Raw genomic sequence first — 57,671 nt, 5'->3', positions numbered from 1 at the left:
CGGAGCACATCCTCTGTTTCCTTTTTGAGTGTCGCGGAAAAACATAGAAGCTGGCGGTCTCTTAATGTCGTTTTAATAATTTGTTTGATCGTCTCGCGATGCTCCGGCAGGATAAGCTGATCCGCTTCATCAAGTACAATCGTTTTCACTTCATGCATTTTGAGTTTCTTTGCTTTAATCAGTTCAAATACCCTGCCTGGCGTGCCGACGATGATATGCGGATGTTTCTTCAGCTTTTCGACCTGCTTCTTCACATTCGCCCCGCCGATTAAGGAAGCCGCGCGCAGCTCTGAGCCCGCTTTCCAATCCTGAATCACCTGAAAAATCTGCATGACCAGCTCACGGGAAGGCGCTAAAATCACCGCCTGCGGATGCTTTTGCTCTGGTTTGATCCGCTCCAAGACCGGCAGCGCATACGCCAGCGTCTTCCCTGTGCCTGTCGGCGATTCCGCGATGACATCCTTTCCGTCCATGATCAGCTGGGCTGCCTGCTCTTGAACAGGGGTTGGCGTTTGAAAGCCGGAAGCATTCCAATTCTCTTGTATAAATGATTGTGCATTATGTAAAAATGGCCAAGTTTGCGTCATTTTGTTCTCCTCAATTCCTGAAATCTATTCCATAGTATCTCAAAACCTCGCCCGGAACGCAATTTTTCTTTTTCTTTCCTATACCTTTCAACATTCCGAATCCTCCTTTATAATCAAAAGGGTGAATATTACACGCCGATTGTGCGTGTTTGATAACGATAGAGGTGTAAACATGAGTATTTTATCTGTAAAGGATTTAAGCCACGGCTTCGGGGACCGGGCCATTTTTAATAACGTTTCCTTCCGCCTGTTAAAAGGCGAGCACGTCGGCTTGATCGGCGCAAACGGTGAAGGAAAATCAACCTTCATGAATATTATTACCGGAAAGCTTGAACCTGATGAGGGAAAAGTCGAATGGTCAAAAAATGTCCGTGTCGGATACCTTGATCAGCATACCGTGCTGGAAAAAGGAAAATCCATTCGCGACGTCCTGAAAGACGCATTCCATTATTTATTTGCGATGGAAGAGGAAATGAACGAGATTTACAACAAAATGGGCGAGGCTGATCCCGACGAGCTCGAAAAGCTGCTTGAAGAAGTCGGCGTCATTCAAGACGCGCTGACAAACAATGATTTTTATGTCATTGATTCCAAGGTGGAAGAAATCGCCCGCGGTCTCGGTTTGAGCGATATCGGATTAGAGCGAGATGTCACCGATTTGAGCGGCGGACAGCGCACAAAGGTCCTTCTCGCTAAGCTGCTCCTTGAAAAGCCGGAAATTCTGCTTCTCGATGAGCCGACCAACTATCTTGATGAACAGCATATTGAATGGCTGAAACGCTACCTGCAGGAATACGAGAACGCGTTCATCCTGATTTCCCACGATATTCCGTTCTTGAATAGTGTCATCAACCTGATTTATCACGTTGAAAATCAAGAGCTGACACGCTATGTCGGCGACTACCATCAGTTTATGGAAGTCTACGAGGTGAAGAAACAGCAGCTTGAAGCGGCCTACAAAAAGCAGCAGCAGGAAGTCGCAGAGCTGAAAGATTTCGTCGCCCGCAACAAAGCGCGCGTCAGCACGAGAAACATGGCGATGTCCCGCCAAAAGAAACTCGATAAGATGGATATGATCGAGCTGGCGGCAGAAAAGCCAAAGCCGGAATTCCACTTTAAGCCGGCGAGAACGTCAGGCAAGCTGATTTTTGAAACAAAGGATCTCGTGATCGGTTACGATTCCCCGCTGTCCCGTCCGCTCAACCTCCGCATGGAGCGCGGCCAAAAAATTGCCCTTTACGGCGCGAATGGGATCGGAAAAACGACATTGCTGAAAAGTTTGCTTGGTGAAATCCAGCCGCTCGAAGGCTCTGTTGAACGCGGTGAGCACATCTATACCGGCTATTTCGAGCAAGAGGTCAAGGAAACAAACAACAATACGTGCATCGAAGAAGTATGGAGCGAATTCCCTTCTTATACGCAGTATGAAATCCGTGCCGCTCTGGCAAAATGCGGACTTACGACAAAGCATATCGAAAGCCGCGTCTCCGTATTAAGCGGAGGCGAAAAAGCGAAAGTCAGATTGTGCAAGCTAATCAACTCAGAAACAAACCTGCTGGTGCTCGATGAGCCGACAAACCACTTGGATGTCGATGCCAAGGAAGAGCTCAAGCGCGCCCTGAAAGAATATAAAGGCTCCATTCTGCTCATTTCCCACGAGCCAGATTTTTATATGGATATCGCGACAGAAACGTGGAACTGCGAGTCTTGGACGACGAAAGTGCTTTAATTTATAAAAAAACCCGCCTGCTAAAGAGCGGGTTTTTTACTGCCATTTATTCTGAACGATTCTCAAAAGCTCTCTGTCTTTTAAAATGGAGATGTGAATTCATCAAGTGTCAGCTCTCTTTTGGCAGACAGCTCAAAATCCTCCTCATCTGTCCAAGCGGTAAACCACTCGGGCGAAAAGCTGTTTTTCATGACGCTGTGTATGTAATGATAGAGCACCTGTAAACACTTCTGATCATATTCGTCAGGCTTTGCCTTATCCATGGCAAACGTCCCCTCTACAGCATGAACCATCAACGGAGTTAAAAAAATCTCACTGAATGTCCTGGAAACAAACGAAAAGGAATCTTAAAAAAGGAGAAATTGCTTTCTGACGGAAATTACTACAATACGGTAGTAATGGGAAGATTCCACGATTAAAAAAAGACACTGCATCTGTGGCAGTGTCTTTCGTTATTAATGACCCGCCTTAATTCCGGCAAGATGTTTACGTCCCATGAGAAGGACAAGCATGCCGACAAAAACGACGATCCCGCCTACTGTATATGGTGTGCTTGCGGTGAAGTGCTCTGACAGCATTCCCGCAATCCACGGAGCGAGCGCACCGCCGATGAAGCGGACTGAGCTGTAGGCTGAAGACGCGATTGAACGTTCAACCGGCGCAGAACCCATCACAGCGGTTGTCATGATCGTATTCACCATACCGAGGACAGCACCAGCGACAACGATACATGTAATAATCAATGTCTGATGCTCTGTCCAGATCCCCATGATCATGAGAATGACTGCAAAGGCGATAAAGAGAACAACCAAGGAACGCACTGTGCCCAGCGCTTTGTGCACGAGCGGCGCAGTAAAGACTGACGTAACAGCCAGCAGAAGACCCCAGCCAAAGAAGACATATCCGAGACCGTGTTCATCTAAATTCAGTACGAACGGAGAATAAGCAAGCAAAATAAAAAATCCAAAGTTGTATAAGAACGCAGATACCGCCATCGTCAGCAGACCTTTATATTTGAGCGCCTTCATCGCATCAAACACACCGACGCGTTTCGCCGGTTTCGGCAATTTCGGCAGCATGAAAGAAATCGCGATTAACGCAATAAACATCAGGACAGATACCCCAAAAAACGGTGCGCGCCATGAAATGCTTCCAAGCTCTCCGCCTGCAAGCGGCCCGACGGAAATCCCAAGACCGAGCGCAGCTTCATACAAAATAATCGCTTGGGCGCTGCCCCCGACTGACACGCCGACGATAACCGCAAGCGCTGTTGAAATAAACAAAGCATTACCTAATCCCCAGCCGCCGCGATAGCCGACTAGCTGAGCAATTGAGCTTGAACTGCCGCCAAGCCCCGCAAACACAATAATAAAAATAAGTCCGAGAATTAACGTCCATTTCGCGCCGATGCGGCTGGAAATGGCTCCTGAGAAAAACATCATAAATCCGGTTACAAGCAAATAACTTGTAAACAAGAGTGATACTTCACTAGGTGAAGCATGTAGTTGTGCGGCAATGGCCGGAAGAATTGGATCGACCAGCCCGATTCCCATAAAGGAAATCACACAGGCAAATGCGACAGCCCATACCGCTTTTGGCTGGCTGAGCAAACCCGTTTTCTGATTCACTTGTGTTGTCTTATCCATTTGACCTAACCTCCATCTTTATTCCATTAAAAGAAACGCTACAAAAATAGCGTTTAACAAACTTTTCATTCGATTGATTGAATGGCGCGTTCCGCTTTGCCTTTCATGCCTTGCAGGCGTTCTTTAAAGCTTTGGAATGTGCGGATTTTCTCATCAATCAAACTCAGCTGGTGATTCAGGGTTTCCTGAATTTCCTCCAGTTTTTCTTTCCGTTCCTTAGGATCCAGTGACAACAAATACCCCTCTTTGTTTAACTCTAGCTGGCGGCTGGTTTCCATGAAATGCTGAAGCTCCTGAAGGGAAAAACCGAGCACCTCTTTTGTGCTGATGACTTTCTCAAGCTCCTCCATATCATCCTCTGAATAAAGCCTTACGCCGCCGTCTGTCCGTTTCGGCGCCGGAATCAAGCCGATTTCTTCATAAAACCGGATGGTCCGCTTTGTCAGTCCGCTTCTTTTGGCCACTTGATCAATCTTCATCCATTCCAAGGTAAATCCCCCTTCGCCGTTTCTGTTACCATTATACACCTTTTGAACCTTAACGTAAACGTTAAGTTTTAAAAAACAATAAAAAAGACGAGTAGCATAAAGCACCCGTCTTTCACTTTCCTGTTTAAGCTAAACTTCCCGCCACTGACAGAGACTCTTTTTGAAGGCTTTCAGAAAGCACTCGATACGCGATCACTTTCTTCTTGTACTGTTTCACGACGTCGATATGGTCGTCGTAGCGGTACACGAACAGCTTCACGTCTCTTTTTCCTTTTTTTGTATCTATCACCAGCGGCGTGCCGCCGTTTGCCGGATGTAAATAACGCTCTTCATCACCTGGATAGATATAATATTTCTCCAGGAAGACAGCTTCGTTAAATTGATCAATCACTTTCTGCTTCTCTGTACCCTCGAGACGTTTTCCATCTAGAGAGAGACTCGCATTTTCGCCACTAAGCTTGGCGTGCACTTCAAATTTGCTGAGCAGCCATTCTATGACGCCTGTAGGAAGACAGGTCAATACGATTTTCACCAGACTCATGAGAATTAACATCACGATCGCCCATGTCATACTTCATCATCTCCGTTAGTTTTCCATGTGCCGCTGACACACAATTTTATCCTAACATAAGCAGGCCGGTTCGTTTTTGTCCATTATGTGAAAAAAAGCGCGGCCTGCTGCGGCCGCGCTTTTTAGCTTTCCAGTTCTTCGATCATGAGGGACAATTCTGTCCAGCGGTCCATCGCAGCCTCAAGCTCTTCAGCAGTTTTCGCCTGCTCGGCCATCAGCTCTTGGATTTTGCCAAAATCACTGCCTGCTGCGGCGATGTCAGCTTCGAGCTGCTCATGCTTTTCTTCCAGCTGGGCAATTTTATCTTCGATGCCATCCCATTCCAGCTGGTCTTTGTAAGAAAGCTTTTTCCGTTTTTTCTTCGGCTCGGCTTCAGCCGTTTTTTCCTCAGCTGTCGGTTTTGGGGCCGCTTTTTTCGCTTTTGACTCCTCCATATAGTCGCTATAGGAGCCTTGAAAGCGGGAAATGACGCCATTTCCTTCAAATACAATCAAACGGTCGACGACGCGGTCAAGGAAATAGCGGTCATGGGATACGGTGATGACGACGCCAGGGAACTGGTCAATATAATCCTCAAGAACGCTTAATGTTTCAGTATCCAAATCGTTCGTCGGCTCATCGAGAAACAGGACATTCGGCTCCTGCATGAGAACCTGAAGCAAGTATAAACGGCGTTTTTCCCCGCCGGACAGCTTGCGGATATACGTCTGCTGCATCGAACGCGGGAAGAGGAAACGCTCGAGCATTTGTTCAGCTGTAATCATATCGCCATCTGCCGTTTTTACGACCTCCGCCGTTTCTTTTATATAGTCAATGACCTTTAACTCACCGTTCATTTCACTATGATCCTGAGTATAGTAGCCGATTCTGACCGTCTGTCCGATCGTAATATCGCCTCCGTCCGGCGTATGACGGCCGGCAAGGGCATTTAACAGCGTTGTTTTCCCGATGCCGTTCGGCCCGATGATCCCGATCCGTTCACCTGGTATGACAAGTTCATTAAAACGGTCGACGAGCATGCGGCCGTCATAAGCGATCATGACGTTCTCCGCTTCAATAACCTGTTTTCCGAGACGGTGCGAGCCAATGGCAAAATCGAGTGAACCTGATGACTGAGGGCCTTTCTGCTCTTTAAGCGACTCTACCCGGTCAATTCTCGCCTTTTGTTTTGTGGAGCGGGCTTTCGCTCCCCGTCTGAGCCAAGCCAGCTCGCGGCGCAGCAGGTTTTGCCGCTTCGTTTCCTTTTGCTCAGCCTGCGCTTCCCGTTCCGCGCGTTTTTCTAAAAACACTTCATAGTTGCCTTTGTACGTGTAGAGACTGCCTCTTTCAAGCTCATAAATGCGGTTGGTGACACGGTTTAAGAAATATCTATCGTGCGTCACCAGCATGACGGCGCCGGGATATTGGCTTAAATACCCTTCAAGCCACTCAATCGTTTCATTATCCAAATGGTTTGTCGGCTCGTCCAAAATGAGCAGATCAGCGGGCTGAATTAAGTTTTTGGCAATGGCTACCCGTTTTTTCTGGCCGCCTGAGAGCTCATTGACCGGTTTTGTTACGTCGTTGACGCCCAGCTTAGACAATACGGTTTTTGCCAAGGTGTTTGCATCCCATGCATTGTTTGCGTCCATTTTCGCTTGTGCTGCCAGCAGGTGTTTCTGGCGCTGTTCATTTTCGGGATCTTTCCCCAGTTCATACAGCGCTTTTTCATATTCACGCAAGGTTTTCATCACAGCCGATTCACCGGAATAGATATGCTCCAGCACTGTTTGCCCCGCAGGCAGCTCCGGGTCTTGATGAAGAAATTCGACCTGCACGCTTCCAGATTTCGTGATTTCTCCTTCTTCGATAGATTCCAAGCCGGCAATCACTTTCAGCAGCGTTGATTTTCCTGTTCCGTTCGGTCCGATCAATCCGATTCTCTCATTCTCTTCAATATGAAAGGAGATATGGTCAAATAATGTTTTATCTCCGTATGTTTTATAAAGATTTTCCGCTTTTAATATGCTCATGGTTCCTATCAATCCTCACGTAAGTTCATGTGTACATTTTAAATCAGCCGCTGGAATAAAACTAGTAAAACGTCAGACGAATTTCATGGAAATGCAGGATAGAAAAAGACCGGGGACATTTGTCCCCGGTCTTTTACTCTTCCTCAAGCGCTTTTTCGGCCATTTTTGCAAGATGCTGTGCGCTTCCTGAAATCTCCTGCATTGTGGCGGAAATTTGTTCAACAGCAGCGGCTTGTCCGTCTGTATGCTGGTTAATCGACTCAATGGATTCCTCCAGCCCTTTCAGCAGGCTGTGGATTTTTTTCGTAATCTGGTCAATTTGGCCGACATTTTCTTTTGAATGCGTTGCTAGCTTTCTGATCTCATCTGCGACGACAGAGAAGCCTTTTCCGGACTCCCCTGCTCTTGCCGCTTCGATCGCGGCGTTCAAGCCGAGCAGATTGCTTTGGTCAGAGATGCCTTTAACAGTTACTGAAATATCGGCGATTTCACCGGCGCTTTCGCTTACTTTTTTCGCCTGAGAGGAAATGCCCGACATTTGAGTTGAAAACCCGTTAATTGATTCAGAAATGTCGGAAATAGCCGCGGCTGTTTGTTCAACGACAGCTGATAAGCTTTCCGCGACATCATGCAGCTTTGACGACTCCTCAAGGCTCGTTCCGAGGCCGACGCCTCCAATGACTCTTCCATTCTCGTCGTGCAGCGGGATGGCACGCGCGATCAATGGGAAGCCGAACAATTCTTTCGGAACCATGCTCGTCTTCTTCTGATTGCTTCGGATGGCATCTGTGATGATATCCCCTTCCTGCAGCGGATCGCCGGCTTTTACGTTCAGCGAAAAGGTTTTGGCCGGTATATTCACGAGCAGTTTTTCCGTATCATAAATGCCGATTGTAATATCATCCTGAACCAGGCTGTTTAAATAAGGGGCTACTTTGATAAATGCGTCCAGAATATCTGCGGTTTCTTTTTCCGTATTTATGGTCAATTCCATTCACTCCTTTTCATTAATAAGGGAAGCTGCGTTTTTCGTGCTGGACCGAGATCCATTTCAGCGTTGTAAATTCTTCGAGACTCCACTCACCGTTTAAACGGCCGAGGCCTGATTGCTTTTCACCGCCGAAGGCTACATTCGGTTCATCATTGATGGTCGTGTCATTGACGTGAATCATGCCTGTTTCAATGCGTTTCGCAAAAGCCACGCCGCGCTCAAGATTTGACGTATGTACGGCACCGCTCAAGCCAAACGGGGTTTCGTTTGCGATATCCACCGCTTCGTCTTCTGAATCAAACTTCATAAAGGAGACGACTGGTCCGAACAGCTCTTCCTTGGCAATGCTCATGAACGGTTTGACGTCTTTTAAGATCGTCGGTTCCACGATCGTCCCGTTAAATCCGCCAAGCTTCACTGGTACAGCGCCTTCTTCAATTGCTTGCTCAACAGTCTTCATCAGCCCGTCCGTCTGTCTGCTGTTGATTAATGGCCCGATAATCGTATCAGGATCCATTGGGTCGCCGACTTTCAGCGATTCTACTTTTGCCTGGTACAGCTCAAGGAACTTGTCATAAATAGAAGAATGAACTAGCACGCGGTTGGCTGACATGCAAATCTGTCCTTGATGTGTAAATCGGCTGAACACCGCCGCATTGACCGCATATTCTATATCTGCATCCTCAAGTACGATGAAGGCGCTGTTTCCGCCAAGCTCAAGAAGCGGCTTTTTAAAATGCTTCATCGCAAGCTGTCCGATGTAGCTGCCGACTTTCGTAGAACCGGTAAATGAGATGATCCGCGGCACTGGATGCTCAACGAAGCTGTCGCCGATTTCAGCAATGTCTGTGACAACAACATTCAGCAGCCCCGCTGGAATTCCCGCGTTCTCAAAAATTTTCGCAATCAGCGTTCCGCCGCAAATCGGCGTTTCCTCATGCGGCTTTAGCACAACGCCATTGCCGGCTCCGAGTGCAGGCGCCACTGATTTCATAGATAAAAAGAATGGGAAGTTAAACGGACTGATGACACCGACAACGCCTGCCGGCACACGATATAATCTGTTTTCCTTGCCATCTATTGTGGACGGAAGAATTTTCCCCTCCATGCGGATTGGGAACGTTGCCGCTTCTTTCATGATGTTTTTGACAAGTCCGATTTCAAAAGCCGCTTTGAGCCTTGTACCGCCTAGCTCCTCCATAATCAAATAAATAATGGCTTCTTCATTTTCTTCAATATACGTGACGGCTTTTTCTAAAATGGTTCTTTTCTCAAACGGATTGACCGCATCCCATTTTTTCTTTGCCAGCGCCGCTGCCCGATACGCTTCATCTACATCGTCAGCAGTCGCTTTACGGAATGTTGTGAATGTTTTTTGAGTATAAGGATTTTTGTTTTCCAATACATTTGGGCTGCTGCCCTCCTGCCATTTCCCGCCGATAAACTGTTTATTCAACTCTTCATATTGAAACATGGTCAGCATCTCCTTTATAACCGCAAATCAAAATATGGGCGAATCTATTTTTTCTATCGGTTCATCTTGCATAAAATTGAATATACGATTAGTAAAAATTACTATCCTATGATACGACAACGCTGTTTCGCTTCTATCATTTAAAGCAGAAAAATATTTTATTGACTGCGTCAAATTTCGACAATATAATACAACAAGAACTGTATATAATGATTAGAATATTTTGAATATTTACAGGAGGAACTTTTGATGAGTTCATTATTTAGAAAAAAACCGCTTGAAACATTGAGTGCGCAGAGCAAGTCAAAAAGCCTTGCCCGTACGTTAAGCGCATTTGATTTAACCTTGCTCGGTATCGGTTGTGTCATCGGTACAGGGATTTTTGTCATTACAGGAACAGTGGCAGCGACCGGTGCAGGTCCCGCCCTCATCATATCGTTTATTTTAGCGGGGCTCGCCTGTGCGCTGGCTGCTTTCTGTTATGCTGAGTTTTCGTCTTCCATTCCGATTTCGGGAAGCGTGTACTCCTACTCATACGTGACACTTGGAGAGCTGCTCGCCTTTTTGATCGGATGGGATCTCATGCTTGAATATGTCATTGCACTGTCGGCGGTTGCCACCGGCTGGTCTTCATACTTTCAATCACTGCTTGCCGGCTTCAATCTTCATATTCCGGCTGCACTGACAGGAGCGCCGGGAAGCACGGCGGGCGCCGTATTTAACCTTCCGGCTGCGGTGATCATTCTCCTCATCACTGCGATTGTCAGCAGAGGCGTCAAGGAAAGCACACGCTTTAACAACGTCATCGTACTGATGAAAATCGCGATCATATTATTGTTCATTATTGTCGGCATCGGCTATGTGAAACCGGATAACTGGTCTCCTTTTATGCCATTCGGGATGAAAGGCGTCATACTTAGCGCTGCCACTGTATTCTTCGCGTACCTTGGGTTTGACGCGGTTTCTAACGCATCAGAGGAAGTGAAAAATCCGCAAAAAAACATGCCCGTCGGCATTATTTCAGCTCTAGCCGTCTGTACGGTTCTGTACATCGCGGTATCGCTTGTGCTGACAGGCATGATGCCTTATGCCAAATTGAATGTCGGAGATCCTGTATCCTTTGCTCTGAAATTCGTCGGACAGGACGCTGTTGCCGGAATTATTTCTGTCGGTGCGATTATCGGGATTACGACGGTGATGCTCGCTTTGCTGTACGCTCAGGTTCGTTTGACATTTGCCATGAGCAGAGACGGCCTTCTGCCTGGATTGTTCGCAAAGGTTCATCCGTCATTTAAAACCCCGTTCCGCAACACATGGCTGACAGGGATCGTTGCAGCGGGAATCGCCGGCTTTATTAACCTCGGAACGCTAGCCCATCTGGTGAACATGGGAACACTTGCCGCGTTTACGGTCATATCTATTGCTGTCATTGTGCTAAGAAAGAAACATCCTGAAATCAAGGCGTCCTTCAGAGTGCCGTTCGTTCCGGTTGTGCCGATTATCAGCGCAGGCATCTGCCTCTGGTTCATGTACAGCCTTCCCGGCGTCACATGGCTTTCATTTGTCATCTGGATCGCTGTCGGAACACTGGTTTACTTCCTATATTCGAGAAAACACAGCTTATTAAACAAATAATCTCTTTTCAGCCGGCGGTGCCTCACCCGCCGGCTTTTTCCTATTTTTATGTGCTATACTTTGAATACATATGAGAAAGGGAGACACACAGATGAAACGATACCGCACTTTATTATTTGATGTAGATGATACCATCCTTGATTTTCAAGCGGCAGAAGCTTTAGCCCTGCGTTTGCTGTTTGAAGATCAGAACATTCCTTTAACAAATGACATGAAGGCGCAGTATAAAACCATCAATCAAGGTCTCTGGAGAGCCTTTGAAGAAGGTAAGATGACACGGGATGAAGTCGTAAACACACGTTTCTCCGCTTTGCTCAAGGAGTAAGTTTACGAAGCGGACGGCGCTTTGCTTGAGCAAAAATACCGCCGCTTTCTTGAAGAAGGACATCAGCTTATTGACGGTGCATTTGATCTCATCTCAAATCTGCAGCAACAGTTTGATTTGTACATCGTGACAAACGGCGTGTCTCACACACAATATAAGCGTCTCCGTGATTCAGGATTATGTCCATTCTTCAAGGACATTTTCGTTTCTGAAGACACAGGCTTCCAAAAGCCGATGAAGGAATATTTCGATTACGTATTTGAACGGATTCCTCAATTTTCAGCAGAGCACACATTAATCATTGGGGATTCACTGACTGCTGATATCAAAGGCGGACAGCTCGCCGGACTTGACACTTGTTGGATGAACCCTGACATGAAGCCGAATGTGCCAGAGATCATACCAACCTATGAGATTCGTAAGCTTGAAGAGCTATATCACATTTTGAATATCGAAAATACCGTCAGCTCCTAATCAGGCTGACGGTATTTCTTTCATAAGAATCTTTTTTCCTCTTGATAAATTCTTCACCTTATGAATAATATGGTGGTATGCTTTGGTTATATATGTAAGGAGGAGACTCAATTGGCTATCGCCGCCCCGTTAAAAGAAAAAACAGTTCAAAAACCAGGCACCACGGTGTATCCGATTTTGATTATTATCGGAATTTGCCATATGCTCAACGATTCGCTTCAGGCTGTGATTCCGGCCATGTTCCCTATTTTGGAACGCTCCATGAGCCTGACGTTTACACAGCTCGGCATCATCGCTTTCACATTAAACATGGTGTCATCCGTCATGCAGCCTGTTGTCGGCTGGTATACCGATAAACGGCCGCGGCCGTATGCGCTGCCAGTCGGTTTGACCGCCAGCATGCTTGGCATTTTGGGCCTTGCATTTGCCCCGTCATTCATAACGATCTTATGCTGTGTGTTTTTCATTGGATTAGGCTCGGCCATTTTCCACCCGGAGGGCTCCCGTGTGGCGTATATGGCCGCCGGCACAAAACGCGGGCTCGCCCAGTCGATTTATCAGGTGGGCGGAAACTCAGGCCAGGCGATGGCGCCGCTGATCACCGCGCTGATCCTTGTACCGCTCGGGCAATTCGGCGCTGTTTGGTTCACGCTTGTCGCCGCGCTTGCTGTTATGTTTCTCATGTATATTGCGAAATGGTACGCCTCACGTCTCGGCAGCCTTGCCCAGAAATCAGGCAAACAAAAGAAAACGGCTGAAAACACGGCCATCACCAAATCTGTTGTATCTGCTCTTATTATTATTATATTTCTCATTTTTGCTCGTTCTTGGTATACGAGTGCGATCGGTAACTTTTACACGTTTTACGCGATGGATACCTATCACGTAAGCATTCAGCAGGCACAAAGCTATATTTTTGTCTTCTTGCTGTTCGGCGCAATCGGCACGTTTCTCGGCGGCCCGCTTGCAGACCGTTTTGGAAAACGCTTCGTTATCCTCGGTTCGCTGTTATGCTCGGCGCCGCTGGCGATTGTGCTGCCATTTGCCGGCCCGGTTCTCGCCTATGGCGTGCTCGCATTGATTGGCTTGGTTCTGATGTCGAGCTTTTCTGTAACGGTCGTCTACGCACAGGAGCTAGTTCCTGGAAAAATCGGCACAATGTCCGGTTTAACCGTCGGGCTTGCCTTCGGGATGGGCGCGATCGGCGCTGTGGCGCTGGGCGCTCTGATTGACGCAGCGGGACTGACCCCGACGATGATCGCCATTGCCTTTCTCCCTGTTCTCGGCATCCTTGCCTTCCTATTGCCAAGTGACCAGAAGCTGAGAGAATGGCATAGCTGAAAAAACCCCTGCCAGGCGGCAGGGGTTTTTTAATCCAGCTGGATAAAATGAGTGTCAGGCACTGCGTGCTTCGGGATAAAGCCATCCGCAAAGTCCGGAAACGCCGACTGTATTTCATCAATCCATCTTTTCAGATTTAATATATACGGCATATAAATCATCTCAATTGTCGCTTCGTCTTCAATCCGATAGTACCAGCAAAGATTAAACTCTTTTTCTGTCACCAGTGTAAACCCAGAGAAATGATAGAAAATCAGCGGCGTTTCATCTATATACACGCGGCCGTCCTTTTGCCCGACCTTATAGTTTTCGATATTCCAAAGCGCTGTATTGGCTCCTATTGATTTGACAACATGAACACCTTTAAACTGCGCCGGCCATTTCTCCACATATCTTTGATCACCGTATGTCTTTCGTTCCGTATCCATTTCGACCGTGCAAAATTCAATACAGTCCTGTCTCCACTGCCACACCGCTTCATATGCTTCCTTTGTATTACCGGCACCGACAAAGCCTGTATTAAAGCGTCCGGTTCGGTCGTAGTAGGACATGAAGCGCGGCGAATTACGATGATCAGTCAAATACAGAGACGCCGTTGGGTTTTCTGCAAAAATACGCGCCGGATCAGAAAAGAAAAATAGATCCGTATCCATATGGGCAAAGTACTCAGCGTCATCCCACTTGCTCATCACATGAAACAAAAAGGCGGGCTTTAACGTCCAGCAATATTCATGAAACGTTCTGTTGCTTTTCGCTTTCAGCAGCTCCGGGTCTTCCATTTCATGCAGCTGCACAAAGGTTACATGCTCCCATGGCACGTGCTGAAGCAATTCATACGCTTTCTGGTCGACACACAGCACATATAAATGAAAATCATCGCAATGCTCATGGAGAGAATGAATCATAGGCATGAGCTTAAAGATATGTGTCCTTGACACTATCGTTGAAAAATGAAATGTACTCACTTATACCACATCCAATGATCTAAGATCCACGTGCAGCAAATCGTTGACAAGCGCATACAGTGCGTTGGCAAAATCGTTCACGCCTAGCTTTTTCTTCGCTTTTGGCAGAAGCTTGCGGACAGTTTGTAAATCAAAGCTTTTCGCCGTCACCCTTGGGGCTTTCTTTCGCCAATCCGGATCAATGTTGCGCTCTTTAACAACATGCAGAAGCTCAAGAAACAGATTCAGCAGCATATCATATTTCTGAGACTCCAGCAGCTTTTGAATATCAGTCATGATTCTGTTCGTCATGTCAGGCGGGAACGGCCCGTTAAAAGCGAGATGAACGTCTAAGGAGCGGATGTTATTGTATTTATCGCACATATAGGCAATGTTGGCCCGAATATCATCTACAGACTTACAATTGCTTGGATGTTCCTGATGAACACTGACAATATCGCGGCGAAGCCTGAAGGTCAATCCGGCCTGATGAAGCCTGATCCCGAGGTCATAATCCTCAAACCCGTACCGCACAATGCCTTCGTCAAATAAACCGAGGTCAACCACATGCTTGCGTTTCACAGAGGAATTATTCGTGATAAAAAAGCGCCATGGCATATGATAGCCTTTCAAGTCATCGCCGTACTCATCTAAAATCTTCTTGAGCACGTCTATAAAGTCGGTATCGAGGTCAAAGCTTTTATCAAGAAAGCTTCCGTTTTTGATGTCCGCCTCCTCCAGCAGCTTTTGTTTGTCTTTCTTCGGCATTTCACCTGTGAGCTTTGCGAGCTGTTCCTTATGTTCTTCTTCAAACCGTTCATAATAAAAACTGTAGATCCGTTTCCAAAACAACCCGCACACGACGAGATTCTCTTCGTTCTCATGGGCTTTAATATGTTTTGCCACAAGGTCCTTTGCCGCAAGCATATCGCTGTCATGGAAAATCAGGATGTCTCCTCTGGCATTGCGAAGCGCCTGATTTCGTCCGTACGCAATGCCCCTGTTTTCTTTAATCCGTGTAAAGATCAGCGGAAAATCAGCTTGAAATGACTCAAGCATCGAGAGCGTCCCGTCCTCAGAGCCATTGTCCGCTACAATGACTTCGAATTCTTCATCGCACTCCTGCTGGTTTAATGACAGAAGGCTGTTGTAAAGACGCTCCTTCGAATTATATGCAGGAATAATAACGCTTGCTTTCACTTCATTTTCACTTCCTGTATTTACTCATTTATTTGTTGTCATCTTTTGAAGCAAAACCGTTAAATTCAGGGTCTAACGTTTTGATGTGCTGAATGATATGCGGCAGTGTCTCTTGATACAGTTCATGCACAAACGGCAGATCTGTGCGGGTTGTTTCATGAATCTGTTTGATTTCATTGATGCTGACGATTCGGTATCCGCTGAAATGATAAAAGATCAGCGGACTGCCATCCTCCAGCACGATCCGGCCATCTTTCCAGGAAAACGTATGCTGCCCATAATTCCAATGCCCGATGTTCACGCCGGGTGTTGTAATGTCACACACATTCGGAAACAGCTCAGACATATAATCCAAATAGCCCTGATCACCGAATTTTCCTTCACCCGGTGCATTTTTGCATTCCTCAAGACAGCGTTCCTTCCACCACTCCAAGCAATCCGTGCCTGCATCATCATGCTTGAAGCTGATAAACCCGGAATTATATCTGCCTAAAAGACGCTGCAGCATGTCAATCTGCTCTTTCTCAAAAGAAGGGATTACAATATCCCCCCGTGAAAGCAGCACCGAGCAGTCCGGCTGGTTTTCAAAAATCGGCGATGGATCTGCATAGAAAAAGAGATCCCCGTCAATATACGTCACACGCTCCAGCCCGGGATTGCTGTTCAGCACAGCTTGCAGAAAGATCGGCTTCATCGTCCAGCAATACTCACTTTGATCTCTAGTTTCCTTCAGCTTCAATAGCAATTCATTTTCAAGAGCGGCCACCGGCACAAGGTTCAGCTGCTTCATCTTCAGCTTCTGTAACACGCGGTGCGTATCTTCATCCATGCAAAGTATAAAAATGGGACTGTCTTGATCAACTAGCTCTAACGACTTAAACAAAGCGACTGCCTGATATAATCTTCCTTTTGATAAAACGGTGCAATACGCGCTGGTCACAGTCTTGTTCACCTCGTTTCACATTACTTTTTGAAGAATTCCGTATACCACTCAATCGTTTTTTCAAGTCCCTCATCAATGGTGTAGGCCGGTGTCCAATTCAGCAGCTTTCTTGCTTTTTCCGCGGATAAATATTGATGTTTGATTTCATTGCTTCCCTGATTCAGCACCTTAGGTTTCAGATTACTGTTCATTTTCTTTAATATTTTCTCTACCAGTTCAAGTACGGTCAGCTGGATCTCATTGCTGAAGTTAAAGGCCTCTCCGGCAAGATTGTTTTCTTCCATTTTTTCTGCAAGAAGCAGATAAGCCTGAACGGCGTCTTCAATATAGAAATAGTCCCGTACAAATGTGCCGTCGCTTCGGATTTCCGGCGCTTCCCCGTTCAGCACAAGCTGAATCGTCTGAGGAATGATGCGATTGAAGTTCAAATCTCCGCCGCCGTATAAGTTTCCACAGCGCGTAATGCAGACCGGAAGCCCGTACGTGTGAAAATAGGTGTGGCTGATCAGATCTGCACAGCTTTTTGAGACGTCGTACGGGTGCTTGCCTTGCAGCGGCATGTTTTCATCGTATGGAAGGTTTTCTTGATCGCCGTAAGCTTTATCACTTGAAGCGACAATGACCCGCTTAATTAACGGATGCTTGCGGCAGGCTTCGAGAATATTCCAGGTACCGAGGATATTCGCTTCAAAGGTAGAAATCGGGTTGCGGTTTGCTACGCCGACAATCGCTTGTGCAGCGAGATGAAAGACAGTGTCGATCTCATACTCGCCAAGCGCGCGTTCAATCACAGCCAAGTCCTCTAGAGAGCCCCGCACGATATTCATTTTCTTGATATGTTCTCCCTGATAAAGATTGGATTGAGGCACATGATCCCTGACAAGCCCCGTAACATTTGCGCCCTGATCGATCAGCTCTTTCACCAAATAGCTTCCTAAAAGACCTGTGCATCCCGTGACAAATACGTTTTTATTTTTCCAGAAACTCAAATCGATTCACCATACCTTCCATACTTGTTGTCCTTGATTCCACATTTTGTTGACTTCTAAGAGATTTTTATACGTATCGATGGCCGTCCAAAATCCATAATGGCGGTACACAGCAAGCTCCCCGTCTTTGGCAAGGTTCTTCAGCGGTTCATCTTCGAACATCGCGTTCCCGTCCTTCGGCAAATACTCGAAAACCTTTGGACTGAGAACGAAGAATCCGCCGTTGATGATTCCGTCACTTGATGTCTTCTCAGAAAATGTTTTCGCCATGCCGTCCTCAACCGTCAAGGTGCCAAACTGCGAGACTTTGTCAATGCCGGTGACAGTCGCGGCAACACCTTTTGTCTGATGATAGCTGATGAGATGGAAAAGATTGATATTGGCCAGCCCGTCCCCATAGGTGAGCAGAAATGTTTCATCACCGATATAGTCTTTCGCCTGCAAGATTCTTCCGGCTGTCAGCGTATCTTCCCCAGTCTCCAAAAACGTAATTTTCCACGTTTCAGGCTGCCCCAGGATCTGTACCTCTCCCGTAGAGCTGTCGAGTGTCAGGCTGTTGTGCTTCCATTCATAGTCGAGAAAGTATTCCTTGATTTTTTCTCCTTTATAGCCCAACAGCAGAATAAACTCGTTTACTCCGTAGTACTGATAAATTTTCATAATATGCCATAGAATCGGTTTGCCGCCTATCATGGCGAGCGGTTTAGGAATGTCATTCGTGACTTCACTCATTCTCGTTCCTTTTCCGCCGCAGAGAATGACCGCTTTCATCTCTACCCCTCATCTCTATGAATATTGAGTTCGAAACCTGGTACATCTTCACAATCTATCAAGGCATTTCCCCGATAATTTGTCCGATTTCAATACCGGTTTCAAAATCTACTGTAATGATATGAGAGAAAGCCAGCCTTGGTGACCAAATGGAATCTATTTTTTCAAGTTGGTTGTATAACCAAAAAAAAGAGCCTTGAGCGAAGGCAATGCGCCCGCTCAAGGCTCTTTTTCATCTTATTTGATTTCTTTCTCCTTGCCGTAATGATAGTCTGACGGATCAACGGCTTTGAAATCATTTAGTTTATGGAACCTCAGCAAGTCTTTGTACAGGACACTGTCTGAAAGGCTCAGCTGCTGGTTCACTCTTGTTTTCAGATTCTTCGTTTCTTCATTCGCTTTCAGTTTTTCACCAGTCTTCGTATCATAAATGACATTGTCGACTGATGTGTACTTCGGCGTTACGAAGTCTCCGTTTCTGAATGCCACTGTATCGTCGTGGTCTTTAGAGAATAAGTCAGTACCAAAGTTGATGTATTTCTGAGAATCAATTCCTTCTAAGTGCAGAAGTGTCGGCATGACGTCAATTTCGCCGCCATACGTATGGTTCACTCCGCCTTTTTTGCCAGGAACGCGGATCATCAGCGGCACACGCTGGTTCTGTGCGTTTTGATAATCTGTGATCTCTTTTCCAAGAATCTCTTTCATCGCTCGGTTATGGTTTTCAGAAATACCGTTATGGTCACCGTAAATCATGATGACTGAGTTGTCATACAGGCCGGCTTCCTTCAGCTCCTTGAAGAATTGCTCAAGCGCTTCGTCAAGGTAACGCGCTGTCTGGAAGTAGCTGTCAACTGTGTTATCGCCAGTTGTCGCTTTTTTAAGAGACGCGTCTTTTTCATCCAGGTTAAACGGATAATGGTTTGTCAAAGTAATCAAATGCGCGTAAAACGGCTGTTTAAGAGACTCAAGCTTTGGAATCGATTCTGTAAAGAACGGCTTATCCTTAAGTCCCATGTTAATCACATTTTCATCTGACATATCATACGTGCTTGCGTCGAAGAACTTGTCATATCCGATATGTTTGTAAATCTGGTCACGGTTCCAGAACGATTTGTAATCACCATGCAGGACGGCGCTTGTATAGCCTTCCTTCTGGTCTAAAATCGCAGGAAGCGATTGGTAAGTGTTTTCGCCTTTCGTCACAAACGCGGAGCCTTCAGGAAGACCGAAGATCGAGTTATCCATTGTCAGCTCGGCATCAGATGTTTTTCCCTGGCCTGTCTGATGGAAGAAGTTATCAAAATACGTCACATCTTCCCCGCCGTGCGCAAGTTTATTTAAGAAAGGCGTCACCTCTTCACCGTTTAGCTTGTAGTCAATCAGGAATGACTGGAAGCTTTCGAGGTGAATTTTAATGATATTTTTGCCTTTGGCAGAGCCGAAGTACTCGGCGTTTGGTTTCGCATAATGAGACGTCGTGTAATTCTCGACGCTTGTTAAATCATCGCTGCTTGCATAGGCCCGTTGCGTTTCTGTTTGAGCCGTCTGCACACCGTCATAAATGGTGTAGTTGTACAGACCTAAATACTTCACGATATAATTGCGGTCAAACGTTCTTGTCAGCAGCTGCGGACGGTCTTTTTCCGCATAGTGCAGGTTGATGAAAAACAGTGCGATCCCAGAAAGGATCACTAAAGACGCAAAGCGTTTTTTCATTTTGTATTCTTTTAATTCAGGTCTCCAGATCAATACCGCAATCAAAATGATAATATCTAAGAAATAGAAAATATCATGACCGGCCATGATACTGAAAATCCCGTCTCCCATGTTTCCAACGTTTCCGGACTGTTTAATGTTCGGGAACGTCAAGAAATCGTCAAAGAAACGATAGAATAAAATATTTGCATATAACACAAATGTCATCAAGAAATCGATAATCAGCATAATAATGGCTGATTTACGCCCTTTCGCCAGCAAAGCCAGTCCTAAAAAGAAGACGGCGCTTGAGAATGGGTTAAATATCAGGAGGATCTCCTGAGTTGTGCCTTTTACCCCAAGATTAAACTCAGTCTTGTAGGATAAATACGTTTTTGCCCAAAACAGTATAACAGCCAGCACAAAAAAGCTAAGTTTGTAAGAAAAAAGTTTCTTCATGGCAACCTCTACTTTCTTAAACACTTTAAGTTCTTCATTCATATTTACCTGCTCTTTATATCCTGCCTTCCAATTCCTTCTTTCCAAACAAAATCAAGGCATCACACAACAATAAATACACCGCGGCAAGCCGGAATATTTATGTTTCGCACCATATCATTTTTATTACAACCATTTGGAAACCAATCACTGGACGAAAGAAACCTTCATTTCGTTTCACATTTTTTTCTCAGAAATAAAAAAAGGATTTCTTTTGTCATGTGTGCCTTTGAAAAAAGAAATAGATACCGAGTATAAGAATAACATAAACTAGCAAAAACGAAAAATAGGTTTTGCAGACAGCCCGCCCTTCCGGCGGACTGAAGTTATTGTATGCATCAATGTTTAGCGCGATCACCATTTTTTCTAAAGGACAAAAAAGACTGGATGTCTCCAGTCTTCTTTATCTATATCCCTGCCCAGACATCCTTAGCGTACATACCGGTATCCTGCAGATGTCTCAGCCAGTTTTGCGCTTCTTGCTCCCCGGTGCCATGAACAGACTGATACGCCTTTTGCAGTGCCGCCTCCACATCCGGGGCCATTTTGCTGCCGTCACCGCATACATAAAGCCTGCCTCCGCGGTCAAGGATCGATATTAACGTTTCTGCATGGTCAGCCATGACATGCTGGACATACGTTTTCGGCATGCCTTCTTTGCGGGAAAAGGCTGTGTGGACAGTGACAATTCCGTCTTTTTCAAACTGCTCAAGCTCATCGCGGTATATAAAATCACGATCGTTTCTGCATCCAAAATAGAGATGAGCTTCACCGAGCGTTTTCCCCTCCCGCTTTAAAACTTCGCGGGCTTGAAGGAAACCGCGGAATGGCGCGACTCCCGTGCCAGGTCCGACCATAATGATTGGCGTTTCAGGGTCTTCTGGAAGCTGAAACCGAGATTCTGGTGTGCGTACAAACATCACGAGATCATCACCGGCTTGGCGCTCAGCTAAATCATTTGAAGCCACGCCCCTGTATTCGCCACGGCCGCTCCACGCAGGGCCGCGCACGACACCGACTGTGATCGATGCTTGCCGCGGATTCACTCTTGGAGAGCTTGAAATTGAATAATATCTCGGTTTTAACGGACGTAAAAGCTCTAAAAATCGTTCAAACGGCATGTCGCACGCTTCATACTTTTCAAGCAGATCCAGCATGGAAATTCGTTTTTTCAATATTTGCTCCTGATAAACACCCTCTGCTGACAGTTCTTCTAATTCGCGCCTATGCGGCGGACACACTGTAAATGCCGCCAGTTCACGTATTTGCGCTCTTGTGGCTGCTTCCTGCACCTCGACGCTGTAGCTGAGAAGATCATGCAGGCTGACAGGCCGGCCCAATGGCAGATGCCCCGCACTGTGGCCGCTTGCCGACAATGTCACTTGGTCGGTTCCCTTCAGGCCGAATCTGTGGAGAATCCGACTGACATTGGTTTGGCTGTTTTTTGGCAATACGCCAAGATGGTCGCCCTCTTGATATTCAACATCCGGCGGCAATGTAATTTCGATATGGCGAGTGCTTCGATCGCTGTCTGCGGACTGGAGTTCACGATTTTCGGCAATGGATGCGTGAGAGGCTTCGTACGATCTAGCGAGCGGAGACTCGCCCAGCCCTCTGACAAACTGAAGGCTCAGCGTGCTTCGTTCCTTATCAGCGTTTTCATTAAGCTCAAGTCCGAATGCTTTGATGGCGTCCGCCCACATGCTTTTTTTCCACTCGTCAAGCTGCCCTTCAAAATCACCGCTGACATCTCCTTCCCCGCGCCCAGAAAACCGAGTCGCGCCTTTTTCTGCAAGCTGCTCATCAATGAATCTCGGCACGTATTGATACGTGCTCGCCCAGTTGTGGTCGCCGCAGCCAAATACCGCGTAATGGACGCCCTCAAGCTCACCCGGTTTGATTTCTTGAAGCCACTGCACGAACTGTCCGGCATTGCTTGGCGGTTTTCCATTATAAGACGAGGTCACAATGACAACCGCTCCCTCTTTCGGCAGCTTTCCAATCCGGTCGTTCAGAGGTGCTGTCTCTGTCCTTACGCCGTGAAGACTGGCAGTATCAGCAAGCTCCCGGGCGACGCCTTCTGCAGTGCCAGTATCTGAGCCGTACAGCACGAGAAGCGGGCGGTTGTTAAGACCGATGACCGATGCGCCCTTTGCTTCCGTTTTCTCCTTTTGCTCATAAGGCGCGGCTTTTTCATCTGCCTGAGCGTCCGCATGAATGGCTTCCTGATGACGGCTTTGAACCCTAATGTGAAAATCGCCCGGCTTAAGTGTTAAGGTTTGTTTGATATCAAGCTCATAATTCTCATGATCAATCAGTGTGAAATATTTTAAAATCATCCCCAGCACAAGTGTGGCTTCATGAAGGGCAAACTGCATGCCGATACAGGCCCGTTGTCCATTTCCGAATGGTTTGTACGCATGATGAGGCACTTGGTCCTGATGCTCGAACCGTTCCGGCCGGAATTCCTCGGCGTCCTTTCCCCAAGCGTCTCGATCACGATGAAGCTGCGGAATCAGCACAGAAATTCTGTCTTTCGTCGTGATCGGAAATTTCCCGCCAATGACTGTGTCTTCTTTTGGATAAAGGCTGAAAGCCGGAGCTGTCGGCCATAAGCGCAGTGATTCATTTAAAATCATCCGTATGTATTTAAGCTCCAGCACTTGTTTATAGGTCGGCGCTGCATCTGTCAGCACCCGATCGACCTCTTCATACGCCTTTTTCAGTTTGTCAGGATGCTTCAATAAAAAGTAGGTCGCAAAGGAAAGCAGGCCGCTCGTTGTTTCATGGCCGGCAATCAAAAACGTAATAATTTGAAAGCGGATATTTTCGTCGTCGAGCTTTTCACCCGTTTCCGGATCTTCCACATTCAGCATGCGGGCAAGCAAATCTTTTTCATCCTGGTCTCCATTCGCCCTGCGCTCTGCAATAATGCTGTCGACTAAAGAAAACATCGTTTGAATATCATGGCGGAATTGCCGCTTTGTTCTGACCATAAGCTTATCTTGAACATCAAGCCGCTGCATTTGATGCATCGCTTCATCAAGCGCCCGCACCATGCTGTTGATAAACGGGTGGGGCGTTTCTCTGTAGTAACTGTTAAAGCGGTAGTTAAACCCGCATAGCCCAATGGTGTCAAGCGTCAGCCTCGTCATATCCCCCGGGACATCAACTGCTTCATTCGGATTAAGCCTGGCCCATTTTTGAATAAGCTGAACAGCGATATCGACCATTTTTTCATGATAGTCCTTCATGGCCCGCTGGCTGAACGTCGGCATCAGAATGTTGTGCGCTTTTCTCCAGTTAGGCTCATGCGTCCAGCTCGTAAACAATCCATCACCGGAAAACGCGCGGACCTTCTCCAAGGCGCCTTCAATGCTTTTATCAAACCGTTCTTCATCACAAACCTCTTTCACCAATTCGTGGCCGGACACTACAATGGTCGTGCCCGCGGGTGTATGGATTTGAAAAATCGGGCCCTGTTCTTCCGCCAGTTTGATCAGCGAAAGCGTCGGCTTGTCTTTATCGATTAAAGGCAAATTGCCGAGCGGTCCAAACGTCTTCGGCTGAGGAATCGGGCTTGTTTCCTTCATCGAACCATTCCTTTCCGTATGAGATGCCTTCTATTTGACTACAATTCCCTTTCATGGTCATGATTATTCCGTTCTCCCAATTGACGCATGATTGCTGTTTTTTCTATACTTGAGAAGCTGTACAATACGCGAATAAGGTGAGTTTATATATGGATTTTGAAATTCGGTTTTTATCCTTTTATGTCATACAGGTGGAAGGCAAAGATGAGCAGGCGAACAAGCAGTTCAAGCACTTCCAGACCCTTGATACGGGCGAATTTGAAGAAAGCGAGCTGAAGGACTTTCTCGACGGGGAACTGAAAAAAATCGTGAAACGGAAAGCAGACCGCCATCCGCAGTCCGAGCAGGTGCCGACGAAAATCGGCCATTTTATCGTCGAGCCCGGCCACGAGCTCGATTCTAACCCAAACTACAACATGTTCAACCGCGCGCGTCTGGCGGAAACAAAAGAAGACTTCAATGAGCTGAGCGAGCAGTTCGTCCGCACGTACCTTGACACAAGCGCGGTTCGCGGCGGCGTGTTTCTCGTCGCTTCGGCCGTACCGAGAAAATACTTTGACGAGTCATTTGTCTTCATTATGAAATGTGATTTTGAGCCGAAGGTCGCCCGCATCTCTGACGCGTCTTCTCTCATTAAAAAAGTCGAAATGGCGATCACGACAAAAAACATGAAAAGCATCCAATACCCGTACATGCCAGAGGAAGGAATGGTCGAGGAAGGTGAACTGAAAATCCACCAGGCCTCACACGCCCGCTATTTTGAGGACTTTCTGAAATTCGTCGAGTACGGCGAATCGATGCCGGAAATCATGAAAAATCAGGTCATGAACATGGTACAGGAGCACGTCTACGAGACATTTGAAGACAACAGCGAAGAGCTCAAGCAGTTCGAGCACGACATTGAAATTTGGGAAGCAAGCGAAAAACGGGAAATCCAAGAGCGCCTCGACACCCATCAAGTCATCGAAGCCTCCGCCCAAATCATCGAGCACACGCCAGAGGCCCAGCTGAAAATGAAAGTCGGAGAAACAGAGATTAAGGGATTGCTAGCGGATTTTGGCGATTCTATTCATCTCGCAAAAGTAAACGGGCGCTATGTCGCGCTGATTGAAGCCGAGACGATTTCGTTTGAGAAAGGCAGTTCGCCGGTGGAGTTTTATAAGCCTGAGGGGCTGCATGAGGTGATTGAGCGGATAAAAGGGAAAAATATAAATGACGATTAACGTTTGTTGAAAATAATAAAAGAGAGAATATTTCAGTATTCTCTCTTTCTTTAGATAACCATATATGAATTAGCGATCACAAGCAATTCCATCACCATCACGGTCAAGATGTTTAGCATATCCCGGTTCACCAGAATGGATAGGTGCCACACCAGCTTGCCGTGCTACGGTACAATTTTTGTAATAGACATTCGTCTGTTGTTCTTGTGCCTCTGCTTGTTGTATCTCTTTCTCTTGCTTACGCTTTTCTTGTGCTAGTCGCGCTTCTTCCTCTTGCTTGCGTTTTTCTTCTGCTAATCGCGCTTCTTCCTCTTGCTTGCGTTTTTCTTCTGCTAATCGCGCTTCTTCCTCTTGCTTACGTTTCTCTTCTGCTTGCTTTTTTGCTTTTTCTTCTTTCTTACTCTTATTATCTTGTTGTTCATTACCTTCCTGTTTGCTTTGATTTTCTGTCTGTTCTTCCTTTTGTTCGGTCTTTGAAACAGCTGTTTTATCACTTGATTTTACAGAGCTAGCTTCTTTATTGTTTTCACCAAAAAATGCGTTAAAGGTTAACAGTAATATCAGCAGGTAAACCAATGAAGCAATAGCTCTCTTCCACCACTTACCACTTCGGAACCCTAGGATTTTTTGGTACCATTTCCTCTTCTTCTGATGTAGGGGAATATTTGCATCATTTAAAATAGAAACAAATTCCTTGCCAGATAGATTTATAATTAAACTTTTTCCTGTCTCCGTAACATTGATAACTGTTTTTATTGCAAATCGATCAATAACCGCATGAGAAAAATATTTAAAATCCCACTTATTTAATAGTTTGGCTTTTCTTTCTTTATTATTAAATTCATATAAGTACACCACTTGATTGTCGAGTACAATAAAATTACCCTTACTTTGTCTATCCTCTTGAAAAAAGCCTTCCGCTATCAAGGAAGCACCTTTATGCTTTTCACGCAATAATCGTTCACCATTTTTCGACAGATTTAGATTGTCCCTCTTCATTAGAAATGAAGTAATTTTAACATTTCGATTTTGTAAATCATTTAATTTTTCAGCATGTAAAAAATAATCAAAATCATGTGTAACTGTCGTTAGAATTTCTTTTGATTGATTAGTTATTATGTATTCTAAAATCTCTATAAATTCTTGGCTATCATCGTTTTTCTTAATATCATCGAATGTACGTTTTTTACGGCCTATTTTAAGGCTTAAACTCCAACTATTTTTATCTTTTCCATTAGTCCTTACTTCAATATCATTAATTTGTGAATATTCATAAGTCATCTGTTCGTGCTTAGAAACAAAGAAAATGGATTGTGTAGTAAGTGCTAATATCCCTTTTAATTCTCTACCACTTTTTTTATCACATTCAGCTTCGATAATCTTTAGAACGCTTTCCTGCGACGATAAGGTTGCGATTTCTGCTTCTTGTAATAATCTTTCATACTTTGTTACTAAGGTTTTTTGACCTATTGTAGGGCGTTTACCTATCCACTTTTCCATAATGTCCCCCTATTTTACATAATGATATTCTAACAGAAACTTATATTTTTTGACTTAATTTTACCAAATACCGGATGATTTTACATCATTTATTGTTATCAATTTCTAGATAATTTAGTTAAACACTTGTGTCTTTCTAAACAAAAAAGTCCAGAAATCACTTTCTGGACTTTTCCTATTTAATACCCTTCCCTCAACACCGCATAGCACTCCCCAATCAGTTCTTCCGCTCCCGGCTCTCCTTTCAGCCCGCGGCGGACGATTTCCGATGATAGGTTCTGGACTTTGAGCGCTCGTGGGGCTCTTCTTTTGTAGTATGCCTGTAATGCTGTTTCGTGGTCGGCGTGGTTTTGGAGTTCTTCGGCGAGGGCGATGGCATCCTCGATCGCCATTGCCGCTCCTTGCGCCAGGGTCGGCGCGCCGGCGTGGGCAGCGTCTCCTCCGATGACAACGCGGCCTTTGTGCCATGGCTCCTGCACGGCGACCTGCTCCAGTTTGTTAAAGATGACAGGATGCTGTTTTGACATGTGCTTTGTGACAAAATCCAGCCCCCGAAAACCAGAAAGAATCTCTTTTACTCTATCAAACCGGGTATCTTCCTCATCCCAGTAATCGCTCGTGCAAGGCTGGAGGACGAAGACATAGCCAGCGTGTTCCGCCAATGGCACCACCCCAATTTGTGTGTCTCCGCTTCTATACATGAATGTTGCGTCCTCGAATGTGTAATCAGGAAGTTCGATATAAAAGCGCCACGCTCCCATGCCGAGATGCTCTTTTTCCGTCTCCTTTTGCAGCATTATATCGCGAACAACGGAGTGAATGCCGTCAAAGCCCGCCAGAATGTCAGCCTGCATCTTTTCCCCATCTTCATATACGGCAGTGACCGATTCAACTGTTTCTTCATAGGCGACAATCTTTTTCCCCCACTTGATGTCTACACCCGCCGCCTCGGCATGCTTCATGAGAATGTCATTTAACGTTTTGCGCAGGATATTATTGCGTCCCGGAAGTGAATCGTCTAAAAAGGATTCACTGACTTGAAACAGCAAATTCCCCTGTTCATCAAACGTTTTAAACCATTCTGTTTGAAAGCCGTGCTTACAGCACTCTTCGAATACGCCCAGTTCTTTCAACACCGCCAGTGCGTTTTGCGGCTGAAGAATCCCCGCACCTGTTTTTCGGTTTTCTGAAGCCGCTTCACATAAGGTGACGGAAAACCCTGCCTTACGGAGAGAAATAGCCGCTGACAAGCCGCCGATTCCGCCTCCTGCTATTAACATATGTTTCATATAAATAACCACCTTTTCAGCTCTATATGTATTAGTTAGGCGCCTAACTATATTACCTTACTATGTCCCAAGAAAAGCTGTCAATCATCTCCAAGCCAAGTTGCGTTATGGTTTTCCCTCCTTTATAATCGTCTCACAACGAATGTACGGGAGCTACTTGCGATGGAATTAAAACATTTACCGAAATATAAGCATATAACAGAGCACGCCGAAACGTATGCCAATATTGACGCCGGCTCTCTTGAATTGTTTTTATCTCTATTTGATATTTCAAAAAAAATGAATCATGTGATGGAGCATTACTTTGCTGGCCGAGGGCTTTCAGAAGGAAAATTCAAAATCCTGATGCTGCTCTTTGATGCCAAGGATCATAGGTTAAGTCCGACAGAGCTTGCCAAGCGGTCAAATGTCACGAAAGCAACAATTACAGGCCTGCTGGACGGGCTGGCGAGAGACGGTTTTGTCAGCCGCAGGCATCACACAGAGGATAAACGAAAAATCAGCATTGAACTGACAACGGAAGGCAAAGCACGCCTTGAGCAATTTCTGCCCGGCCATTTCAGCAAAATATCCGCTGTCATGGAAAACTACAGCGACGAGGAAAAAGACATGTTCGTGAAGATGCTTGGTGATCTTTTTGAAAGGCTGAGCGTATTTAAAGACTAAAAAAACCCGTCCGACCAGGACAGGCTAAAGCGTCTTTTCTTCTGAAGCCGGATACGCATCCGGCTGTTTTTTCTTTATGACCGTAACAAATATGCCGCCGATGACACATACAATGCCAATCAAATGCACAAGCTCAAACGGCTCCTTTAATATCACGCCTGACAAAATGACAGCAGAGACCGGAAGAAAGGATGTGAAAATGCCAGACACCCCAGCCGGCACCTTCGTCACCCCGCTATACCATAAGTAAAACGCCAAAACAGTGACAAAAAGCGCGTAATACAGCACATACGACCAATCCAAAACAGTCGGCACGCTGAAATCAAATGAAGAGGCCTCAAACAAAGCAAACGGGAGAAAAAACAGGAAACCGAAGAGTGATACGAAGGTCGAAATCGCCAGTGCCGAAACATGCGGAGATAGCAGCTTGGCCATCAATGTAAACAACGCTTCGCCAATGACTGCAGCAATGATCAGCATGTTCCCGAATAAGGCGTGCGGCGTCCCGTCTTGGCTCCCCGCTCCAAACAGATTAATCGCCATTACGCCGCAAACCGCCAGCAAAATGCCGATCAGCGTCTTTTTCTCAATTTTTTCTCTCAGCAGGAAAAAGGATAAAATACCGATCACCATGGGGGTTGTGCTTGTCAAAATGCCGCTTTCCGTTCCCGTAGTATATTGAACCCCATACAGCAGGCAAATACTGAACAAAAACACGCCTGTAAATGATTGCACCAGCAAAACGAGCACATCTTTTTTCGTTAAAGCCGGAAACCCTTTTTCAATGCAAAACAGCAGCGTGAGCAATACGACAGAAGCCAGCAAAAAACGCAGTCCCGAGGATAGAAAGACAGGAATACGCTCAACCATGAGTTTTCCTACGACGACAGAGCTGCCGACGATTGCCATGGCCGTTCCCAGGGAAATATATGCGCTTAATTGATTTTTCATCATACTCCACCTAACATTTTTGTTAAACATAGCATGTAAAATTAGTTTGTTACAGGTCCAATTCACAAGAAACTAATAGATCCATTTAAAAGCCAGCTCCTTGTGATTCGTATCATCTTAAAGTGGAATTTTGCTTTTTAATTTGGGAGAAGCTGCTTCCCCTTTCTTTTCTTTACTGGGCTGCCGATGACATAAACATGGTCTTGATGAATACCATCAGTCAAGTTTCTTGTATCAAGAAGGGCCTTTGCTGAAGATGTCAGCAGATCCGGATCGTACATAGAATGTGGTGTTAATAGCACCACACAGTCATATTCAGCAAATTGGCTGTAATGAAGCGGCCTGTTATCCATTTTAGCTCCATTCCGGTCAAAAATATTCTCACAAAACGGTTCATTCACACTGACCTTTGCACCCATTTCTGTTAACAACTCATATACATCTAGACTCGGTGATTCTCTGCAATCACTTACATTCGGCTTATATGCCATCCCCAGCAGCAAAATAGAAGCGCCATTCAGGCATTTTTTCTCTTCGTTCAAGATTTCGCTGATTTTACTTACAATGTGCTGAGGCATTTGTTTATTGATTTCCTGCGCTGTTTCAATAAAACGGCTGTAAAAATTTTCTCCTCTTGCTTTCCAGGACAGATACATCGGATCAAGCGGAATACAGTGCCCTCCGATCCCCGGGCCGGGATAAAACGGCATAAACCCGAATGGCTTTGTAGAGGCCGCCTTTATAACCTCCCATATATTCACTTCAAGCTTCTCACACATCAGTGCCATTTCATTGATAAAAGCGATATTAATGCTTCGGAATGTGTTTTCCAGCAGCTTTGACATTTCGGCAACTCGCGGGGAAGAAACCGGAAACACGGTATCAATAATGTGGCTGTACAGTAATTGTCCCCGTTCCAGACATTTCGGCGTAATTCCTCCGATTACCTTTGTTGTATTTTTGATTGTAAAACTTAGGTTACCTGGATCAATTCTTTCAGGCGAGAAGCAAATGTAGATGTCCTCTCCAACAATGAAGCCTTCTTCCGTTACGGATTGATGAATAATTTCTTCGGTTGTTCCCGGATAGGTTGTGGATTCTAATATAATGAGGCTGCCTTTTTTCAATCGTTTTTTGACATGGTTCATCACATTGACAATATATGAAATGTCAGGCTGCTGGTTTTGATCAAGCGGAGTCGGTACGCATATGATCATTACATCAAGCTTGTTAACCTCTTCATAGTGATCTACAGCTTTTAACCGGCCGTCTGCTACGACCTTTTCAAGGTCAATACCGTCTATATAATTGATTCCTTGATTGATGAGTTTCACTTTTTCCGAATCACTGTCAATTCCCATGACAGAAAAACCGTTTTCAGCGTAAGCAGTAGCTAGCGGAAGCCCTACATATCCAAGACCAGCAATGCCGATTGAGGCTTGCTTGTGCTTGATTTTTTCCAACATTTCCATTTCGCATCCCTCCTAAAATAAATGAGTTAAATCATTGCACAATCTTCATATAAAGTGGTTAAAATACGGATTGTCTCGTTAACAGCCTGGATCACATCTATGTCACGAACTCCTTCTACACGGCACCCCATAATGCGAATCTTGGCAGATTGATCCGTTATTTTTTGATAATCGCTGTCTCTATAGCAAAATTGGGATAGGATTCTGCTGTCATCCCTTATCACAAGACTGCCTGTTGACAGGCGAATTTCATTGTCAGAATTCACCGGTAAAAATGATTCACCGGCAGAGCTGACATCCAGTCTCATCTCACCATTGATCTTATCCAAGTCAAATGCTCCCAACGGAATCAAGCTTTGCACCGCAGCCACGTTCAAAACGTCGACAATAGGATTAATTTTCGGATATTTAACTAATTGATCTTTCAGTAAAAATCGCTGAATCATATTTTGAACGGACGGAGGTGTTTTTTTCGTCTGAAGTCCGATTGATTCAAAAAAAGCATTGTATGCTTTGATTACATCCGTTTGTTTTACATCCTGCTTTGTCTTCCCCCGCCACTGTGCATGTTCTTTCTTCCAAAGCACTTTCATGACTTCTTCCGTCTCTCTTTTGAGATTGCCTACCTGAATGTCAGCAGCAAAAATAATTAGATTCGGAAAAGCGGTTCGTACATCTTCTGTTATACGAATCTGGAATACTGGCTCCTTATTCATATTGTTCGATATCCCGAACTCACAAAACGGATTTCTTCTTCTACAGACAGATCAATATCAGTTGCTGACAGCAGAAGATCCGTCTGAATGATAATGTTATAGTGATTCGGAAAATGACAAGCATCAAATCCGGCAACAACGCCAAGATACGTTTCATTGATATACACACGATCACCCTTCTGTATGACCCCGCCTGTGTCCATCTCAGCAAATCCTAAGAAACCGATCCTTCCTACTAGCTGTCCGGGTTCATATGCTTTCTGATCAGTTGTCACAATTTCATGAATCTCTTTTTCTCTGATACATCTAGTTTGAAAGTTTTTTAAAACCATGTTTCGTTTATCCTGTTTATGAAATAAAAGTTTCACAAACCGTCCGGTTACGGTCCGTTTTATAGCTGCAATCTTCATTGTTTAGCTCCCTTATAAGGTTACTCTTCCAAAGCTGTACGCTTCTTGTACAAGCCGGACAGCATCTTGACTGCTTTCTCCGAAGCAATTTCCGGCACCGATGCTGGCTTTGAAATCTTTTAAAATTTCTTCATACTCATGATAGAGAGAGGATTTAAACACTTCAAAATCTTTCAGCATATCAATATGAATCGTTGTACCGTCTTGCAGCGTAATATCAACATCTTTTCTTTCTCCATGAGGAAATTCCCAATCAAGCTCCACTTGTGCCTGTACGCCGTCACCATTTTTCAATTGAATAACAGCTTGTACATCAATGTCATTCGCATTGTTCCAAATTTGTGCACCTGTTACATCAAGCTTGCCCAAGAAATAAGATAGCGTATCAAATACGTTCGGTCCGTTATCAGCAACACATCCACCTCCGCATTGGTCCGGTTCGAGATACCAGCTGTCACTTCCGGCGTGTTCTTTAATATTTTCTAAATAACGGGCTTTTACGCTTTTGATTTGTGATAGGTTTATTTTTTTCATCTCATTTAGAAAATTGATATTGTACCGTCTGTGGAATGCTGTAAAAAGTGTCTTCTGTACTTGTTGAGAACGTTCAGCCAGACGGTCAGCATCTTTCAGTTCAATTGTTAGCGGTTTTTCACAACAAATATGATGACCGCATTCCAATGCATAGCGGCAAATGTCATAATGCATGTGATTCGGAACATTAATGACAACACCGTCAATATCGGCCTTTTCTAAAAACGTTCGGTAATCTGTGTAGTGCTCCGCCTCAGGAAAAGGACTCATTTTTTCTTTTTGTATATCGCATACCGCTGACAGTGTAAATGAGTCTAACTGTTTAATGGCCTCTACATAATATTTTGATATGACGCCCAATCCAATGATCCCGATTTTCATAATGTTATCCCCCAATTTATTAAGAATAGACTTTTGAAGCCTGTGCATATTCTGGTATGCTGATTCCCGCCTGTTTCGATAAGTTGGTTAAAGAACCAAATATCACTTCATCCACCGTAATGTTCTCCTTCTTCCTCACCCCTTCAAGATAACCCGGATAAATGACTTGATCCGCTGTTTGTGTTGTCGGACAAGCCATTAGCGTGCTTAGCATTTGTTCCATACGGTGTTTGAATTGTGAGATTGGAACGAATGCATCTATATTAATTGTCATAAAGAAATGGCCGACATTGTAGTCATTCTCTCCAGCCCCTTTTTCCGACAATACACCGGAATGAGGACCGATATCCGCCCCCGAAAGCAGTCCGCATAAAATATCTACTAAAATCGATAAGCCGTATCCCTTGTTTCCTCCCATTTCCGGTCTCCCGCCAAGGAACTGGATAAACCCTTGTCCATTAAGGTAGTCATGCGGATTTGTTGTCGTTTGGCCTTCCTTGTTGATCAGCCATCCCTCAGGAATAGACCGCCCCTGTCTCGCTGCTTCTTTTATTTTTCCAGTAGCTGCAACAGTCGTACTCATATCTAATAAGAATGGCGGCAGTTCTTGTGAAGGTGCGCTTACACTGATGGGGTTTGTACCAAGCATATTTACCGTCCCGCCCATCGGCGGAGCCACTCCTTGTGAGCCTAAATTGGTCATAGAAAAACCTAGCATATTTTCTTGTAATGCTTTATGGCTGTAATAGCCTGCACTACCGAAGTGAGAGCTGTTTCTGACGGTTACGATCCCGACGCCGAACATTTTCGCTTTTTCAATTGCGATTTTCATCGCCGTATCACCAACGACGAGCCCAATGCCGTGCTGAGCGTCTAAAACCGAAATCGCCTGATGGTCGATGACATGCTGCACTTCGGCTTTAGGATTCATATCGCCGTTTTGAATTTTTGTTAAGTAAATTTTCTCCAAGTTTGCGATTCCGTGTGTTGAGAATCCGTTTAAATCGGCGTATGCCAGTACTTTAGCAGCAGTTTCAGCATGATCGTCTCGCAAACCGTGATGAATAAAAGTATTTTTGACAAACTCAGATAACTGATCTTCTTTAAATGTATAAAAGTTCATTTGAGCACCCGTTTCTTTGTTTTCTCATTAACATGTAAAATCAGATTTTTGATGTCCATGCTGAACTTCTCCAATTCAGCCTTTTCGATATATTCATTTTTTCCATGTGCATTATTGATTTCCAGGCTGCCTGGTCCATATACAACAGTATACATTCCGTCACCTTGCGCCCACATTGCATCACAAGTAAACGCTTTTGATTGCATATGACCGGGAAGCAGCTTCAAGCCAGATTCCTCGAGTAAAGCTCTTTTTGCTTCATTCTTATTATTTAATACTGGGAGTTCCTTCTTTACCCACGTTAAGGTACATATACTGTCTATTTCTCTCACAGTTTTTGCAGCATCAGGAACATCGGCAAATTGCAAAACAAAGGCTTTCATCGCTTCGGAATAGCTATCTTCTACAAGCTTTTCAATTAAATTGTGCTGCTCCATTGAAGAGTAGGCGAAATTCCACTTAAGAACCCCTGATCCATACACCTTGTTATGCATGCGGCCTGTATGCAAACCGGAAAGGCACATTTTTGCATCCGTATTGTTTAAGCGCTTTGATAGCGCCTTCGTCATAAACTGAGCGAGGAATCCTAAAACCAAGGTGGCATTATGACCTACAGCAGGGGCATCGTCGGTTGAATCGTTTCCATCAACAGTGATTTGTGCGGTCATTGACGTTGTAGAATGATCGAAAAATAAACGCTCCGTTGGTTCTATAAATACATTCAGCGCGCCAACGTATCCTCTTTCACAAAGAAGCTTTGTCCCATACACTCCCATTGCACCTCCCTCTTCTCCGGAGACAGCCTGGATGATCACCTTCATATTTCCGGTAAGCGAGGGTGCTTCCTCAAGAGCCGCTTGCAGTCCCGCCAACAGAGCAACTGCCGGTCCCTTCATGTCAACGGCTCCCCGGCCAAAAAAGCTCTCATTTCGATAGCTTGTCATTCCGTATCCTTCAACTGTATCGATATGAAAATTGAACATAATGGTTGCTTCTCGTTCATGTGAATACCCCAGTTCCATAACCAGATTGGGCTGCGAGCTTAAAAAAGCATCGCCCATTTTTGCATACATCTCTTTTACAGCCCCCGGTATTTCAGATCTGAGAATATCTTCTTCCATCGGAGGAGCAAAATAAACCGGTTTAAACCCTAAGTGTGAAGCAGCTTCTGCATAACGTTTCAACGCGTATTCATGGTGTCCGGCAACTCCTGTTTCCATCGGAGTTGTCGTGTCGATATTCAGCAAATCCGTCAATAAATTAACATAATATTCAGTGAATAATTCAGCCATTGTGTACTCCTGTTTTCATGATCGACCTGACCAATTGTTCCGTTTCTCTTCCATATCTAATATATGAAGCAAAGTGATCGTTCTCATTCCCCGGAACTTCACCAAGATGAGGAATCAGATGAATATGCGGTTCAATCGATATGACACCTTTATAATTCAGATCTGCTAAATAAGCCAAACACTCCGCCGCTTTCGATTCACCGGCTCCTGGGAAGGTAAAATGGATGTTTTGACCATCACTCAAGCTGTCTTTCATATGAACATACTCCACATAAGGATAAACAGCCTTTAAAAAGGATAAGCTGTCATAGCCGTAAGTGATGCCGTTTCCGATATCAAACAATAGCCTTAATGCTTGGCTGTTTATGGATGTGATTAATTCAATTGTATTCTCTGCACTTTGTCCGCCCCAGCCGGCACAGTTCTCATGCAGCAAAATAATGTCTTCCTGCTCCGCTAATGTTGTCAGCTCTTTGACGCGAGCGATTACTTTTTCCTTCCATTCCTGTGGCTCTAATCCGTCATTTGGATAAGACATAATCCGAACGTAACGTGTTTTCAGACGGTGCATGCGTTCAGCTATTCTTTTTAGTTCTTCTTTTTCAGTTTCCTTATCGAATGTAATTGGCCTTTCCCAATTTCCCACTTTTGAAGAAAAAGCGGTTACTTTCATTTCATGCGACTGTATCAAAGAAACCACATCATTGAAGGCAGCCTCGTCAAGTTCAGCAATAGATAAACCTTGAATAGACCGGAGCTCAATGCTTTGCCACCCCAGCATTTGATGAGCTTTAATCTGCATATCAAGCGTTTGGGCAGCTTCATCCGCTATCCCGCTAAGACTGATGTTGCTTAGCCGCATAAAATTCATTCACCCTTTCTGTGATCTGTCGCACGTCGGTATGTCTCATCTCAGGATACAAAGGAAACGCTAAGCTCTTTCTTGCGAATTGCTCCGCATTTGGGAAATCTCCTGGCTGATGACCCAAATGCTGATAAGCTTTTTGCTCATGAATGGCAAGAGGATAAAAAACAACAGTCTCAATGCCTTTCTCTTCTAAAAATGACTGAAGCTCATCACGGTATTCAGCTTGTACAAGATATGTGTAGTATACTCGCTGATACTCCGTTTTTGGTGGCAAGGATACATAAGTTGCGGAAGGTGCCAGCTCTTTATGATACAGTTCCGCAAGTTCACCTCGTTTTTCTATGATTTGCTCCAACTGTTCCAGCCGCTGTGAAATAAAGTCGGCTACTAGTTCATCCATTCGATAGTTATAGCCTATTAAAGTGTGATAAAACCGTTTGCCTTCTTCTTGACCATGGTTTCTCAGCATTTTGCATCTTGCTGCTAATTCATCATCCTTGGTGACAATCATGCCCCCGTCACCAATCCCCCCGATCGGTTTTGCAGGGAAAAACGAGTACAGGCCGATGTCACCCAATAGCCCCGCTGATACGCCATCTATAGTTCCCCCGAGCGCGACAGCACTATCTTCGACCAAAAACAGTCCATGCTCATCTGCAATGTCTCTCAATCTTTTCATATCAGCCATGACAGAGAATAAATGTGCAGCAATGATGACGCGGGACGAAGGTGTTATTTTTCGCTTAACATCATCAGGATCAATCATTCCTGTTTCCTTATCGATATCGACAAAAATCGGGTTTCCGCCGAGAACAGAAATACAGCTCGCTGTCGCGATAAAGGAGAATGCCGGCGTCAGGACGTCCACACCGGGTTTGACACCAAGTGCTTTCAATATGATGATCAAGGCAGAAGTGCCGTTCGATACTGCTGTTGCATAAGGAGCACCTGTATATCCTTTTATTTTTTCTTCAAGGCGAGCGACCTTTTCCTTTAAAATAAACTGATCTTTCAATCCCGCTTCGTAAACGATAGATTTTATTCTTTCTTTCTCATTTTTATATCTCAACTGATAGTTTTGATATGGCTGTATCATAAGCTGCCTCCACCCTCGTAAAAGTCTGTTATAACATCACACACATAATCAAGCTCATCTTCGGTTAAATCTGGGTATAGCGGAAGGCCTAACGCACGAGTTGACGCTCTCTCAGCATGCGGGAAGTCTCCATGTGTATAATTGAGATATTGAAAGCATGGCTGCAGATGAAGCGGATACGGATAATAAGCCTCTGTTTCTATTCCTCTTTTTTGCAAATAAGCTGCAAGTTCATTTCTGTTATCAGCTTCTATTAAATACACATAATAAACATGGACAGCACTATATGGTTTCTCCACAACTGTTGGCGTCGTCACCGTGGGATGAAGCTCTTTCAGTCTTTCATCATATCCTTCTGCCAATTTTTTTCTGCGGACAATATCTTCGTGCAAATATCTTAATTTCTCCTCTAAGACCGCTGCTTGAATATCATCCATTCTGCTGTTATAACCGATGATGTCATGATAATACTCTGTCCCCAGTTTGCCGTGATGCCTAAGTAAACGACAGGTTTTAGCAAACTCATCATCATTGGTTAAAATCATGCCCCCGTCGCCAATTCCGCCCAGCGTTTTTGTTGGGAAAAAGGATAGGACACCCGCCAGACCGTGAAGGCCGGCATGGATACCTTCAGCTTTCATACCAATCGCCTCGGCACTATCTTCCAGCAGAATCAGATTGTGTTTTTCTGCAATTTCTTTCAGCTTTTTGATATCAGCCATTTGTGTAAAAAGATGAACAACCATAATTGCTTTTGTGTTTGGAGTGATTTTTTCTTCAATTTGTTCAGGGCAAATATTGTACGTTTCAGGCTCAATGTCTGTAAACACTGGAGTGGCGCCTACATTCGCAATACTCGAAGCCGAGGCAAAAAAGGAATAGCAAGGTACAATCACCTCATCGCCAGGCTGAATGCCCGCTGCCTTTAAAATGATTTGCAGTGCGTCTGTTGCGTTATTCACTGCTACGGCATGTTTTGCGCCTGTATAATTCTGTATAGCTGCTTCAAAAGAGCGGACAGCACCTCCGTCAATAAATTTACCTTCTGAAATGACTTCGTCCAGTCTCTCTGAGATTAGGCCCCAACGCTTGTGGAAAGAAATTTTCCCAGAGAAAAATGGAATCCTCATGTCTTTCTTTACTGTCATATGACTGCTCCTTTTGTATGTAATTTTATCTCGCTTTTAGCTTTAGCTTCCTCAAGTAATTGGATGATCTTTTGATTGAAATAAATATCACTAACTGGTTTTATTTGAGAGATACCGTGAAAATATTGATAGTATTCAATAAAACATAAACTTAAAGGGTCATCATAAATTAATTCTGAATGAACCATTTCGTTAGCACTGTTATATATAGAAATGTTTGAATAGCTGTCGCTTCCATCAGGCGGAAAATGCCCTAGAAGCGTATATTGCTCGAATTGAATTTTAACGGTTCTTTGTTTAACGAATGATGTTAAATTCGATGCAATATATGTACGGCTACCATTCGCATGCTTAAGAACAGCTTCCGCTCCGCCAAGGCGCATATACCGTTGCTGGCCGATCACCATATCTTTTGTCTCCGAAGCGATGACTTCAGCATCGGCTCCTTGTAAAAAGCACGCAAGCGCCATTTGATGCGGTGCCTCAATATCAAATGCATTGCCATGTGATGAGTTTTCAAGTGTACGGCAAAATCTCGGTTTATCCTGCTGCAGATAGACAGCTTGCAGGTTCCCAAACGTTTTTTGCTCTAAAAATGTTTGAATTTTAGCGGTTAATCGGCTGGACAGCCAATTCGCGACAACGATAACATCAAGCTGATGTTCTTCTACTGATTTGATCAGCGCATCAATCTCACCAACATCATCCGTAAGCGGCTTTTCCACAATCATATGTCTAAACCCGGCCGAAGCAGCTTCCTTAATGATAGAAATATGTGCCGATGGCGGAGTGCAAATATGCAGAACAGCATCCTGACAGATTGATGGCCGAAGTCCAGCCGCCTCTTGAAGACTCCCGCAAAACGCCACATCTTCGAACGATTTGTTTTTAATATACGGATCGATTACGATGACCTGTTGATGAAACAAGTCTTCAGCTTCCTCTGATGCCGCAGCCTTCCGTAAACATCGCAAATGCAGATCTCTTCCCGATCTTCCAAATCCAATGATTATTGGCTGCAGCATGACGCATTCTCTCCTAACCTCACGTTTTGGTAGTACCCGCATTGCCGGATCAGTTCTCTCATTTTATAAAAATCTTTTTTGCCGCCGGTTTCGACACCGCTACTTACATCAATCCCATAGGGTTTAATAGTTTCCAGTGCTTCCGTTATATTGTTCGGCGTCAGCCCTCCGGCCAGTATCACACGCTGCCTGCTGGAAACATCTTTGGCCAACTCCCAATTGAAGGTTTGTCCTGTCCCTCCCTGACTTCCTTTCACATAGCTGTCCAGCAAAAATGAATGCGGTTTATAAAGGCTGAATGCGTGTAAATCCTGTTCACACCGTACTTTAATGGTTTTAATCACGGGACAAATCACCTGTTCACAATATTCAGGCGGCTCTTCACCGTGCAACTGGGCAAATGTCATTCCACAGCTGGCAGTAATTTCATTAACTATCGTTAGATTTTCATTTACAAAAACGCCAACAGCGGATACAAATGGGGGCAGCGTCTGAATGATCTCCCGCGCTTGCTGGGGCGTAACGTACCGTTTACTTTCTGCAGAGAAAACGAACCCAACAGCCTGTGCTCCAGCCGCAACAGCTTCTTCTGCTTCTAGCATCGTTTTGATGCCGCAGATTTTGACTACACTCAACAATCTCACCTCATCTATTCAAATGGACTGATTTTGTACTCTCTTTTAAATTAGATATAAATACGGATACAGCTTGAAGCCGCTCATCCTTGGGTGTTTCTTTTATCAGCCTGATCAGCGCGCTCCCTACAATGGCACCATCAGCAAATGAACTGACTTCTCTGACATGATCCGGTATTGATATGCCAAAACCAATTGCTAAAGGAAGCTTAATTTTTTCCCTGAGATGATTTATAAACTCTGGTAAAGCGATCGGTACCTTATCTCTTTCACCTGTTACACCAAGATCGGAAATACAATAGATAAAACCTGATCCGGCTTTAGAAATAACCTCGATCCGTTCTTCCGTTGTTGTTGGAGCAATGAAGAAAATAATGTCAATATGGTGCTTGCTTGCACAATTAACCCAATATTCGGCCATTTCTGGCGGCAAATCAGGGATGATCAAGGCGTTCACTCCTGCTTCTTCAGCGTCTGCGGCAAACGTTTCAAATTGATAAGCAGAGAATGAATTACAGTAGCCCATCAACGCAATAGGTATTGTATTTCCGCTGGCACGAACAGCTTTTACAGTTTCCAAACATTTTCGAAGAGTAACCCCCTGCTGAAGTGCTATCTGCGCCGCTTCCTGGATGACGGGTCCGTCCGCAAGCGGATCAGAAAATGGAACACCCAATTCAATCATATCGGCTCCAGCCCTACTGATGCACTCAATATAATCTAAGGTTTCATCTAAACGAGGATATCCAACTGGAATATATGGAATCAGCGCTTTTTGCCCTTTCCTCTCCAAATCTTGAAACATCTCTTCAACTTTATGCTGTATCATAAGGAAGCCCCCTCTTTTTGCCTTGTTTCGATAGCCGAAAGCGCCTGTTCCAAGTCTTTATCGCCTCGCCCCGAAAGATTCACCAATATGGTTTTGTCTCCCGTTAATTGTTTAGCAAGTTCCACTGCCTTGGCTACAGCATGAGAAGACTCAAGTGCAGGTATAATTCCTTCTTTTCTGGATAATAGCTGGAATGCATCCAATGCCTGCTGATCGTTAACAGACGTGTATTCCACTCTTCCCGAATCTTTTAAATAACTGTGTTCCGGACCTACTCCGGGATAATCGAGACCGGGTGCTATGCTTTTAGTTTCAAGAATTTGTCCATCGTTATCCTGCAGGACATACGTTTTCATTCCTTGAACGATTCCGCTTTTCCCGACCAGCAATGGCGATGCATGATGTCCGCTCTCAAGACCCGCTCCGCCTGCCTGAACGCCAATCAGTTTCACATCGGATTCCTCAAGAAAAGCGCTAAACATGCCAATTGCATTGCTTCCTCCGCCGACACAGGCAATGACATAATCCGGCAGCCCCCCGATCGCCTGTATCATCTGTTCTTTCGCTTCCTTTCCAATGATCGATTGAAAATGGCGGACAATGGATGGAAAAGGATGTGGTCCTACCGCTGAACCTAACAAATAATGAGTCGTATCTGCGTAAGAAACCCAATCGCGAATCGCTTCATTAATTGCGTCTTTTAACGTTTTTGTCCCGTGATGGACAAGTTTTACATCAGCTCCTAAAAGCTTCATCCGCTGGACATTCATACGCTGTCTCTCCGCATCGTATGCCCCCATATAAATAACGCAATTAAGATTGAGAAAACTACAAACTGTTGCAACAGCCACACCGTGCTGGCCTGCACCTGTTTCGGCAACAATTCTCTCTTTTCCTAATTTTTTGGCCATAAGCGCCTGTCCGAGTGCATTATTAATTTTGTGAGCTCCCGTATGAGTCAAATCTTCTCTTTTCAGGTAAATGGCAGGCCCTTCTTTGGATGCTGTACTGAGCTGCTTTAAATATGTAAGTGGGGTGGGTCTTCCCACAAACTCTCTTAGCAACGCATGATAATCGTCAATAAAAGTACTGTCAGCCATCAGCCTTTCAAAGCTTCTTTCAAATTCATTTAAATTGCTGACAAGTGTTTCAGCTACGTATGCTCCTCCATATTCACCGAATAAACCATTCACATTCGTCTCCCCCTAGCTCAAAAGTTTGTTAATTCCTTCACTTTCTCTTCTACACTGTCAGCCCTTAAAATGGTTTCTCCGACGAGCATCCCGTCAAACCCCAATTCCTGTGCTGCAAGTACATCCTGCCTTGTTAAGATACCGCTTTCACTAACAGCTAGATACTCATCAGGAATTCGTTTTTTCATTACCTTTGATTTCTCCAGATCCACTTCAAAAGTTTGCAGATCACGGTTATTTATCCCGATAATTTTAGCGCCTGCTTCAATGGACTTTGTGACTTCTTCCGGTGTAAACGTCTCTGTAAGTACATCCATATCTAAGTCGTAGGCCAATTGAATAAGCTCTGATAACAGTGTTTGATCTATCGCTCTGACAATGATTAATACAGCGTCTGCTCCGTTTGCTCTCGCTTCATAGATTTGATAGGGATCGACAATAAACTCCTTGTACATAACTGGTATTGTAATATCGGGGTCGTTAGCGACTTTTCTCAAATACTTCGCACTGCCTCCAAAAAACTTTTCATCGATGAGCACCGAAATTGCGCTTGCTCCGCTTTTATCATATGTCCGGGCTAGTTTGAGCGGATCAAAGTCCTTCCGAATCAATCCTTTTGAAGGAGATTTTCTCTTCACTTCGGCGATAAGAGAAATATTCGGTTTTTGGATCGCTTGATAAAAGTCTCTCGTTTTCCTGGCAGTCTGAATCATATTTATTAATTCCGACTCAGGCTTGCATTTTTTCTTTTCTTTCACTTCGGAATACTTGTATTCAATAATTTCGTCTAACATGTTCATGTAGCTGCTCTCCTTCTGTCAAACGCTGACTCTCATTTTTAATAAGGAAGAAATGTTCTTTCACTTTACCTGAGATTAGCAGCTCTCGTGCCAGCTCAGTACCTTGTTTTATACTGTCAGCTTTCCCACCAAGATATAGCGCGGCCCCGGCATTCATAATGCAAAAATCAGTAATGGCCGATTGCTGACAATCTAACACACTGTAAAAAGCCTGGACGCTATCTTCTAAACTATCACAGCTGACCACTTCGGCATTACTCCTGTACACATTAAAATGTTCCGGATGAATGATATATTCCTTCGTTTCTTTGTGATCTATCTCACAAATAGAAGTAGGGGCTGACACACTGATTTCATCAAATCCATCCATACTGCTGACAATTAAAGCTCTTTTCACCCCTGATTCCAGTAATAAGTCTGCGAAAAATGGGATCAGCTTTGGATCGGGCACACCTAACAGCTGTCTTTCAGGCCTTGCCGGACTGCATAAAGGCCCAATTAAATTAAAACAAGTTCGAAAAGTCAGACTCTTCCTGACGGACGCCAGTTTTTTAAGTTTCGGATGAAAGAATTGAGAAAATAAAAAGGTAAAATCAGTTGATTCTAACAGTTGCTGTGATTGTACTGCGGGCAATTCTATATTGAGTCCTAACGCTTCTAATAAATCAGCACTTCCGCATTTGCTGGTAGAAGACCTGTTTCCATTTTTGGCTACGGGTATGCCTGCGGAAGAAGAAATCAGGGAGGCTGTCGTTGATGCATTAAACGAATTGCTGCCGTCACCGCCTGTTCCGCATGTATCAAGTACTTCTTTAGTCCTTTCAAAGGGAATCATTTTGTCCCGTATCGCACGGATAAAACCAATTATCTCATCTTTTGTTTCCCCTTTGAGCGTAAGCGAGGTGAGCAGCGCTCCTATTTGCACTGTACTGTAATCGTCTTCCAATATGTGTTTCATACATTGATAGGCTTCTTCTCTGTTCAGGTGTTTCCCATTGATTATTTTCTTAATATAACGATTAAATGCTGTCACTCCAACACTCCTTTTTCCTTATATTGTTAAACAACCTCTCACTTGCGTAATTAATATATCATGGTAGTATTTACAATTATAGGTCCATTACTAAAAAAATTAACAGTACCATTTTACGTCGAAAATTGTTATAAAATGGATAAAATTTCTTTCTAATAATTTATTTAAAAGAGTATTTTATACAATGAAGGAGTGCGCACTATGCTTTGGATTAAGGTAAATAAAAGCTCAAAAGTACCGCTTACAAGACAGATTTACATCCAAATCAGACAAGAAATCTTATCGGGCCGCCTAAAGGAAGGATGGAAAATCCCTTCAACAAGGGAACTTTCCAAAGAGTTAAAGATATCGAGAAATGTTGTCATTTCGGCCTATGAATTGCTATATGCCGAAGGATACATTGAAAGCCGGCAGGGGGCCGGGAGCTTTATATCCAAAGGTATTTTATTAGATTGTGCAAAACGTAAGAATATAAAAGACCAAAAAACTGCTACTCTCACTAATCCCTGTCATACTGATACAGGGGATATTGTAGATTTCAAAACGGGAATGCCCGACCTGCAATTATTTCCGAGAATTCAATGGCAAAAGGTGTACAGTGAAACAATGAAAAACAGTCCAAAGCAGTTATTCGGGTATGGCAAACCTGAGGGACTGTATGAATTGAGAAAGGCTTTAGCCGATTATCTCTATTTAAAACGAGGAATTTGCTGCTCCAGTGAAAACATCATTATTACAAATGGGGCCGCACAAGGACTTTCTATTTTGTCTCATGCCTTGGTTCATCCTGGTGATTCAATTTGCTTAGAAGATCCTTGTTCAATTGATATTTACCGAATATTCAACCAAAAGAACTGCTCTATGTATTCTCTTGAAGTAGACCAGCTGGGTGCAGTCACCAAACATCTGAAATTCAAAGAAGCCCCAAAGCTGATCTATGTGACGCCATCCCACCAATTTCCACTTGGCGGAACACTGCCGATTCAAAGAAGAATTGAATTAATTCAATACGCGAGGCACCATAACACTTATATTGTAGAAGATGATTATGACAGTGAATTTCGCTATACTAGCCCCGTTATCAGTTCGCTCTATGAACTTGATCCGGACCGTGTGATTTATATTGGCACATTCAGTAAAACATTGTCGCCCGCTCTTCGCATCGGCTATTTGATTTTGCCCGATGAACTGATTGAACAATGCAGAAAAGAAAAATGGTACAGCGACCTGCATTCTTCCCTTTTCGAGCAGAAAGCACTTGCTGAATTTATTTCACAGGGCCACCTTGACCGTCAGATCAGAAAAGCCAATAAGATATATAAGCAAAAAAATAACCTGTTAACAAAAATGCTGAAGAGAGAATTTTCATCCATTTGCATTATGGGGGAAAGCACAGGTCTTCATTTAGCGGTCGACTTTCAGTATGATCATCCGAGTGACAAGTTTCAGCAGGCACTAAAAAAGGAACGGGTTCATATCTATCCGGCAAATGATTATACTAGACGATCTCATAGCCATAATTCAAAATGGTTGCTTGGCTTCGGCCATCTGAGCCTTGAGGAAATTGAAAAGGGTGTAAGAAGAATTAAGCGAGGACTAGACTCAATCATTGTTTAACTGTTACCTGATCACTTGCATTCATAAAGCGCCTATCCAAAGACAGGCGCTTTTTCATTAATCATCACTGCTCAAAATGCCGAAGAAGCGGAGCAGGTTGATGAATAAGTTGATAAAGTCAAGGTACAGCGATAACGCCATAACCGGAATCAAGTCTTCTGTAATGTGGCGGTGTTTGATTTGATTCAAATCATACAAAATGTAAAGGGAAAAGACGATGGTTCCGATCACGGAATACGCCATCATCGCCGCTGAGTTTAACGGGCTGAAAATGTTGAAAATCCCTACCACTGCGAGGGCGAGCACCGCAACCAGCAGAAACGACCACAGGAAGGATAAATCCTTCTTCATTTTTGCGCCGATTGTGCCTAAGACGGCAAAAATGACAAATGTAGAACCAAAGGCTTCAAGCACGACATAGGCGCCGGCGATGGAAGCGTAATGGCTGACGATCGGAAATAAGGTAATGCCGGAAACGAACGCGAATGTATATACAAACGCATACCCGACCGCTTTTCTTCTGCGCATCCAAAAGGCCAGAATAATCATCGCCACTTCAAGAATAGAAAGCGGCAGCATCAAAGCGACAGGAACAAATTGGCCGATAAAAAGGCCGACAGTCGCGATCAGCAATGTGAAGACAAAGACTGTCAAAATGCGTTGCATGATAGATTGCTTACTCTCGTGAACCGTAGCTTGCATGTCAAAAATCCTCCTAAAAAATGATCTTAAAGGTCTATTATATAAAAATTGGATGAAATATGTATATGTTTTAAGGAGAATTTAATGAAAACAAACGCCCTTTACATTATCATTTTGATTCTTTCCTTTTCAGCGAAAAACGGTGCTTTTCTATTTTCTCAATTTGGGTAACCTGAGAATCATGAACCGTAATCTGAACGGTGCCGAAATCGAGTGTTTCCAGCGAGCTGATAATTTTTTCAATCACTTCCGGATCAATCGTTAATTTTGAAACCAAAAGACCTTCCCCCCTGTTGAATAGGTTTTAATTCACAGTATTCTTATAAGAATTATAATATTATGTTTTTTTCGATAAATCAATGGTGATTTCTGTTCAAATCAAAAAGGCATATGATCACCCGGTGACGGACAATCATATGCCTGGAAACTTCCTATTTGTTTTCTTCCAATTCCTCAACAATACAGCGGACACCCATGTTTTCTAATGCCTGCTTCAGCGTGCCGTACGTTTCATATTCACTAAAATCAAGCCCCAATTGAATCGATGTTTGGGCCACATCCGGGCGAATCCCTGAAAATACGGCTTTGACGCCTAATAAGAAAAGCGTTTTAGACAGGTTGTACAATTGCTGAGCCACCATGGTATCCACAATCGGAACACCCGAAAGATCAACGACGAGGCTTGTGATTTTTCTCTCGACACAGCGGACCGGCACTGTTTCTAAAATGACCTGTGCCCGTTTTGTATCAATGGAGCCAATAAGCGGCAATATCCCGATTCCATCGGCAATTGAAATAACCGGGCAGCCAAGCTCTGAGATCAATTCCTGCTGAGATGTAAGCCTCATCAGCATGAATTTTTGGTACTGCTCGGAGAATTCAATAATCAGCTTATCGAACGACTGATTCACAATGCGGTTCCATCGGTCTGCATCCTCATTTGTCACAATCTCCTGATTCTCTTTTATAAATGTGACGACTGCGTCCCAGAATGAGATTCTTGAATTGGATATGGCTTCTACGACCTCATGAACTTGAACATCCTGCTCTACCCTGTTTTTCGCAACGTTTTGCACCCATTTTGTCATGTTTTCTTGAAAATCGGTTTGATCCTCCAGAAATGCGCTTGCGATTGTTATATTGGTAAATGTATGCTGCTCGGTTAAAAGTGTTTTCGTTTCTTCACTTAAATGGCTGGCGGAATATAGCTCGCCTTTTAGCTGGCAACGCAAACTGAACCATTTCTCAGTAATATCCGCAGTGTTGTCTATGATATATTGATATAATAATTGATCGATATTCACGGTCTGTCTCCTTTTTCGTAATAGAAGCACTTTCATTATAAAATGATAAATCGGAATTGTGAATAAGACTAGAGAAAAATCAAATGATTCTGCTCTCTGAGAGCATTCCTGCTTCATATCCTTAGGCGAATGCACCAATAAGAGTCCGCCCGCATAAACTGCAATGTACAGTTTACAATGAGAAAGGACGTTATCACATGTATTATGTTGATCCTTATATGTTTGCGGGGCATTTTTATGAGCCTTGGCCTGCTTTTGAATATGAATACCGATATCCATGGCCTGGCATTGGCAGCGGCGCTGTTCCGGGCTTCGGCGGCGGCTCCGGCCCTGGCATTGGCGGTGGTGCTGTTCCAGGCTTTGGCGGCGGCTCCGGCCCTGGCATTGGCGGTGGTGCTGTTCCAGGCTTTGGCGGCGGCTCCGGCCCTGGTATTGGCGGTGGCGCTGTTCCAGGCTTTGGCGGCGGCTCCGGCCCTGGTATTGGCAGCGGTGCTAGCCCAGGCTTCGGCGGTGCGCCGCAGGGACCTCCTCCTTCCCAAATACCAGCGAAACCCCCAAAACCGCAGGGTTCTCAAGGAGCCGTTTTGTTAGTTGAACCAATCACCATTCGTCCTTGCCTTTTCCGATTTACCTATGTTTGGTTAACCAATGGCCGCTCCTTTTGGTTTTACCCGATCATCCTTGGCAGAAGGTCTGTCGGCGGCTTTTATTGGGATTCCTCACGGCGCCGCTGGGTTTATTTCGCCTTAGACACAAATCACATCGATGTTGTAAGCTGCTCATTTTAAAAATCAGCCGGTTTCCCGGCTGATTTTTTTATGTTACTTCGGCCGTAAACAGGTTATAGTATTATTATCTTTTCAACTTGGAGGTTTCCCTATGATCAAACAAATTGGCACTGTTGCTGTATATGTCGAGGACCAGCAGAAAGCGAAGCAATTTTGGACAGAGAAGGTAGGCTTTGATATTGCAGCGGACCACCCAATGGGACCTGAAGCAAGCTGGCTGGAGGTTGCGCCAAAAGGGGCCGAGACTCGTTTAGTCATTTACCCGAAAGCCATGATGAAAGGCTCAGAGCAAATGAAGGCTTCTATTGTGTTTGAATGCGAAGACATCTTTGGTACATACGAGAAAATGAAGACAAACGGTGTAGAATTTCTCGGTGAGCCCAATCAAATGGAGTGGGGCACCTTCGTCCAATTTAAGGACGAAGACGGAAATGTGTTTTTATTAAAAGAATAAACTGTTGCGCACGGCGGTTCGATTCCGTCCTGCGCTTTCTTTGACATTGAGAATGAATTTCATTTACAATTATTCATATGTGAGAATGATTGGAGTGAGACAAATGTTTGTACAGTTGAGAAAAATGACGGTTAAAGAAGGCTTTGCAGATAAAGTTATAGAACGTTTCAGCGCTGAAGGAATCATTGAAAAACAAGAAGGTTTAATTGATGTGACAGTGCTTGAGAAAAATGTGCGCCGCGGTGATGAAGAAGTTGTTGTCATGATTCGCTGGGAATCAGAGGATCACTGGAAGCAATGGGAAAAAAGCGATGCGCATATCGCCGGCCATAAAGCAAACAAAGGCAAACCAAAGCCTGACTATCTGATCAGCACTGAAGTGAGCATGTACCATGTACGTGCTGTCAAACAAGGGACATACAATCAATAAAAAGCTTGCGCCTTGCTGCAAGCTTTTTTCTAAGAGTCATGTTGATCTGCTTTGTTCGTACGTTACAGTATACAGCGGCTTATTTTTATGCCATTCTGCAAATAACACGTCCTCTGTCTTATCAATGTTCTTCTTTTTCAATTCTTGTTTCAGCCACTGTTCATCCACACCTGCTTCCTTCAAATTATCCCGCACAATCTCTCCATCTATGATTAACGTGATCGGCAGAGAAACGGACTTCGAAGGAATCTGCAAATCCTTATTTGTCGGTTTGTCAAAGTCTGATTTTGGAAGCACGCTGACCATCCCGTTTGTTTCAAGAATCGCATATTCTACTTCTTGGATCGAAAAACTCCCCGCTTGCCTCAATAGGCTTTGCAGCTGGTTAATGTCTATCTTATTTTTCTTCATTACTTTATATTGAAGCTCTCCTTTGCGGATGACGATATTCGGCTCACCCTCCAAGAACTTTCGCGATGATTTCATTTTTTGCGTGATAAATTCAATAACATAAATCAGCACGCCCCACAGCAGCGAAGCAAAAATGATTTCTTTGATTTTGATATCATGATCGTAGACGGCATTTCCGACCAATTCTCCTAAAATTAAAGCAGAAATAAAGTCAAACGGCGTAATTTGAGAAAATTGGGTTTTCCCGAGAAGCTTTAAGATAATAAATAAAATGCCTAAACCGCAGACCAATTCTACCGCAACACTTAAATAATCTCCCATATTGATAGCACCTACTTCTTGATTATACTATCAGTATGGTCAATGGTTTCTTTTCTAAACCGGAAAAGCTCCGCTCAACGTTGCATGGTGCATTGGAGCATGTCATTGAAAAGCTGCTCTGCATCACTGCGGTCAATCCTGACAAGCGGGTCATTGAGGAAAGCTTGAAACGCGAGGCCAGTATCCTTTGTTAGACCTGCTTCCGACACTGCCTCTTGATTGGATATATGCCTAGCCGCCAGCATTTCCACACCTTTCGGAAGCGCTCCGGAAAAAATCGGCTGGACACGGTTCCTTGTGATGAATGCGTTTGTTTCGACAATGGCTTGTTTAGGAAGGTTTGAGACCTGGCCTTGATTCGGCATATTTACATTTGTGACGAGTTCACCCAATCCGAGAAGAGCCGCTATGATGTTCACGCCTTCTTCTCCCGAAGCTTTCTCAGCAACGCCCCGTTGTTGCACGATCAACCGTTCTGTTTCTTGTCGTTTCTCAGCTCTGTCTTGTTTTCTGAATGATATAGGTGTGAGATGAAATTTCCATACTTCAGGCTGTTTGAGGTATGGGCCGGGAAGAAACTCTGCCAGATGCCTGTCTCCTGCAGCAGGGATGGCGCCATACGTTTCAAATAAATTAAACGCAACACGGTGTGCCGAACAAAAGACGCTGTCCCTCCAGCTTTCCCCCTCCAGCTCATATCCTGATTCCCCATAGTGCGCGCTGAATTCACGGAATATAGGCAGCAGGTCAATATGGCGGTAAGAGGCTTTTGTGATCCATGTAAAATGGTTAATGCCGAGCACATTAACGCGGATATCCTCACGCCGCGGCACCTCTATCCCCAGCCTTTCCGTGACCATTTCCGCCAATAGCTTTTGCGTCTCGAATACCTCGTGGCAGCAGCCAATCGCTTTGATTCCGGGAAACACTTTATACAGCACTCTTGTACAGACAGACATCGGGTTTGTATAATTAATGACCCATGATTCAGGTGCGTAGTCTCTTATTGCCCGGGCAATTTCCGCAAATATCGGCACAGCACGCAAGCCCCTGATGATCCCTCCGGGCCCGACAGTATCACCTACAGACTGATAAATACCGCAGCGCTCAGGCAAGTGGACATCGACTTCCATATCATCCAGTGATCCCGGCAAAATGGAAATAATGACGATATCAGCGGCTGATAACGCCTTTTTCAAAGTAGAAACAGCCTCATATCTCCATCTGCCGTTCCCGCTGTGATTGCCGATCACTTCATTTTTCTGAGCGGCTTCAAAATCAAGATCATAGAGCGCCACCGTGCCTGACATCCGTTCATCAATCGACAAATCACTCATCAGGCTTCTGGCCCAGCCTTGGGACCCCCCGCCGATATAGGCAATCTTAATCTGATCTAATGTACTGATATGAAACACTCCCTTTCTCAGCCTTTCACCGAACCGATCAGCATTCCTTTTGCAAAGTGTTTTTGTAAAAATGGATAGACCGCCAAAATCGGCAGCGTCGCAATGACAATGACAGCGAGTTTAATTCCCTGCTCCGGCGGAACTGCATTTTGCATCGTATCACCATTGGTCGCCGTTAAATCCGATAAAATTGTGACTTGGCGAAGCACCATTTGCAGCGGCCATTTTGCACTGTCATTGATATATAAGAGAGCGTGGAAGAAATCATTCCAAATCCCGACCGCATAAAACAGCGCAAAGGTCGCAATAACTGGCTTTGACAGTGGCAGGGCGATCCGCCAGAAGACGCCGATTTCGGAACAGCCGTCAATTTTTGCTGATTCCTCCAGCTCGCGCGGCAGCTGCTGAAAGAAGTTTTTGATAATAATAAGGTTGAACGGATTAATCGCCATCGGCAGAATCAATGCCCAATACGTATCCAAAAGGCCAAGTGATTTTACGACAAGGTACGTCGGAATCATGCCGCCTGAAAACAGCATGGAGAAAATCACCAGATTCAACAGCAGATTCCGTCCCTTCACATGCCGCTTCGCCAGCGGATATGCCATCGTGAAGGTGAAAAACAGCTGTACAGCCGTCCCGACCACCGTGATGAAGATGGACACACCCATGCTTCGAAGGAACGTTGGTGTCGAAAACACATACTTGTAAGCATCAAGTGTAAAGGTTTTCGGGAAAATAAAGAAGCTCCGCTGGGCGAGTTCCGCTTCTGTCGCAAAGGAACCGGCGATAATATATAAAAACGGCAAAATGGTAATCGCGCCGACACCGCCGAGAAACAGAATGTTGCAGACGTCAAACACCCGTCCGGCTTTGGTGTTGTGCATCGTGTGAATTTCAGCCATACCTCTCCCTCCTCTAAAACAATCCTTCCTGATCAAACTTTTTCGCAATGTAATTGGCTCCAAAAATCAAGATAATCCCGACAACTGATTTAAACAAACCGACCGCCGTGCTGTAGCTATACGCCCCTTGGGTAATCCCCATCATATACACATACGTGTCGAAGATGTCAGCCACACTGCGGTTGAGTGAGTTCGTCATCAAATACACCTGTTCAAAGCCAAGATTCAAAAAGCTGCCGATTCTTAAAATCAACAAAACGATAATGGTGCTTCTGATCGCCGGCAGCGTAATATGCCACATTCTCCTGAACCGCCCCGCTCCGTCCATGATGGCCGCTTCATACTGCTCTTGATCAACCGTAGCGAGCGCTGCCAAAAATAGAATCGTTCCCCAGCCTGTTTCCTTCCAAATGCTTTGCATCACAATCATCGGCCGGAACCAGTCTGCATCCGACAAGAAAGAAATCTGCTCACCTGTCAGGCTCATGATCATTTTGTTGATCACACCTGTATCGACAGTAAAGAAAACGAAGGTGATGCTGACCACAATTGTCCATGATACAAAATGGGGTACGTAAATGAAGGTTTGGATACATCTTTTATACGCGGCCTTTCTTACCTCATTCAAAAGCAGGGCTAAAATGAGAGGCGCGGGAAAGGCAAACAAAAGATCCAGGCTCGCCAGCATGAGGGTGTTGCGCAGCAGCCGGAAAAAATCCGGATTCATAAAAAAGTCTTTGAAATAATCAAAGCCGACCCATTCGCTTTTCCAGAAGCCGAGATATGGCGAGTAGTCTTTAAAAGCGATCAGCACGCCCCACATCGGCAAGTATTTGAAAATCAAGAAATAAAGCAGACCGGGAATAAGAAGAAGATAAAGCCATTTGTCCCGTTTGAGCGCAGCCATCCAGCTGATGCCTTTTCCAGCGGTGAGAACAGGTGCATCTCCCTTCTTCGGCACTGTTTCCATATCTGTTCTCCTTTCGTGATACCGGGGCGCCCGCCGAAAGGCAGGCGCATCGGTTTATTTTGACGATTGGTACAATTTGTTCAAGTCCTTCATCAGGTCATTGCCGCCGCTTTTTTTCCAAAGCTCCACTGCATCAGCGAACCCTTTTTCATCAATTTCTCCAATGATAAATTGTGTTCTCGCGTCGAGGATGATGTTGTCAAGCTGGGCTCCTTTTTGGGTATAGACATCAGATACAAGCGACTCAGCCGGGTTAAAGACGGCTATTTTTTCTCCTTCGGTTATGATGTCCTTGCGATGCTGGAAGAGCTTTGTTTTCTGGTCTTCGATGTAATACTCGCTTTTCGGAATCGACATGCTGAACTGTGCCAAGCCTTCATGCTCATACAGGAGAGATTTGTTGTTTTTTTCAAGTGAGGTGAATACGCCGTCCTTGAGCTCGTAATTGCGGCCCTTCACTCCGTTGTTCGTGAGAATCTGCGCTTCCTTATCATTCATCTTATCGAGGAAGGACAGCACCTCTTTCAGCTCTTTTTCGGTTTTGACGCTTGATTTTGGTATCGTGATCATGCCTGAATAACCAGATGTCGGGAAAGTGCGCTTGCCATTCGGTCCCTCAAGCGAGCCGACGATATCAATGATATCCTTGTTCGACTCATCCGCCTCCTCCATCGCGCTTTGGATTTGAGACGCTCTTGAGCCTGTATCAACGATGACACCCGCTTTTCCTTTTACAACCGGATCATTCCACTTCGCAGAATCCATGACAGCAAAGTCCTTATTGATCAAGCCCTCATCATAGAGCTTTTTAAAAAACGTGAGCGCATCCATGTATTCCTTCGTTGTAAAATCCGGAATCAGCTTTCCGTTTTCAACACCGTAGCGGTTTGGCGCTCCGAACCAGATTTGCAGAACATCCCATGGGCTTCCGTTGCCGAGTCCCATCCATTTCGGCACGACCATGCCGTACGTATCATCCTTGCCGTTTCCGTCAGGATCTTTTTCCTTAAAGGCTTTCAGCACTTCATAGAAATCATCAAGCGTTTCCGGCATATCCAGACCGACATTTTTCAGCCAGTCGGTTCTGATGATCATACACGCCCTGATCAGATCCCTCGTTCTGTAGATTCCGTACACCTCGCCGTTCACCGAGCTGTTCTTCAAAATCTTTTCATCTGCCTGGCTTAAATTCTTGTAGTCTTTTAAATAAGGAGACAGTTCCCAAAACGCCCCTGCTTTGACAGACTTGATAAAGCCGGCTGACTTATCTTTAATGACAATCGCGTGAGGCATCTCTCCTGAAGCCATGACGATGTTGAATTTGTCGTTGTAGGATGAATCAGGCACCCATGTGACCTTAATCTCTTTGCCTGTGTATTTTTCGAGCGCTTTTAATGAAGGGCTTTTATCACTCGGGCTTTCCGGCGATAAAAGCGGCGCCATAATTTTGATCGTACCTTTCGAACCGCTTGCTGAATTGGATGTTTCCGAATGGCTGCATCCGGCGATCACCATGGCAGCAAGCGGCAAGGCCATCCATTTTTTTCGCATTCTTATTTTCATGTTGCGTAAGTCCCCCTTTTTTCAATTTGCATTTCCCCTTTGCCCCTCTCAATATAAAGCGCTTACATAAATTCTTGCAATCTTCATTTTTTGCACCATTTATCCTATGAAATTCCGGCTGTTATCCTTTTTTGCCCGATGTTTCTTTTTTTGCCGGAAGGGAATCTCCGATCAGTTCCAGCGCCGCTATGACATTTAAGCACCATTGAGAGACAGTGTTCGTTGTCACCCATGGAAGCTCCTCTAGCTGCGTCCATGTCTCGATGCGCTCTGGTTTGATCGGAAGCGGCGTATGACTGAGCTTATCTTCTAGCAAAAGATTCCACGCTTTGGCGGCGAGATGAGGATCTTGCTTTTTTCTTGCGGCGTAGGCTGTCATACCGGCGGCGAACATCGGCCAGTGAAAATGCCCGTCATGAAGAGCGCCTCCGCTTTTTTTCCGTTTTTCCTCATCACTGAGTGTGTAAAATTCGCCGAATTCACTCAGCATATCTTCCCATTCCCGGTCATCAAGAAGCTCAGCCAGCTCCATCCACACTTGCGGCGCGCCGAAGGCAATGATCATATGATATCCGCCCGCAATGCCGTCTCCCATATGATGAAGCATCGAGGTCGCCGGATCATATTCAAATGTCGGGCCAGATAATAAGCGGAGCGGCAGCCGCTTCAGACAGTTGATTCCCGTTTCGATTTTTTTGAGATATTCCGGATTTTCGGTCCGCTCCCATTCCGCCAGCCAGTTCGAGCAAAACGCCGCCCAGTCCGGTCCCGTTCTGGCGTGAGTCGGGTGCTTGCCTTTCTCGTAAAAAGCGCGCATCGGATCGGTTTTGACAAGGGCATAATCGGCATCCTTCACTTCTGTCAAAAGATCTCCCGTCCGGTCATCACCCGTCAGATAATAATAGAATTTATAAAGCCCGGCCATGCTGATTCTCGCTTCCTTGCAGCCGCATCCCCAGTGCACAACGTTATGCCGTGAACCAAGCCCGGCGTATTCACCGAGGTGAAAGCTGTCCGTTTCGCTCGTATGGCGGGTCATGGCTTCTGCCATGCGAAAGATATCCTCTCTGCCTGAGCGGAAAAACGCCTGCCACAGCCATAGGGTCGGAACGAGCTCATTGTTTTGCCATGCGTATCCGCCGAGATCGTACCGCCACATATGCCGGATCGGGTCATACGTATGCATGACATCGCCATAATGCCAAAAACCGTACCATCTGCGTTGCTCTACTTCCTTTTTATAAAACAGAAAGGCCGCATCAAGCTGTTCTTCCAGCTCTTTTTTGAGCGGATGGGATGTGTCAATGATGCTCCATACCCCGAGTGCTTTTGATTCGTAATAGACGTCCGGCTCGCATACAATGAGCGGCGGCGCCTGCCATTTGTCAGCCAGCGCATTGAGGACTTCGTCAGACGGCATGTGCGAAAAGCACGCCAGGCTTATTTCATTTGTGTTCGCAATGCCTGTCGGATCAGAGCGCATTTCATCAAAGCCTTCATACGCGCTGGCCACGTGGGTGTTTCCTGTATAATGCCGCAAATCCATCGCTTCGCCGTCCGGAGGCCAAAGCCAGATAGTCATTTTGGGGCGGCTGCCGGCAAGACCTGTGATTTCCAGTGCTGAAGGATATTTCTCAAAGAAATACCGCAGGCCGAGAGCCACACCGCCATTTTTTCCGCCCGCATAGCAGAGCCCCTTCGCCCGGCTGCCATGCAGCATTCCAACCCACGCATAATCTTTTCCGGTCCGTTTTGACAGGCTGTAATGATCGCTGGAATCTTGCACGAGCTTGACATCGTCCCAAACCGCATTCTGTGTGCCATGTGCAAACCATTCCTTATGCTCTTCATCTGGAGACAGCATTTCGCCATTGATTTGTTTTTCATAAAGCGGATATCGTTCATTGAATTTACGTGTGCCAAACAGTTGGGCGGGTTCTTTGTACATCCCTTTCTCTCCCGCAAAGCGGAAATGGCGGTTGTACGGCTCTCCCTCCAAAAAAAGGTCGAATTCGATGCCGAGCCCCTTAACGAATTCTAGTTTACCGCTCCTGTCAATCAGCTGCGTGTGCACAAGGCCGATCTCAGACAGCCCGGCATAAAACGTTAATCGGATGACAAACGGCAGCCATTCCTCATACGTTTTATGGAGCACATGCACTCCCTCGATTTTGACTACTGCTTTGACAGGACCACTCTGCTCAATCGCCGCCCGTTTGATAAAGCTGGCAGACCTTTCATGCAAAAAAACCGTTTCCGCCGCCGACTCTTTTCTCGTTTCTCTTATTGCAACGAGCCTCCCGCCTGCGGCGATCGGCTTTCCGTTGATCTGCAATGATTGAATGAAATCAGATCCTGTTTTATGAATGGTACAAACGAGTGCTCCTGTATTCACTTGGATGTCATGCTCTGTCTCAAGAATGCTGAGCGATTCAGTTGGCTGCGGCACTTCTCTTTTGCGAACTGTAAAGCTTTGGTTTTCCTGACCGCCAAACACCGCCGCGTGCTTCGTCCACTTGATGCTCCCGTCCGGCCAATAGGCCGACGGTTCGCTTTGCACATATCGCGTTTCCGCGTTTTCATTCATAAGCGCCAGACGGTCTCCCTTTTTTAATTCTCCTTTTTTCCATGGCACGCCCCACGTCACGCCGCTTGTCAACTTTGGCTGTTCTGATAACCATTTGATCTTTTTCATCGGTCTCTCCCT

At 45.0% G+C, this 57,671-nt stretch carries 50 protein-coding genes and 3 pseudogenes (1 of these 53 running past the window's edge); 11 read left to right on the top strand and 42 right to left on the bottom strand.

The features are described 5' to 3' along the window. Positions 1–587, bottom strand: the 5' portion of a protein-coding gene (locus KXZ66_RS04055; RefSeq protein WP_134156881.1) for a DEAD/DEAH box helicase. 544 nt of this gene lie to the left of the window's left edge; only the first 587 of its 1,131 coding nucleotides appear in the window; its start codon is at positions 585–587; its stop codon lies beyond the left edge, outside the window. Between the two features lie 172 nt (positions 588–759). Here KXZ66_RS04055 and KXZ66_RS04050 point away from each other — a divergent pair, with 172 nt between their 5' ends. Next, a complete protein-coding gene (locus KXZ66_RS04050; RefSeq protein ID WP_014476110.1) occupies positions 760–2,316 on the top strand; it encodes an ABC-F family ATP-binding cassette domain-containing protein in 1,557 nt (518 codons plus the stop codon). 109 nt (positions 2,317–2,425) lie between these two features. On the opposite strand, the pseudogene KXZ66_RS04045 reads toward KXZ66_RS04050, so the two are convergent. Then, a pseudogene (locus tag KXZ66_RS04045) lies at positions 2,426–2,579 on the bottom strand (hypothetical protein). Positions 2,580–2,610: 31 nt separating this feature from the next. Here KXZ66_RS04045 and KXZ66_RS22515 point away from each other — a divergent pair. Beyond that, positions 2,611–2,735 (top strand): annotated as a pseudogene (locus KXZ66_RS22515) (GNAT family N-acetyltransferase); the annotation flags it as partial. A 36-nt stretch (positions 2,736–2,771) separates the two neighbouring features. Here the strand turns inward: KXZ66_RS22515 and KXZ66_RS04040 are convergent. The 6 genes from KXZ66_RS04040 to yfmT all read right to left on the bottom strand — a co-directional run bounded on the left by KXZ66_RS04040 (position 2,772) and on the right by yfmT (position 9,498). After that, complete coding sequence (locus KXZ66_RS04040) at positions 2,772–3,962, bottom strand: MFS transporter (RefSeq protein ID WP_219144816.1); 1,191 nt, start codon at positions 3,960–3,962, stop codon at positions 2,772–2,774. A 65-nt stretch (positions 3,963–4,027) separates the two neighbouring features. Next, positions 4,028–4,450: a MerR family transcriptional regulator gene (locus KXZ66_RS04035; RefSeq protein ID WP_014479143.1), complete on the bottom strand. Its 423-nt coding sequence runs from the start codon at positions 4,448–4,450 to the stop codon at positions 4,028–4,030. A 124-nt stretch (positions 4,451–4,574) separates the two neighbouring features. Beyond that, complete coding sequence (locus tag KXZ66_RS04030; protein WP_219144815.1) at positions 4,575–5,021, bottom strand: YfmQ family protein; 447 nt, start codon at positions 5,019–5,021, stop codon at positions 4,575–4,577. A 122-nt stretch (positions 5,022–5,143) separates the two neighbouring features. Next, complete coding sequence (locus KXZ66_RS04025; RefSeq protein ID WP_128441441.1) at positions 5,144–7,033, bottom strand: ABC-F family ATP-binding cassette domain-containing protein; 1,890 nt, start codon at positions 7,031–7,033, stop codon at positions 5,144–5,146. A gap of 133 nt (positions 7,034–7,166) precedes the next feature. Further along, entirely contained in the window at positions 7,167–7,571 is a 405-nt protein-coding gene (locus tag KXZ66_RS22800) for a methyl-accepting chemotaxis protein (protein WP_369888597.1), read from the bottom strand. A gap of 469 nt (positions 7,572–8,040) precedes the next feature. Further along, complete coding sequence (gene yfmT, locus KXZ66_RS04015; protein ID WP_014479141.1) at positions 8,041–9,498, bottom strand: benzaldehyde dehydrogenase; 1,458 nt, start codon at positions 9,496–9,498, stop codon at positions 8,041–8,043. Between the two features lie 249 nt (positions 9,499–9,747). Between yfmT and KXZ66_RS04010 the strand changes: the two genes are divergently transcribed. From KXZ66_RS04010 to KXZ66_RS04000, 3 genes and pseudogenes are all read left to right on the top strand, one after another. Further along, positions 9,748–11,133 carry a branched-chain amino acid transporter BcaP gene (locus tag KXZ66_RS04010; protein WP_003233771.1) on the top strand — a complete coding sequence of 462 codons (1,386 nt, stop codon included), beginning with the start codon at positions 9,748–9,750 and terminating at the stop codon, positions 11,131–11,133. Between the two features lie 91 nt (positions 11,134–11,224). Then, a pseudogene (locus KXZ66_RS04005) lies at positions 11,225–11,932 on the top strand (YjjG family noncanonical pyrimidine nucleotidase). A gap of 111 nt (positions 11,933–12,043) precedes the next feature. Continuing rightward, a complete protein-coding gene (locus tag KXZ66_RS04000) occupies positions 12,044–13,273 on the top strand; it encodes an MFS transporter (protein ID WP_003243467.1) in 1,230 nt (409 codons plus the stop codon). A 29-nt stretch (positions 13,274–13,302) separates the two neighbouring features. Here KXZ66_RS04000 and KXZ66_RS03995 read toward each other — a convergent pair whose 3' ends face one another. The 7 genes from KXZ66_RS03995 to cypD all read right to left on the bottom strand — a co-directional run bounded on the left by KXZ66_RS03995 (position 13,303) and on the right by cypD (position 23,909). After that, positions 13,303–14,238, bottom strand: coding sequence for a putative nucleotide-diphospho-sugar transferase (locus KXZ66_RS03995; protein ID WP_015482937.1), 936 nt, complete (start codon positions 14,236–14,238; stop codon positions 13,303–13,305). Beyond that, entirely contained in the window at positions 14,239–15,417 is a 1,179-nt protein-coding gene (locus KXZ66_RS03990) for a glycosyltransferase family 2 protein (protein WP_038829569.1), read from the bottom strand. A 28-nt stretch (positions 15,418–15,445) separates the two neighbouring features. Beyond that, a complete protein-coding gene (locus tag KXZ66_RS03985; protein ID WP_038829570.1) occupies positions 15,446–16,357 on the bottom strand; it encodes a putative nucleotide-diphospho-sugar transferase in 912 nt (303 codons plus the stop codon). Between the two features lie 23 nt (positions 16,358–16,380). Then, the gene (locus KXZ66_RS03980; RefSeq protein WP_003233783.1) at positions 16,381–17,349 is read right to left on the bottom strand and encodes a GDP-mannose 4,6-dehydratase; all 969 of its coding nucleotides are present in this window, start codon (positions 17,347–17,349) and stop codon (positions 16,381–16,383) included. Between the two features lie 6 nt (positions 17,350–17,355). Continuing rightward, on the bottom strand, positions 17,356–18,120 hold the full coding sequence (locus tag KXZ66_RS03975; protein WP_041851194.1) for a glucose-1-phosphate cytidylyltransferase: 765 nt from the start codon (positions 18,118–18,120) through the stop codon (positions 17,356–17,358). Positions 18,121–18,357: 237 nt separating this feature from the next. Next, positions 18,358–20,277, bottom strand: coding sequence for a lipoteichoic acid synthase LtaS1 (ltaS1, locus tag KXZ66_RS03970; RefSeq protein ID WP_031315513.1), 1,920 nt, complete (start codon positions 20,275–20,277; stop codon positions 18,358–18,360). Between the two features lie 446 nt (positions 20,278–20,723). Then, entirely contained in the window at positions 20,724–23,909 is a 3,186-nt protein-coding gene (gene cypD / locus KXZ66_RS03965) for a bifunctional P-450/NADPH--P450 reductase (RefSeq protein WP_041851195.1), read from the bottom strand. A gap of 149 nt (positions 23,910–24,058) precedes the next feature. On the opposite strand from cypD, the gene KXZ66_RS03960 reads away from it, so the two are divergent. Next, positions 24,059–25,132, top strand: a complete 1,074-nt coding sequence (locus KXZ66_RS03960) for a DUF3900 domain-containing protein (protein WP_014479133.1) — start codon at positions 24,059–24,061, stop codon at positions 25,130–25,132. A gap of 69 nt (positions 25,133–25,201) precedes the next feature. Here the strand turns inward: KXZ66_RS03960 and KXZ66_RS03955 are convergent, their stop codons facing one another. Together KXZ66_RS03955 and KXZ66_RS03950 are read right to left on the bottom strand one after the other, a co-directional pair. Next, a complete protein-coding gene (locus KXZ66_RS03955; protein WP_151870341.1) occupies positions 25,202–26,632 on the bottom strand; it encodes an excalibur calcium-binding domain-containing protein in 1,431 nt (476 codons plus the stop codon). A 179-nt stretch (positions 26,633–26,811) separates the two neighbouring features. Then, the gene (locus KXZ66_RS03950) at positions 26,812–27,921 is read right to left on the bottom strand and encodes an FAD-dependent oxidoreductase (protein ID WP_151870342.1); all 1,110 of its coding nucleotides are present in this window, start codon (positions 27,919–27,921) and stop codon (positions 26,812–26,814) included. Positions 27,922–28,083: 162 nt separating this feature from the next. Between KXZ66_RS03950 and yetL the strand changes: the two genes are divergently transcribed. Further along, positions 28,084–28,587, top strand: a complete 504-nt coding sequence (gene yetL / locus KXZ66_RS03945) for a transcriptional regulator YetL (protein WP_003233796.1) — start codon at positions 28,084–28,086, stop codon at positions 28,585–28,587. A gap of 24 nt (positions 28,588–28,611) precedes the next feature. Here yetL and KXZ66_RS03940 read toward each other — a convergent pair whose 3' ends face one another. From KXZ66_RS03940 to trpD, 16 genes are all read right to left on the bottom strand, one after another. Continuing rightward, complete coding sequence (locus KXZ66_RS03940) at positions 28,612–29,538, bottom strand: DMT family transporter (protein WP_128740117.1); 927 nt, start codon at positions 29,536–29,538, stop codon at positions 28,612–28,614. Positions 29,539–29,675: 137 nt separating this feature from the next. Next, the gene (locus KXZ66_RS03935; protein ID WP_029726657.1) at positions 29,676–31,010 is read right to left on the bottom strand and encodes a nucleotide sugar dehydrogenase; all 1,335 of its coding nucleotides are present in this window, start codon (positions 31,008–31,010) and stop codon (positions 29,676–29,678) included. Between the two features lie 26 nt (positions 31,011–31,036). Beyond that, positions 31,037–31,726: a B3/B4 domain-containing protein gene (locus KXZ66_RS03930; RefSeq protein WP_128740116.1), complete on the bottom strand. Its 690-nt coding sequence runs from the start codon at positions 31,724–31,726 to the stop codon at positions 31,037–31,039. After that, complete coding sequence (locus tag KXZ66_RS03925; RefSeq protein WP_257475329.1) at positions 31,723–32,136, bottom strand: DUF6917 domain-containing protein; 414 nt, start codon at positions 32,134–32,136, stop codon at positions 31,723–31,725. The genes KXZ66_RS03930 and KXZ66_RS03925 overlap by 4 nt, the downstream gene beginning before the upstream one ends. 12 nt (positions 32,137–32,148) lie before the next feature. Continuing rightward, the gene (locus KXZ66_RS03920) at positions 32,149–33,051 is read right to left on the bottom strand and encodes a Gfo/Idh/MocA family protein (RefSeq protein ID WP_257475328.1); all 903 of its coding nucleotides are present in this window, start codon (positions 33,049–33,051) and stop codon (positions 32,149–32,151) included. Positions 33,052–33,070: 19 nt separating this feature from the next. Next, a complete protein-coding gene (locus KXZ66_RS03915; RefSeq protein WP_029726653.1) occupies positions 33,071–34,174 on the bottom strand; it encodes an Ldh family oxidoreductase in 1,104 nt (367 codons plus the stop codon). After that, positions 34,171–35,466: a M20/M25/M40 family metallo-hydrolase gene (locus KXZ66_RS03910; protein ID WP_128740114.1), complete on the bottom strand. Its 1,296-nt coding sequence runs from the start codon at positions 35,464–35,466 to the stop codon at positions 34,171–34,173. Before KXZ66_RS03910 ends, KXZ66_RS03915 begins: the two co-directional genes overlap by 4 nt. Then, complete coding sequence (locus tag KXZ66_RS03905) at positions 35,459–36,328, bottom strand: sugar phosphate isomerase/epimerase family protein (RefSeq protein WP_032678961.1); 870 nt, start codon at positions 36,326–36,328, stop codon at positions 35,459–35,461. Before KXZ66_RS03905 ends, KXZ66_RS03910 begins: the two co-directional genes overlap by 8 nt. Beyond that, positions 36,303–37,430 (bottom strand): DegT/DnrJ/EryC1/StrS family aminotransferase, encoded by a 1,128-nt coding sequence (locus KXZ66_RS03900; RefSeq protein ID WP_141949840.1) that lies wholly within the window; start codon positions 37,428–37,430, stop codon positions 36,303–36,305. The genes KXZ66_RS03905 and KXZ66_RS03900 overlap by 26 nt, the downstream gene beginning before the upstream one ends. Then, the gene (locus KXZ66_RS03895; protein WP_250620095.1) at positions 37,427–38,578 is read right to left on the bottom strand and encodes a DegT/DnrJ/EryC1/StrS family aminotransferase; all 1,152 of its coding nucleotides are present in this window, start codon (positions 38,576–38,578) and stop codon (positions 37,427–37,429) included. The genes KXZ66_RS03900 and KXZ66_RS03895 overlap by 4 nt, the downstream gene beginning before the upstream one ends. Next, positions 38,575–39,603, bottom strand: coding sequence for a Gfo/Idh/MocA family protein (locus KXZ66_RS03890; protein WP_160240599.1), 1,029 nt, complete (start codon positions 39,601–39,603; stop codon positions 38,575–38,577). Before KXZ66_RS03890 ends, KXZ66_RS03895 begins: the two co-directional genes overlap by 4 nt. Beyond that, entirely contained in the window at positions 39,588–40,238 is a 651-nt protein-coding gene (locus KXZ66_RS03885; RefSeq protein ID WP_151870344.1) for a phosphoribosylanthranilate isomerase, read from the bottom strand. Before KXZ66_RS03885 ends, KXZ66_RS03890 begins: the two co-directional genes overlap by 16 nt. A 10-nt stretch (positions 40,239–40,248) precedes the next feature. Further along, complete coding sequence (trpA, locus tag KXZ66_RS03880; RefSeq protein WP_128740111.1) at positions 40,249–41,067, bottom strand: tryptophan synthase subunit alpha; 819 nt, start codon at positions 41,065–41,067, stop codon at positions 40,249–40,251. Further along, positions 41,064–42,260 (bottom strand): tryptophan synthase subunit beta, encoded by a 1,197-nt coding sequence (trpB, locus tag KXZ66_RS03875; RefSeq protein WP_029726645.1) that lies wholly within the window; start codon positions 42,258–42,260, stop codon positions 41,064–41,066. Before trpB ends, trpA begins: the two co-directional genes overlap by 4 nt. Positions 42,261–42,277: 17 nt before the next feature. After that, entirely contained in the window at positions 42,278–43,060 is a 783-nt protein-coding gene (trpC, locus tag KXZ66_RS03870; RefSeq protein ID WP_128740110.1) for an indole-3-glycerol phosphate synthase TrpC, read from the bottom strand. Next, positions 43,035–44,093: an anthranilate phosphoribosyltransferase gene (gene trpD, locus KXZ66_RS03865; RefSeq protein WP_029726643.1), complete on the bottom strand. Its 1,059-nt coding sequence runs from the start codon at positions 44,091–44,093 to the stop codon at positions 43,035–43,037. The genes trpC and trpD overlap by 26 nt, the downstream gene beginning before the upstream one ends. 201 nt (positions 44,094–44,294) lie before the next feature. Here trpD and KXZ66_RS03860 point away from each other — a divergent pair, with 201 nt between their 5' ends. Continuing rightward, on the top strand, positions 44,295–45,710 hold the full coding sequence (locus KXZ66_RS03860) for a MocR-like pyridoxine biosynthesis transcription factor PdxR (protein ID WP_128740108.1): 1,416 nt from the start codon (positions 44,295–44,297) through the stop codon (positions 45,708–45,710). Positions 45,711–45,767: 57 nt separating this feature from the next. Here the strand turns inward: KXZ66_RS03860 and KXZ66_RS03855 are convergent, their stop codons facing one another. From KXZ66_RS03855 to KXZ66_RS03845, 3 genes are all read right to left on the bottom strand, one after another. Further along, entirely contained in the window at positions 45,768–46,412 is a 645-nt protein-coding gene (locus KXZ66_RS03855) for a Bax inhibitor-1/YccA family protein (protein WP_003244397.1), read from the bottom strand. 109 nt (positions 46,413–46,521) lie between these two features. After that, a complete protein-coding gene (locus KXZ66_RS03850) occupies positions 46,522–46,689 on the bottom strand; it encodes a YezD family protein (protein WP_014663144.1) in 168 nt (55 codons plus the stop codon). 154 nt (positions 46,690–46,843) lie between these two features. Beyond that, the gene (locus KXZ66_RS03845; protein WP_219144813.1) at positions 46,844–47,716 is read right to left on the bottom strand and encodes an STAS domain-containing protein; all 873 of its coding nucleotides are present in this window, start codon (positions 47,714–47,716) and stop codon (positions 46,844–46,846) included. 197 nt (positions 47,717–47,913) lie between these two features. Between KXZ66_RS03845 and KXZ66_RS03840 the strand changes: the two genes are divergently transcribed. The 3 genes from KXZ66_RS03840 to hmoA all read left to right on the top strand — a co-directional run bounded on the left by KXZ66_RS03840 (position 47,914) and on the right by hmoA (position 49,388). Further along, positions 47,914–48,504 carry a hypothetical protein gene (locus KXZ66_RS03840; protein ID WP_128740107.1) on the top strand — a complete coding sequence of 197 codons (591 nt, stop codon included), beginning with the start codon at positions 47,914–47,916 and terminating at the stop codon, positions 48,502–48,504. Between the two features lie 91 nt (positions 48,505–48,595). Then, positions 48,596–48,958, top strand: coding sequence for a VOC family protein (locus KXZ66_RS03835; protein WP_003233803.1), 363 nt, complete (start codon positions 48,596–48,598; stop codon positions 48,956–48,958). Positions 48,959–49,061: 103 nt separating this feature from the next. Further along, entirely contained in the window at positions 49,062–49,388 is a 327-nt protein-coding gene (gene hmoA / locus KXZ66_RS03830) for a heme-degrading oxygenase HmoA (RefSeq protein WP_003243958.1), read from the top strand. A gap of 36 nt (positions 49,389–49,424) precedes the next feature. Here the strand turns inward: hmoA and KXZ66_RS03825 are convergent, their stop codons facing one another. The 6 genes from KXZ66_RS03825 to KXZ66_RS03800 all read right to left on the bottom strand — a co-directional run bounded on the left by KXZ66_RS03825 (position 49,425) and on the right by KXZ66_RS03800 (position 57,659). Next, positions 49,425–50,120, bottom strand: coding sequence for a DUF421 domain-containing protein (locus tag KXZ66_RS03825; RefSeq protein WP_032726686.1), 696 nt, complete (start codon positions 50,118–50,120; stop codon positions 49,425–49,427). Between the two features lie 74 nt (positions 50,121–50,194). Further along, positions 50,195–51,535, bottom strand: coding sequence for an alpha-galacturonidase LplD (gene lplD, locus KXZ66_RS03820; RefSeq protein WP_141949842.1), 1,341 nt, complete (start codon positions 51,533–51,535; stop codon positions 50,195–50,197). Positions 51,536–51,543: 8 nt separating this feature from the next. After that, positions 51,544–52,431 (bottom strand): carbohydrate ABC transporter permease, encoded by an 888-nt coding sequence (locus KXZ66_RS03815; protein WP_003242715.1) that lies wholly within the window; start codon positions 52,429–52,431, stop codon positions 51,544–51,546. Between the two features lie 13 nt (positions 52,432–52,444). After that, a complete protein-coding gene (locus KXZ66_RS03810; RefSeq protein WP_029317445.1) occupies positions 52,445–53,401 on the bottom strand; it encodes an ABC transporter permease in 957 nt (318 codons plus the stop codon). A gap of 54 nt (positions 53,402–53,455) precedes the next feature. Further along, positions 53,456–54,964: an extracellular solute-binding protein gene (locus KXZ66_RS03805; RefSeq protein WP_151870345.1), complete on the bottom strand. Its 1,509-nt coding sequence runs from the start codon at positions 54,962–54,964 to the stop codon at positions 53,456–53,458. Positions 54,965–55,085: 121 nt separating this feature from the next. After that, complete coding sequence (locus KXZ66_RS03800) at positions 55,086–57,659, bottom strand: exo-rhamnogalacturonan lyase family protein (protein WP_151870346.1); 2,574 nt, start codon at positions 57,657–57,659, stop codon at positions 55,086–55,088. Positions 57,660–57,671 lie beyond the last annotated feature (12 nt).

Source organism: Bacillus sp. LJBS17 (assembly GCF_019334685.1).
Lineage (GTDB): Bacteria > Bacillota > Bacilli > Bacillales > Bacillaceae > Bacillus > Bacillus subtilis.
The sequence above is the reverse complement of the archived record's forward strand: the minus strand, read 5'-3'. Positions and strand labels throughout refer to the sequence as shown.

Coding starts and splice junctions, on each gene's coding strand:
- KXZ66_RS03895 (WP_250620095.1), bottom strand. CDS start 38,578: ATGACAGTAAAGAAAGACATGAGGATTCCATTTTTCTCTGGGAAAATT.
- KXZ66_RS04040 (WP_219144816.1), bottom strand. CDS start 3,962: ATGGATAAGACAACACAAGTGAATCAGAAAACGGGTTTGCTCAGCCAG.
- KXZ66_RS03925 (WP_257475329.1), bottom strand. CDS start 32,136: ATGAAGATTGCAGCTATAAAACGGACCGTAACCGGACGGTTTGTGAAA.
- KXZ66_RS03920 (WP_257475328.1), bottom strand. CDS start 33,051: ATGAAAATCGGGATCATTGGATTGGGCGTCATATCAAAATATTATGTA.
- KXZ66_RS03855 (WP_003244397.1), bottom strand. CDS start 46,412: ATGCAAGCTACGGTTCACGAGAGTAAGCAATCTATCATGCAACGCATT.
- KXZ66_RS03930 (WP_128740116.1), bottom strand. CDS start 31,726: ATGAATAAGGAGCCAGTATTCCAGATTCGTATAACAGAAGATGTACGA.
- KXZ66_RS04050 (WP_014476110.1), top strand. CDS start 760: ATGAGTATTTTATCTGTAAAGGATTTAAGCCACGGCTTCGGGGACCGG.
- yetL (WP_003233796.1), top strand. CDS start 28,084: ATGGAATTAAAACATTTACCGAAATATAAGCATATAACAGAGCACGCC.
- ltaS1 (WP_031315513.1), bottom strand. CDS start 20,277: ATGAAGAAACTTTTTTCTTACAAACTTAGCTTTTTTGTGCTGGCTGTT.
- yfmT (WP_014479141.1), bottom strand. CDS start 9,498: ATGTTTCAATATGAAGAGTTGAATAAACAGTTTATCGGCGGGAAATGG.
- KXZ66_RS03800 (WP_151870346.1), bottom strand. CDS start 57,659: ATGAAAAAGATCAAATGGTTATCAGAACAGCCAAAGTTGACAAGCGGC.
- KXZ66_RS03905 (WP_032678961.1), bottom strand. CDS start 36,328: ATGCGGCTAAGCAACATCAGTCTTAGCGGGATAGCGGATGAAGCTGCC.
- KXZ66_RS03805 (WP_151870345.1), bottom strand. CDS start 54,964: ATGAAAATAAGAATGCGAAAAAAATGGATGGCCTTGCCGCTTGCTGCC.
- KXZ66_RS04025 (WP_128441441.1), bottom strand. CDS start 7,033: ATGAGCATATTAAAAGCGGAAAATCTTTATAAAACATACGGAGATAAA.
- KXZ66_RS03815 (WP_003242715.1), bottom strand. CDS start 52,431: ATGGCTGAAATTCACACGATGCACAACACCAAAGCCGGACGGGTGTTT.
- trpA (WP_128740111.1), bottom strand. CDS start 41,067: ATGATACAGCATAAAGTTGAAGAGATGTTTCAAGATTTGGAGAGGAAA.
- KXZ66_RS03915 (WP_029726653.1), bottom strand. CDS start 34,174: ATGAACTTTTATACATTTAAAGAAGATCAGTTATCTGAGTTTGTCAAA.
- KXZ66_RS03810 (WP_029317445.1), bottom strand. CDS start 53,401: ATGGAAACAGTGCCGAAGAAGGGAGATGCACCTGTTCTCACCGCTGGA.
- KXZ66_RS03955 (WP_151870341.1), bottom strand. CDS start 26,632: ATGGAAAAGTGGATAGGTAAACGCCCTACAATAGGTCAAAAAACCTTA.
- KXZ66_RS03900 (WP_141949840.1), bottom strand. CDS start 37,430: ATGATACAGCCATATCAAAACTATCAGTTGAGATATAAAAATGAGAAA.
- KXZ66_RS04010 (WP_003233771.1), top strand. CDS start 9,748: ATGAGTTCATTATTTAGAAAAAAACCGCTTGAAACATTGAGTGCGCAG.
- KXZ66_RS03890 (WP_160240599.1), bottom strand. CDS start 39,603: ATGCTGCAGCCAATAATCATTGGATTTGGAAGATCGGGAAGAGATCTG.
- KXZ66_RS03960 (WP_014479133.1), top strand. CDS start 24,059: ATGGATTTTGAAATTCGGTTTTTATCCTTTTATGTCATACAGGTGGAA.
- trpC (WP_128740110.1), bottom strand. CDS start 43,060: ATGAACATGTTAGACGAAATTATTGAATACAAGTATTCCGAAGTGAAA.
- KXZ66_RS03825 (WP_032726686.1), bottom strand. CDS start 50,120: ATGGGAGATTATTTAAGTGTTGCGGTAGAATTGGTCTGCGGTTTAGGC.
- KXZ66_RS03910 (WP_128740114.1), bottom strand. CDS start 35,466: ATGGCTGAATTATTCACTGAATATTATGTTAATTTATTGACGGATTTG.
- KXZ66_RS03975 (WP_041851194.1), bottom strand. CDS start 18,120: ATGAAAGCGGTCATTCTCTGCGGCGGAAAAGGAACGAGAATGAGTGAA.
- hmoA (WP_003243958.1), top strand. CDS start 49,062: ATGTTTGTACAGTTGAGAAAAATGACGGTTAAAGAAGGCTTTGCAGAT.
- KXZ66_RS22800 (WP_369888597.1), bottom strand. CDS start 7,571: ATGTCGGGCATTTCCTCTCAGGCGAAAAAAGTAAGCGAAAGCGCCGGT.
- KXZ66_RS03860 (WP_128740108.1), top strand. CDS start 44,295: ATGCTTTGGATTAAGGTAAATAAAAGCTCAAAAGTACCGCTTACAAGA.
- cypD (WP_041851195.1), bottom strand. CDS start 23,909: ATGAAGGAAACAAGCCCGATTCCTCAGCCGAAGACGTTTGGACCGCTC.
- KXZ66_RS04030 (WP_219144815.1), bottom strand. CDS start 5,021: ATGACATGGGCGATCGTGATGTTAATTCTCATGAGTCTGGTGAAAATC.
- KXZ66_RS03935 (WP_029726657.1), bottom strand. CDS start 31,010: ATGGAAATGTTGGAAAAAATCAAGCACAAGCAAGCCTCAATCGGCATT.
- KXZ66_RS03940 (WP_128740117.1), bottom strand. CDS start 29,538: ATGAAAAATCAATTAAGCGCATATATTTCCCTGGGAACGGCCATGGCA.
- KXZ66_RS03840 (WP_128740107.1), top strand. CDS start 47,914: ATGTATTATGTTGATCCTTATATGTTTGCGGGGCATTTTTATGAGCCT.
- KXZ66_RS03950 (WP_151870342.1), bottom strand. CDS start 27,921: ATGAAACATATGTTAATAGCAGGAGGCGGAATCGGCGGCTTGTCAGCG.
- KXZ66_RS03835 (WP_003233803.1), top strand. CDS start 48,596: ATGATCAAACAAATTGGCACTGTTGCTGTATATGTCGAGGACCAGCAG.